This is a genomic window from Marinobacter bryozoorum (assembly GCF_023156245.1).
GTDB classification, from domain to species: domain Bacteria; phylum Pseudomonadota; class Gammaproteobacteria; order Pseudomonadales; family Oleiphilaceae; genus Marinobacter; species Marinobacter bryozoorum.
Map to the genome: position 1 here is coordinate 1 of NZ_JAKZAH010000034.1, position 42,377 is coordinate 42,377.

36 protein-coding genes and 1 tRNA gene are annotated in these 42,377 nt (G+C 60.7%); 26 read left to right on the forward strand and 11 right to left on the reverse strand.

The window, feature by feature from the left end; genetic code table 11:
- Positions 1-103 precede the first annotated feature (103 nt).
- The gene (gene tyrS / locus MLC59_RS15355; protein ID WP_248235948.1) at positions 104-1,309 is read right to left on the reverse strand and encodes a tyrosine--tRNA ligase; all 1,206 of its coding nucleotides are present in this window, start codon (positions 1,307-1,309) and stop codon (positions 104-106) included.
- A gap of 284 nt (positions 1,310-1,593) precedes the next feature.
- Between tyrS and MLC59_RS15360 the strand changes: the two genes are divergently transcribed.
- Both MLC59_RS15360 and MLC59_RS15365 read left to right on the forward strand, forming a co-directional pair.
- The gene (locus tag MLC59_RS15360; protein ID WP_248235950.1) at positions 1,594-3,039 is read left to right on the forward strand and encodes an OapA family protein; all 1,446 of its coding nucleotides are present in this window, start codon (positions 1,594-1,596) and stop codon (positions 3,037-3,039) included.
- Positions 3,040-3,043: 4 nt separating this feature from the next.
- Positions 3,044-4,147 carry an anhydro-N-acetylmuramic acid kinase gene (locus MLC59_RS15365; RefSeq protein WP_248235959.1) on the forward strand — a complete coding sequence of 368 codons (1,104 nt, stop codon included), beginning with the start codon at positions 3,044-3,046 and terminating at the stop codon, positions 4,145-4,147.
- 82 nt (positions 4,148-4,229) lie between these two features.
- On the opposite strand, the gene erpA is transcribed toward MLC59_RS15365, so the two are convergent.
- From erpA to argC, 3 genes are read right to left on the reverse strand one after another with little or no spacing between them, the layout of a single operon-like run.
- Positions 4,230-4,583, reverse strand: a complete 354-nt coding sequence (gene erpA / locus MLC59_RS15370; RefSeq protein WP_248235962.1) for an iron-sulfur cluster insertion protein ErpA — start codon at positions 4,581-4,583, stop codon at positions 4,230-4,232.
- 59 nt (positions 4,584-4,642) lie between these two features.
- Positions 4,643-5,467, reverse strand: a complete 825-nt coding sequence (locus MLC59_RS15375) for a DUF6776 family protein (RefSeq protein WP_248235965.1) — start codon at positions 5,465-5,467, stop codon at positions 4,643-4,645.
- Positions 5,468-5,480: 13 nt separating this feature from the next.
- Positions 5,481-6,518: an N-acetyl-gamma-glutamyl-phosphate reductase gene (gene argC / locus MLC59_RS15380; protein ID WP_248235974.1), complete on the reverse strand. Its 1,038-nt coding sequence runs from the start codon at positions 6,516-6,518 to the stop codon at positions 5,481-5,483.
- A 185-nt stretch (positions 6,519-6,703) separates the two neighbouring features.
- On the opposite strand from argC, the gene MLC59_RS15385 reads away from it, so the two are divergent.
- From MLC59_RS15385 to hemL, 5 genes are all read left to right on the forward strand, one after another.
- Positions 6,704-8,479, forward strand: a complete 1,776-nt coding sequence (locus MLC59_RS15385) for a chloride channel protein (protein WP_248235976.1) — start codon at positions 6,704-6,706, stop codon at positions 8,477-8,479.
- Positions 8,476-8,904 (forward strand): protoporphyrinogen oxidase HemJ, encoded by a 429-nt coding sequence (hemJ, locus tag MLC59_RS15390; RefSeq protein WP_248235985.1) that lies wholly within the window; start codon positions 8,476-8,478, stop codon positions 8,902-8,904. The genes MLC59_RS15385 and hemJ overlap by 4 nt, the downstream gene beginning before the upstream one ends.
- Positions 8,905-8,942: 38 nt before the next feature.
- A complete protein-coding gene (gene thiD, locus MLC59_RS15395; protein WP_248236073.1) occupies positions 8,943-9,710 on the forward strand; it encodes a bifunctional hydroxymethylpyrimidine kinase/phosphomethylpyrimidine kinase in 768 nt (255 codons plus the stop codon).
- On the forward strand, positions 9,692-10,378 hold the full coding sequence (gene thiE / locus MLC59_RS15400) for a thiamine phosphate synthase (RefSeq protein ID WP_248235987.1): 687 nt from the start codon (positions 9,692-9,694) through the stop codon (positions 10,376-10,378). The genes thiD and thiE overlap by 19 nt, the downstream gene beginning before the upstream one ends.
- 84 nt (positions 10,379-10,462) lie before the next feature.
- Complete coding sequence (gene hemL, locus MLC59_RS15405; RefSeq protein WP_248235989.1) at positions 10,463-11,743, forward strand: glutamate-1-semialdehyde 2,1-aminomutase; 1,281 nt, start codon at positions 10,463-10,465, stop codon at positions 11,741-11,743.
- 48 nt (positions 11,744-11,791) lie between these two features.
- Here hemL and MLC59_RS15410 read toward each other — a convergent pair whose 3' ends face one another.
- A complete protein-coding gene (locus tag MLC59_RS15410) occupies positions 11,792-12,352 on the reverse strand; it encodes a tetratricopeptide repeat protein (RefSeq protein ID WP_248235991.1) in 561 nt (186 codons plus the stop codon).
- The gene (gene mrcB / locus MLC59_RS15415) at positions 12,349-14,673 is read right to left on the reverse strand and encodes a penicillin-binding protein 1B (protein ID WP_248235994.1); all 2,325 of its coding nucleotides are present in this window, start codon (positions 14,671-14,673) and stop codon (positions 12,349-12,351) included. The genes MLC59_RS15410 and mrcB overlap by 4 nt, the downstream gene beginning before the upstream one ends.
- 108 nt (positions 14,674-14,781) lie before the next feature.
- Here mrcB and MLC59_RS15420 point away from each other — a divergent pair, with 108 nt between their 5' ends.
- Positions 14,782-16,365 (forward strand): bifunctional aminoglycoside phosphotransferase/ATP-binding protein, encoded by a 1,584-nt coding sequence (locus MLC59_RS15420; protein ID WP_248235998.1) that lies wholly within the window; start codon positions 14,782-14,784, stop codon positions 16,363-16,365.
- Positions 16,366-16,396: 31 nt separating this feature from the next.
- Here the strand turns inward: MLC59_RS15420 and sfsA are convergent, their stop codons facing one another.
- Positions 16,397-17,119: a DNA/RNA nuclease SfsA gene (gene sfsA / locus MLC59_RS15425; RefSeq protein ID WP_248236004.1), complete on the reverse strand. Its 723-nt coding sequence runs from the start codon at positions 17,117-17,119 to the stop codon at positions 16,397-16,399.
- Between the two features lie 180 nt (positions 17,120-17,299).
- On the opposite strand from sfsA, the gene dksA reads away from it, so the two are divergent.
- The 10 genes from dksA (at position 17,300) to pgi (ending at position 29,460) form a co-directional block, all read left to right on the forward strand.
- Positions 17,300-17,740: an RNA polymerase-binding protein DksA gene (gene dksA / locus MLC59_RS15430; RefSeq protein WP_248236008.1), complete on the forward strand. Its 441-nt coding sequence runs from the start codon at positions 17,300-17,302 to the stop codon at positions 17,738-17,740.
- A 47-nt stretch (positions 17,741-17,787) separates the two neighbouring features.
- Complete coding sequence (gene gluQRS / locus MLC59_RS15435; protein ID WP_248236017.1) at positions 17,788-18,678, forward strand: tRNA glutamyl-Q(34) synthetase GluQRS; 891 nt, start codon at positions 17,788-17,790, stop codon at positions 18,676-18,678.
- A 62-nt stretch (positions 18,679-18,740) separates the two neighbouring features.
- Entirely contained in the window at positions 18,741-18,917 is a 177-nt protein-coding gene (locus MLC59_RS15440; RefSeq protein ID WP_177186087.1) for a hypothetical protein, read from the forward strand.
- On the forward strand, positions 18,907-21,873 hold the full coding sequence (locus tag MLC59_RS15445; protein ID WP_282451032.1) for an ATP-binding protein: 2,967 nt from the start codon (positions 18,907-18,909) through the stop codon (positions 21,871-21,873). Before MLC59_RS15440 ends, MLC59_RS15445 begins: the two co-directional genes overlap by 11 nt.
- A gap of 8 nt (positions 21,874-21,881) precedes the next feature.
- Positions 21,882-23,288: a sigma-54-dependent transcriptional regulator gene (locus MLC59_RS15450; RefSeq protein WP_248236094.1), complete on the forward strand. Its 1,407-nt coding sequence runs from the start codon at positions 21,882-21,884 to the stop codon at positions 23,286-23,288.
- A gap of 877 nt (positions 23,289-24,165) precedes the next feature.
- Entirely contained in the window at positions 24,166-25,533 is a 1,368-nt protein-coding gene (gene pcnB / locus MLC59_RS15455; RefSeq protein ID WP_248236019.1) for a polynucleotide adenylyltransferase PcnB, read from the forward strand.
- Positions 25,530-26,060: a 2-amino-4-hydroxy-6-hydroxymethyldihydropteridine diphosphokinase gene (folK, locus tag MLC59_RS15460; protein ID WP_248236022.1), complete on the forward strand. Its 531-nt coding sequence runs from the start codon at positions 25,530-25,532 to the stop codon at positions 26,058-26,060. The genes pcnB and folK (MLC59_RS15460) overlap by 4 nt, the downstream gene beginning before the upstream one ends.
- Positions 26,061-26,149: 89 nt before the next feature.
- A complete protein-coding gene (gene panB, locus MLC59_RS15465) occupies positions 26,150-26,941 on the forward strand; it encodes a 3-methyl-2-oxobutanoate hydroxymethyltransferase (RefSeq protein WP_248236023.1) in 792 nt (263 codons plus the stop codon).
- A complete protein-coding gene (panC, locus tag MLC59_RS15470; protein ID WP_248236026.1) occupies positions 26,941-27,789 on the forward strand; it encodes a pantoate--beta-alanine ligase in 849 nt (282 codons plus the stop codon). Before panB ends, panC begins: the two co-directional genes overlap by 1 nt.
- A gap of 21 nt (positions 27,790-27,810) precedes the next feature.
- On the forward strand, positions 27,811-29,460 hold the full coding sequence (gene pgi, locus MLC59_RS15475; RefSeq protein ID WP_248236029.1) for a glucose-6-phosphate isomerase: 1,650 nt from the start codon (positions 27,811-27,813) through the stop codon (positions 29,458-29,460).
- A gap of 13 nt (positions 29,461-29,473) precedes the next feature.
- Here pgi and folK (MLC59_RS15480) read toward each other — a convergent pair whose 3' ends face one another.
- On the reverse strand, positions 29,474-29,974 hold the full coding sequence (gene folK, locus MLC59_RS15480) for a 2-amino-4-hydroxy-6-hydroxymethyldihydropteridine diphosphokinase (protein WP_248236032.1): 501 nt from the start codon (positions 29,972-29,974) through the stop codon (positions 29,474-29,476).
- Positions 29,974-30,330, reverse strand: a complete 357-nt coding sequence (folB, locus tag MLC59_RS15485) for a dihydroneopterin aldolase (RefSeq protein WP_248236034.1) — start codon at positions 30,328-30,330, stop codon at positions 29,974-29,976. Before folB ends, folK (MLC59_RS15480) begins: the two co-directional genes overlap by 1 nt.
- Positions 30,331-30,433: 103 nt before the next feature.
- Here folB and plsY point away from each other — a divergent pair, with 103 nt between their 5' ends.
- A complete protein-coding gene (gene plsY / locus MLC59_RS15490) occupies positions 30,434-31,027 on the forward strand; it encodes a glycerol-3-phosphate 1-O-acyltransferase PlsY (protein ID WP_248236037.1) in 594 nt (197 codons plus the stop codon).
- Between the two features lie 5 nt (positions 31,028-31,032).
- Here the strand turns inward: plsY and tsaD are convergent, their stop codons facing one another.
- Positions 31,033-32,088: a tRNA (adenosine(37)-N6)-threonylcarbamoyltransferase complex transferase subunit TsaD gene (tsaD, locus tag MLC59_RS15495; protein ID WP_248236039.1), complete on the reverse strand. Its 1,056-nt coding sequence runs from the start codon at positions 32,086-32,088 to the stop codon at positions 31,033-31,035.
- Positions 32,089-32,269: 181 nt separating this feature from the next.
- Between tsaD and rpsU the strand changes: the two genes are divergently transcribed.
- The 7 genes from rpsU (at position 32,270) to MLC59_RS15530 (ending at position 41,320) form a co-directional block, all read left to right on the forward strand.
- Positions 32,270-32,485 (forward strand): 30S ribosomal protein S21, encoded by a 216-nt coding sequence (gene rpsU, locus MLC59_RS15500; RefSeq protein WP_007153483.1) that lies wholly within the window; start codon positions 32,270-32,272, stop codon positions 32,483-32,485.
- A 176-nt stretch (positions 32,486-32,661) separates the two neighbouring features.
- Positions 32,662-34,416 (forward strand): DNA primase, encoded by a 1,755-nt coding sequence (gene dnaG, locus MLC59_RS15505; protein ID WP_248236042.1) that lies wholly within the window; start codon positions 32,662-32,664, stop codon positions 34,414-34,416.
- Positions 34,417-34,606: 190 nt separating this feature from the next.
- Positions 34,607-36,451 carry an RNA polymerase sigma factor RpoD gene (gene rpoD / locus MLC59_RS15510; protein WP_248236045.1) on the forward strand — a complete coding sequence of 615 codons (1,845 nt, stop codon included), beginning with the start codon at positions 34,607-34,609 and terminating at the stop codon, positions 36,449-36,451.
- A 124-nt stretch (positions 36,452-36,575) separates the two neighbouring features.
- A tRNA-Ile gene (locus tag MLC59_RS15515) sits at positions 36,576-36,652 on the forward strand.
- 327 nt (positions 36,653-36,979) lie between these two features.
- A complete protein-coding gene (locus tag MLC59_RS20045; protein WP_248236047.1) occupies positions 36,980-37,963 on the forward strand; it encodes a restriction endonuclease in 984 nt (327 codons plus the stop codon).
- A 25-nt stretch (positions 37,964-37,988) separates the two neighbouring features.
- Positions 37,989-38,348 carry a hypothetical protein gene (locus MLC59_RS15525; RefSeq protein ID WP_248236058.1) on the forward strand — a complete coding sequence of 120 codons (360 nt, stop codon included), beginning with the start codon at positions 37,989-37,991 and terminating at the stop codon, positions 38,346-38,348.
- A 257-nt stretch (positions 38,349-38,605) separates the two neighbouring features.
- A complete protein-coding gene (locus tag MLC59_RS15530) occupies positions 38,606-41,320 on the forward strand; it encodes a cation-transporting P-type ATPase (RefSeq protein WP_248236068.1) in 2,715 nt (904 codons plus the stop codon).
- 118 nt (positions 41,321-41,438) lie between these two features.
- Here MLC59_RS15530 and MLC59_RS15535 read toward each other — a convergent pair whose 3' ends face one another.
- Complete coding sequence (locus MLC59_RS15535) at positions 41,439-42,206, reverse strand: glutamine amidotransferase (protein WP_248236071.1); 768 nt, start codon at positions 42,204-42,206, stop codon at positions 41,439-41,441.
- Positions 42,207-42,377 lie beyond the last annotated feature (171 nt).

Consider the following 42,377-nt stretch of genomic DNA (forward strand, 5'->3'; position numbering starts at 1 on the left):
CCGCCTTCGCCGGCGTTCCCTGTCGAAGTGGGGCGCATTCTACAGCCCCACCGATTTCTGTCAACGACCTTTTTGAAAAAAGTTTGTTTTTCTTCAGGATCGCTCAATCCGTAACCAGAATGCGGGCAATCTTCTTCTTTCCGGCCTGGATAACCACGTTATCACCCTTGCCAAACTGGCGAGCGGCATCCTCCAGCTGCTGGCCATCAATATAGACAGCACCGCGACCGAGCACGTCCCTGGCGGCAGCGCCATTCTTCACCAACCCGGCAAGCCGGAGCACGGCCGAAACCGGCAGGCTCTCCTGACCACCAAGCGAGACCTCAACTTCCGGCACGTTCTCGGGAATCTCACCCAGGGCCACCCGGTTACCCGCAGACTTGTGAGCACTGGCCGCCGCATCCGCGTCATGGAAGCGGGTAATAATCTCTTCGGCAAGGATCTTCTTGAAGTCCTGCGGGTTCGCCCCGCCCTCCACTGCCTTGCGATACTCAGCTACTTCAGCGAGTGGGCGGAAGCTCAGCAACTCAAAGTACCGCCACAGCAACTCATCGGGAATGGACAGGAGCTTGGTGTACATTTCACCCGGGGAGTCACTGACACCTATATAGTTGCCCAGCGACTTGGACATTTTCTGGACACCGTCAAGCCCTTCGAGGATGGGCATGGTCAGAACCGTCTGCGGAGGCTGGCCATAGTGCTTCTGCAAAATGCGCCCCATGAGGAGGTTGAACTTCTGATCCGTACCACCAAGCTCGACATCCGCCTCGAGCGCTACGGAGTCGTAACCCTGGATCAAAGGGTAAAGGAATTCATGGATGGCGATGGACTGCTCAGCGCGGTAACGCTTGTCAAAGTCATCCCGCTCCAGCATGCGGGCGACCGTGTACTGGCCGGCAAGGCGGATCATATCCGCGGCCGTCATCTTGCTCATCCACTCGGAATTGAAGACAACGGTGGTTTTCTCGGGATCCAGGATCCGGAACACCTGCTCTTTATAGGTGATGGCATTTTGCCGCACCTGTTCCTCCGTCAGGGGCGGACGGGTCGCACTCTTGCCCGTCGGGTCGCCAATCATCCCGGTGAAGTCACCAATAAGGAAGATGACCTCGTGCCCAAGGTCCTGGAACTGGCGAAGCTTGTTGATCAACACGGTATGACCCAGGTGGAGGTCGGGAGCCGTAGGATCAAAACCGGCCTTGATGCGCAGGGGCCGACCCTGTCTGAGCTTTTCTACGAGTGATTCTTCGGGAATCAGCTCATCCACCCCACGCTTGATGGCCGCCAGTGCTTCCTCTATCGATGCCATAAACCTCAAACCCCATGGTAAGAAAGGTGCCCCGGTTACAGTCCCCAACAAATGTAAGCTGAGCGTAACGGCAAACCCTGATACATTTAGCGCGTCCCGGATGCCCGGAGACGTAAAAGAAGTCGCGAATTATATCAGCGGAATCTGGAAAATCTGCCGTTACGCTGCTTTTCGCTGTGACGGCGAACGCTTTTTATACGATTCTGCTTGCTCTATACTTGAGCCACCACTTGCATCAGATCATACAAGCTACCGACGTAGCGATAAAAATACAGGTTTTCGACGTGATCAAGACGTTCCCCAAGCTACATCTCATTGCCGCCGCCGGTATCAGTATCGTGGTCGGCGCCACACTGGTTTTCAGTCCCAGCGCTGATGTCGAAGCCAAGCGAATGACCATTAACCTGGACCTGGACAAGCCGGGCCAGCCGGTATCGGCGTTACAGCTGACCGAAAAGCCGCAGAAGGTCACCCCTCCGGACCAGCAAGCACTGCCAGAGCCACAGCCAGCTGAAACCCCAGCGGTGCCAGAGACTGCGGCAACACCCCCTGGCACCGAGCAGTTAATGGCATCGGCTCCTGCAGAGCCAGCAAGGCCTGCACTGACCTGGAACGAACTGAAAGTTGAACGAGGCGACACGCTGTCTTCGTTATTCAACCAGGCTGGCTTCAACGACCGCCTGATGCTTTCCGTCATACACGGTGAGGGCGACGCCGACAAACTGCAGCACCTGTACATAGGTGAAACGCTGGCTTTCGCTACCAACGATGAGGGTGAGCTGGTCAAGGTGCGACTGGATCGTAGCCGGCTGGAATCACTGATGATCACCCGCTCCGATAATGGGTATATCGGCGAGACGATAACGGCCGAACCCGAGCCGAGGCTCGCGTTTGCCTCCGGTGTCATAAAAGGATCCCTCTACCTCGCTGGCAAAGAGGCCGGGCTGGACGACCGTATCACAATGGAACTGGCTGACATCTTCGGCTGGGATATCGACTTCGTCTACGACATCCGCAAGGGTGACCGCTTCGAGGTAATTTACGAAGAACTCTATCTGGACGATGAAAAAATCGATGACGGCAAGATCGTCGCTGCAAGGTTCATCAACCGTGGCCGGGAAGTAGTTGCCCTTCATTACACTGACACAGAAGGCGACAGCGATTACTACACCCCGGACGGTAACAGCATGCGCAAGGCCTTCCTGCGCACGCCCATCAATGCCCGCGTGTCATCGCCGTTCAACCTGCAACGCCGCCACCCGGTTCTTGACGTGGTGCGCCCCCATGAAGGTACAGACTACGCTGCGCCTCCGGGCACCCCGATCAAGGCGGCCGGTCATGGCCGGGTCTCCTTTGCGGGATGGAAAGGCGGCTATGGCCGCACGGTGGTGCTGTCCCACGGAGACAACATCACAACCCTGTACGCCCACATGAGCGGGCTGGGCAAGGGCATTTCCAACGGCACCCGGGTCAAACAAGGGCAGACCGTCGGCTATGTCGGATCGTCCGGCATGGTAACCGGCCCTCACCTCCACTACGAATTCCGCATAAATGGCGTCGCTCGCAACTCCCGTACCATTGACCTGCCGGAGGCCAGCCCGATTCCCGACAGCGAGATGGCACGGTTCAAGTCAGCCACCCAACAGCAGATCGCCCAGCTGAATACCCTGGGAGACGTCTTCCGCCAGATTGCCATGGCCGAGGAAACTGTTTCCAAACAGGAACAGTAAGCCGGTGGCCCTCTATATCGGCCTGATGTCAGGCACCAGCATGGACGGCGTTGATGCCGCGCTGGTTGACCTGACAGAGGCTGGTAAGGCCTCGCTTATTGCCACCCACACGGAAGCCATCCCTGCCCCTCTCCTTGAAGCCGTAACCGCACTCAGCCAGAACCGGGGCACACCAGACGACCTGGGCCATTGTGACCATGCACTCGGCGAGCTCTTCGCCAGAACTGCCAATGCACTGATCCGAAAAAAACCGAAGACGGGCCAGGTCAGGGCGATCGGTAGCCACGGCCAGACTATCCGCCATATGCCTGACGGTACCAACCCGTTCACGCTGCAACTGGCAGACCCCAACATCATCGCCGAGCGAACGGGTATCACAACGGTTGCGGATCTGCGCCGCCGGGATATGGCAGCGGGTGGCCAGGGCGCCCCACTGGTGCCGGCCTTTCACCATGATGTATTCGGTTCGCAGACTGAGGATCGGGTATTGGTGAATATTGGCGGCATCGCCAATATCAGCTGGCTCCCCGCCGGCAGTGAAGCAGCAGGTGGTGGTTTTGATACCGGCCCGGGCAACGGCCTGATGGACAGCTGGACCCTGCGACACCTGGGAGAGCCCTACGACCGGAACGGGGAATGGGCAGCCAGTGGTCAACTGAACCCTCAGCTACTGACTCAGCTCCTGGACGAACCCTACTTTGCCCGACCGGTCCCCAAGAGTACCGGCAAGGAGTTGTTCAACAGCAACTGGCTGGAGGCAAGGCTCGGCCACTTTCCGGGCGTGGCCCCGGCAGACGTACAGCGTACGCTCCTGGAGCTGACTGCGCTCACCATACTCCGGCATTTGCCCGAAAAGCGCCCCCTGGCACTCTATATCTGTGGCGGGGGTGCCAGAAATATTGCACTCATGGACCGCCTGCGGCGTCTATGCGAATCGGAAAACGTTTCAGTCAGCACGACCTCAGAACTGGGAATCGACCCGCAATGGGTTGAGGCGGCAGCCTTCGCCTGGCTGGCGAAGCAAACAATGGAAGGACTGGCAGGCAATGTGCCCACAGTGACAGGTGCCACCGGACCGCGAATTCTCGGGGGGATTTACCCGGCATGAGCCACTGGCAAGGGAGCCACCGGGGAAAGTGGCACACTCCGGGCAAGCGGGGTGCCACTACTATAGGGAAAGCGAAGAGCCGCTATAGGGAAAACGAAGAGCCGCAACCACAGGTGGACGTGGCGTTGGGGTTCTGAACTACAAACTGGGAGCCCTGCAACCCCTCCTGATAGTCAATAGTCGCCCCAACCAGGTACTGATAGCTCATAGGGTCCACCAGCAGCGTCACGCCATCCCGCTCAATGGCGGTATCGTCTTCCTGCTGATTGTCGTCGAAGGAAAACCCGTACTGGAAGCCGGAGCAACCGCCACCTGTGACGAACACCCGCAGCTTGAGGTCCGGATTTTCCTCCTCTTCTACGAGCTCTTTCACCTTGGCGACCGCACTGTCGCTGAAAAACAGGGGGACGGCTATCTGTTCCTGAACTGCGCTCAATTGTGCCTCCTGACATCGTGGGGTGACGCCATTATGGTATTCCCGACCAAATTGATCAACTATTCTACATCATCCGGCGTGGCTGATTCTTGTTCATTCACCGAAATCCCTTCTGACGCCGCTGCTTCGCCCGTCGGCAGGTCTTCTTCTTGTTGCCCGGCAGACCTTTGCCATTGGAAAGTTCGCTCTGACTGGGAAGACTTACCCCCCTCAGCCTTGGCTACCACCTGGACTTCGTAGGGCTCGAAGTCGTCCGGCAGCGTCAGCAAGCCCTCAATATCCTGGAAATAGCGGAAGCGAAAGCGCACACCCAACTCTTCCACCTCGCCGGACAGGTCACGCAAGGGGATAACCTCCTGCTCGCCGTTACGCTCCCCTATGATATTCACGGCCACCACACCCGAAATGTAGCTTTTGTTGTCACCTACCTGGGTCAAGACCAGCTTGAACTGGTACTGCCGTTCACTCCGGGCCGGCCAAAGGCGCAACTGATCGACCTGCAGCCCCGTGCTGACTTCGGAGGGCGCCATGATGTTGCGATAGAACGTCAGGTCTGCCTCCATAGAAGCCAACCGCCCTTCCAGCTCAGCAATCGTATTTCTTGCCGTTTTCAGGGCCTGTTCATCAATCGCACTGCCGCGCTCAAGCTGGACCAGTTTTCTCCGCGCCTGATCATACTCTGCCGTTATTCGATCGAGCTCTTTCGCCAGTAGCGGCGCGGGCTGTACCACATCGACTACGCGCTGACCGTCCCGGGAGGCGCCAGCCCAATAACCAGCCAGCCCGCAAAGAGCACAGAGCACCGCTACGCCGATCACCCGATACGACCGGCGACGCCGGGGACCGGGAGCCCGCTCTTCATCCGGATTTCGTGTTTCGCTCAAGGCGACATGTCCATTACGGCAATAGTGCCGGAGCCCGGAGACCAGAACGCTCGTCGAGGCCGAACATGATATTCATATTCTGAACCGCCTGGCCCGCTGCCCCCTTGACCAGGTTATCAATCACCGACGTGACAATGACCACAGGGCTGTCTTCCTGCCGGTGCAGGGCCATGCGGCAGCTGTTCTCGCCCCGCACACTTCGGGTTTCCGGATGGCTGCCGAACGGCATCACATCAACAAACGGCTCGTTCGCGTAGCGTTCTTCAAACAGCGCCTGAAGACGGTCAAAGTCCGCCGGGTCGTTCAGCTCGGCATAGAGCGTTGCCTCGATTCCCCGGATCATCGGCACCAAGTGCGGCACGAAGCTGATACCCACCTTGCCGCCGGCCATTTGCTCCAGACCCTGACGGATTTCCGGCAGGTGGCGGTGCCCGGATGCGCCATAGGCCTTGAAGCTCTCGCCCACCTCACCATGCAGCATACCAACCTTGCCCTGACGGCCCGCGCCACTGGCGCCGGACTTGGCATCGGCAACCAGGTGGCCAGTACGCACCAGGCCATGTTCCAGCAATGGCAAAAAACCGAGCTGAACGGCAGTGGGGTAGCAACCCGGGTTAGCCACCAGCGCTGCACTGCGAATGGCCTCACGGGCCACCTCCGGCAAGCCGTAGACTGCCTTTCCTGCCCAGTCTGCGGTTTCGTGGGGCATGCCATACCAGCGAGCCCAGACATCCAGGTCCCGGATCCGGAAATCTGCAGACAAGTCCACGATGCGGACACCCCTGGCCAAAAGCTCAGGAGCCATACGCATGGCAACGCCGTGGGGCGTGGCAAAGAAAACCAGGTCGCAGCCAGCCAGCACCTCTACGTCGGGTTCGGTAAACCTGAGGTCGTAGTAGCCGCGAAGATTGGTGTACATATCGGCAATAGCCATGCCTGCCTCTGACCGGGAGGTAATACAAGACACTTCAACCTCCGGATGCGTGGCAAGAATCCTGAGAAGCTCAACCCCGGTATACCCTGTTCCGCCGACAATACCTGCTTTAATCACCAATTTCTCCTGTTCGGCCTGCAAAGAATCAATCGTGTCCCCGCCCCGAAATCCAGCGAGGATCACCTCATCATAAACATCCTAGTCTACCATGATAAACCAGTGTCTTATTGCAGCAGGGGCTGGGCTGGTTACAATGCTTTGTAACTTGCTGAATCAGCGACGTACGGCGACCCAGGGGCGTGATGAAGGAACTGAGACAGAAACTGATCGACAAGCTGATACCCGGCTTCCGCCGGCGCCTGGCCGATGTCGACGCACTGCCCCAACTGGCCCTGCTCGGCCTGCTCTCCGGCGTTTTTACCGGGGGCGTAATCCTGTTATTCCGGTTTGCCATCGAGTTCCCCCTCGGCTGGCTGCTTCCAGGGAACGATGCCGAGAACTACGAGGACCTGGCCATGGTCACCCGGACCCTGCTTCCCCTGGCAGGTGCCGTTCTGCTCGGGCTGCTACTGCACTGGCTGGCGTCCCGCGACCGCAAGGTCGGCGTGGTGCATGTGATGGAACGCCTTAACTACCATCAGGGCTATATTACCTTCCGCAGTGCCCTGGTTCAGTTTGTGGTCGGGGTTGGCACCGTGCTGACCGGTCAGTCAGCCGGCCGCGAAGGGCCCGCCGTGCACCTGGGCGCCGCAGTGTCCAGTCTGATGGGGCAGTGGATGCGGCTGCCCAACAACAGCATTCGCACCCTGGTAGCCTGCGGGTGTGCAGCGGCCATTTCGGCGTCGTTCAATACGCCCATCTCCGGCGTCATCTTCGCCATGGAAGTGGTAATGATGGAGTACACCATCGCCGGCTTTACCCCCATTATCCTGGCAGCGGTGAGCGCTGCCATTGTGACCCAGGCGGCCTACGGCAGCGAGCCGGCTTTCTCGGTGCCAGCCCTGACCATGAACTCACTGCTGGAAATTCCCTGGATTCTGGCGGTAGCCGTGGTGATTGCCATTGCCGCCGCCGCCTTCATCCATATCCTGTCATGGGCCAACCGCTTCAATCATCGCCCGATTCTGCTGCGGGTGGTGATTGCCGGCATCCTGATGATGCCGTTTGCCGCGCTCATACCGGAGGTCATGGGCATTGGCTACGATACGGTTTCCCTCGCCATCCTTGGTGAACTACCATTCTGGATCCTGCTGGGGGCGGGCCTGGCCAAGGTCCTGATCACCGCGCTGACGGTTGGCCTGGGCATGCCCAGCAGCATCATCGGCCCCACCATTTTCATGGGTGCTACCCTGGGCGCGGCCATGGGCATGGTCGGTGCAATGATGGCCCCGGAACTGGCATCCTCGGTAGGTTTCTATGCCATGCTCGGTATGGGTGCCATGATGGGAGCCGTTCTCCAGGCCCCACTGGCAGCACTGATGGCCCTGACCGAACTGACCCGTAACCCCAACATTATCCTGCCGGGGATGCTGGTGATAACCACGGCCACACTGGTGACCAGTGAGGTTTTCGGGAAGCGATCGATCTTCCTGACCATGCTGCAGAACCAGGGCCTGAGTTATCAGAATTCACCCATTATCCAGGCACTCAGGCGAGTTTCGGTGGGCGCCATCATGGACCGGGGCGTAACCCGGACCGATCGGGAAATCAGTTATGACGCCGCAAGGGAGTTACTCAGGAACGAACCAAAATGGCTGGTCGTCGAAGGGAATAACGGCCCCTCTGCCCTGCTGCCCTCGGTAGACCTGGCCCGTTTCATGGAGCATCTGAGACACCGGCAGGCCGAAGAAGACAAGCCCCTGCCGGAGATCATCGACCTTATGGAAATGCCGGCCAATCGCCGTGACATTGCACCCATCCAGTACCAGGCAACCCTGGAAGAGGCACTGGACCAGTTTGAATCGACCCAGGCGGAAGCCCTGTATGTGCAGCGCCATGTCGCACCGATGATTCAGCGTATATACGGTATCGTGCTCAAGTCCGATATCGAGAGCTACTACCAATACCGACGGAGTTGACCATGCTTTGGGTTAAAGCCCTGCACATTATTTCACTGGTTTGCTGGTTCGCCGGCATCTTCTACCTGCCACGCCTGTTCGTCTACCACGCCGCCTGCGAGGACCAGCCCGGGCGTGAGCGGTTCAAGGTGATGGAGCGCAAACTGTACCGGGGCATCACCACTCCATCCATGGTGGCCACGGTGATCTTCGGGGTCTGGCTGCTGAGCTATAATGTGTCCGGCTACTTCAGCCAGGGCTGGCTCCACGCCAAGCTTTTACTGGTCGGGCTGCTGATTGTCTATCACTTCTATTGCGGCCACCTGGTCAAGGTATTCCGGGATGATCGCAACCAGCGCAGCCATGTCTTTTACCGGTGGTTTAACGAACTGCCGGTACTGGTGCTGGTCGTCGTGGTCATCCTGGCCGTGGTCAAACCTTTCTGAGGAGGAACACCATCAAACTTCATCAACGACCCCGGTTGCTGATCGTTTCCGGCCTGGACCCGTCGGGCGGCGCCGGCATACAGGCGGATATCCAGGCTGCAACCGCACTGGGCGTCCACCCGCTGCCGGTACTGAGCTGCCTGACCGTGCAGGACACCCGCAACGTCTACAATGCGGCCCCTGTTGACGCAGACCTGGTGCGCCAGCAACTGGACCGCCTGGCTGCCGACTGCCGCATAGATGCGGTAAAGACCGGTGCCATGGGCAATGCCGCCGTGGTCAAAGTCGTGGCTGACTTCCTGGACCGACACCCGGACCTGCCTTTGATACAGGACCCGGTCATCAAGGCCGCCGGCGGCGGCGACCTGGCTGACGATGAGCTGCTCGATGCCATGCAAGGAAGCCTGTTCCCCCGTGCCGAGGTAATCACCCCTAACGGCATTGAACTGGCGCAGCTGGGAGGCTCAGAGGAAGAGGCCCTGAGCGCCCGACAACTGCTGGACACCGGGTGTCAGGGTGTATTGGCGACCGGCGGCCATGGCACCGGCAAGGTGATCACCAACACACTGTACCGCGCCAGCCAGGCGAGCCGTTCATGGCAGATAGAGCGGGTTGGCGGTGAGTACCATGGTACCGGGTGCACCCTGGCAGCGGCGATTGGCGCCGGCCGCGCAGCCGGGCTCTCCCTCGAGGACGCCATTGAGCAGGCGCAGCGCTTTGTCAGCAACGCCATTAACCACGCCCTCGAGGTCGGAGGCGGGCAGCCCGTTCCTGACCGTGGCGCGCCATGGCCAGTAAACCAGTGAGCGGACCTGCCTTTGCGAAGGGCCTGCGCCCGGGCCTCTACGCGATCACCGACAGCCAGTGGTTGCCGGATGACGAGCAGTTACTGCAAGGCGTCGCCGCCGCCATCCGGGGTGGTGCCGTCCTGGTCCAGTACCGTGAGAAGCGCCTGGATGCAGACAGCAAACATCGGCAAGCGTCGGCTCTGGCCAGGCTCTGCCATCAACAAGGCGTACCATTGATTATCAATGACTACCCTCAGCTGGCTCGCCAGTGCGGTGCCGACGGTGTTCATATCGGACAAACGGATGGTTCCGTCGAAATTGCACGCGGGCTGTTGGGGCGTGATGCCATCATCGGGGTAACTTGCCATGGTGATCTCGAGCTGGCGCAGATGGCGGCCAGCCGGGGCGCCGACTACCTGGCCTTCGGGCGATTCTTCAAGTCAGGCACCAAGCCGGGAGCGCCCCCGGCCCGCCACTCGATACTCGGCGAGGCCGCCACCCTGGGCCTGCCGCGCACCGCCATCGGTGGCATCACCCTTGAGAACGGCGCCCCCCTGATCCGTGCGGGAGCGGACCTGCTGGCAGTGATCGGTGGCCTGTTCGACGGTGGCCCGGAGCATGTCGAAGCCCGCGCCCGGGCCTTTACCCGGCTGTTTGCCGAGCACCACCCCCTTTTCAAACTCTGATAGGATTACGGTCTCTCTTTACCGAGCCCGGCCGACTCCTGGCCGGACTCCCAACCTTTGCGGGCGACCATCAAGGAGCCATACATGAGCCATTCCGAAGACCTGTTCGAACAAGCCCAGAAATACATTCCCGGCGGGGTCAACTCCCCGGTACGTGCCTTCAAGGGCGTGGGCGGATCGCCGATCTTTTTCAAGCATGCCGAGGGAGCCTACCTGTATGACGAGGATGACCGCCGCTACATCGATTACGTAGGCTCCTGGGGTCCGATGATCGTCGGCCACTCCAACGAGCACATCAAAAAAGCGCTGCACACCCAGATCGAGCTTGGGGTCGGCTATGGTGCGCCGACAGCTATCGAAACCGAAATGGCCAGGAAGGTCTGCGAACTGGTGCCATCTATCGAACTGGTGCGCATGGTCAACAGTGGCACCGAAGCCACCATGAGCGCCATCCGCCTGGCCCGTGGCTATACCGGTCGGGACAAGATTGTGAAATTCGAAGGCTGCTACCATGGCCACGTCGATTCACTGCTGGTCAAGGCCGGCTCCGGTGCCCTGACCCTTGGCGTACCCAACTCCCCTGGCATCCCGGCCAGCCTGGCGGAACATACCGTTACCCTCACCTACAACGACATCGATGGCGTTCGTAAAGCGTTTGAGGAGATCGGTGACCAGGTGGCGGCTATTATCGTGGAGCCGGTTGCCGGCAACATGAACTGCATTCCCCCGGTGCCCGGGTTCCTGGAAGCCCTGCGGGAAGTTTGTGACGAGCACGGTACGGTACTGATTTTTGACGAGGTGATGACCGGTTTCCGGGTTTCCCTCGGCGGCGCCCAGGGCCACTATGCCATTACCCCTGACCTCACCGCCCTCGGCAAGGTTATTGGTGGGGGCTTGCCGGTGGGGGCCTTCGGCGGCAAGCGGGAAATCATGGAGCACATCTCACCGTTGGGGCCGGTCTACCAGGCGGGAACCTTATCCGGTAATCCGCTGGCCATGACCGCGGGACTGACGACACTGAACCTGATTTCAGAAAGTGGCTTCCACGACAGGCTGGCCGAGAAAACCCGCACCCTGTGCGAAGGGTTCAGAACAGCCGCTGAAGAGGCAGGCATCCCGCTGACCGTGCAGAGTGTTGGCGCCATGTTCGGACTGTTCTTTACGGACGAGCCCGAGATCACCCGGTTTGACCAGGTCATGAACTGTGACGTCGAGCGCTTCAAGGCCTTTTTCCAGGGCATGCTGAAAGAAGGCGTGTACCTGGCACCGTCAGCATTCGAGGCCGGCTTTACCAGCGCCGCACTGAGTGACGCGGATATCGAGGCCACCATCGAGGCTGCCCGCAAAGTCATGAGATCCCTCTGACCTTTACAGCTTGGCCCCTTCCATCCTGGCTACTTCCCCGGCCCGGGCCTAGAGCGCCCGGGCCCTTTTCTCCGCCTGCTCTGCCCCGGCCACGTTGCCCCGCTCATGGCGGATACTGGCCAGCAGTTCCCAGCCGGCTTTCTGCAAGCGGCTGTTCGAACCGGCCAGGGACAGGCCTTTCATGGTGAACTGCTCGGCAGCCCCCAGGTTGTCTGTGCGTGCATAGGCTTCTGCCAGCTTGAAGTAAACCTGGGCGGAGCGAGGGGAGATTCGCTGCGCACGTTCGAGCTGGCTCAGGGCTGCCTCGGCCTGGCCATCGGCCATCAGGGCATCCGCCCGCTCAATAAGGCTGATGGCGGCGGGCGAAAGGTCATCGCCCTGCTCCTGGTAACCCGGGGTGGGCGCACGCTCCTGCTGCCGCTCATTTCGCGGCTGCTCTGACAGCCTTGGGGAGCCGGGCGCCTCACCTTCTTCGACTCTCGGCGGCTGGGGTGCCGGTTGCGCACCACGGTCTCCACCACCAGGAGGTGCGTAGATATCCGACGCACAGCCAGCAAGGCCCAGCGAAAACACACTCAAAAGCACGAAATGTTTAACTGTCTGACTCATTGGAACAATCCTTCAAACCAGCCTCGCAGGCGTCGTGAGAAATCGCCGTCACAACCCTCAAAGCCTTGCGGCTCGCTGCCGACGATAAACGGTATCAGACGGGCATTCTCGCAGTGTTCGTCAGTGAGTACACCCTTTTCACTGTTCACCCAGTGATACTGCACGCCATCAGGCACGACCGGCGAAAAGCTGTGCTGGGGTATCGTCGCCATGAACCGGGTCCAGATAGGCAATGCACCCGTAGCTCCTGTCAGGGAGGTTGGACCGTTGTCGTCACGGCCCACCCAGGTTACCGCCAGCAGATCGCCACTGAACCCGGCAAACCAGCTGTCGCGGCCATCATCGGTAGTCCCGGTCTTTCCCGCCAGCCCGAGGTTTTCCGAAATGGTCCGGTATGCCGAGCGCCCGGTACCTTCCCGCATGACTTCCTGCATGGCGTACTGCACCAGGTGGACCGCTGCCGGGTCTGCGACCTGGTTGACCTCGAGTTTATAGCGGCTGAGCGCCTCGCCATTAGCGTCGGTGACGTCCCGGATCGTTCTCAGCGGCGTATTGAACCCGGAGGTTGCCAGGCCCTGGTAGGCCTGGGCAACGGCCACCGGCTCCATGGTTACCGAGCCCAGTAACATGGACGGGTAGGGGTTGATATCCGAGGTCACGCCAAAGTCCTGCAGAGTTGCGATAACCGCCGGCACACCCACGTCCAGGCCGACCCGGACGGTAGGCAGGTTCCAGGAACGGGACAGAGCCTGGTGCAGCGGCACCTCGCCCCGCTGCTTATGATCAAAGTTGCCAGGTTCCCAACGCTGGCCGTTCTCGAACTCCAGCGCCAGCCCGACATCCTTCACCGGTGTAATCAGCGTGTAGCGGTCAGGCCGGGACAGCGCTGTGAGGTAGACAAAGGGCTTGACCAGGGAGCCTATGGGGCGCCTGGCGTCCAGGGCCCGGTTGAAGCCGGCAAATCCGGCATCTCGGCCTCCCACAAGGGCAAGCACCTCGCCGCTGTCACGGGAGGTCACAACCATTGCGGCTTCCAGCCGGGTATTTGACGAGCCCTGGTCAAACTGGTCGAGGGTCTGTGAAGTGACCTTTTCCGCCTGCTCCTGAATGGCAGGGTGCAGGGTGGTAAAGATTCGCAGGCCATTGCTCTGCAGGTCTTCCTGGCGGTAGTCCCGGGCCAGGTGGCGACGCACCAGGTCGATAAAGGCCGGGTAGCGATTCTCTGACCATGAAGGGCGGGCCGCCACGTCCAACGGGGCAGACCGGGCCTTGTCTGCCACGGCAGGCTCAACGACGCCATCTTCTTCAAGCAGGTCAATGACCAGGTTCCGACGGGCCAGCGCCCGCTCCGGGTTACGCCGTGGGTCGTAATAGCTCGGCCCCTTCACCATACCCACCAGCAAGGCAGACTCGTGGAGCTCCAGGTTCTGGAATCGCTTACGGAAATAGAACTGGGAGGCCAGCCCGAAACCATTGATGCTGCGACTGCCTGTCTGGCCGAGATATACCTCGTTCAGGTAGGTTTCCAGGATATCCCGTTTGTCGTAGTGCCATTCCAGCAACAGTGCCATGAGGGCCTCATTGCCCTTGCGGATCAAAGTCTGGTCACGGGACAGATAGAGGTTCTTGGCCAACTGCTGGGTCAGGGTACTGCCCCCCTGAACCACCCTTCCGGCCTTGATGTTGGCCATCATGGCACGGCCGATAGACAGGGGCGCGATGCCAAAATGGTCGTAGTAGCTTCGGTCTTCCGTTGTTAGCAAGGCTTCCTCGAACAACGGCGGGGCGTCCTCCAGGCTTATCAGTACCCGGTCTTCCCCGTGCGCCGGGTAGATGCCCCCGATTTCAGCCGGCTCCAGGCGAATAATCGGCGAGTTGTCGCCCTCCAGAACCCTGTACCCCGTAACACGGCCACCGGAGACGGTAAGCGACAGACGCCGGCGCGGCTCATCACCGTCCGCAAACCCGAACCCCCGGGTACTGATCAGGAAGCGGCTGCCATTCTGCTGCCAGGTGCCTGGTCGACTACCATCGCCGCTGCGGTAGCCAGCCAGCTCCAGGTCCTGCCTGAGCGCTGATGCGCTGATTGCCGCACCGTCATAGAGTTCCAGCGGCCTGGCGTAGACCCGCGAAGGCACCTCGAAGCGCCTTCCTTCGAAGCGGGAGGTCACGACAGCGTCCAGGTAAACGGTCCAACCGGCCAGCAGCACCAGCATAATGAGCCCCAATCGCCAGCCCAGCGACCACAGTCGCTGCCTGAGCGTAGGGCGTGTCTTGCGGGGTTGGTTCTTCTTTCGTTTGGCGGCTGATTTCTTTGGCATCCGCGGATTATAACCAAACCGCACCCGCCGGCGTCATGGGACCCATGTGTTATTTGTGTAATGTGCCCGTTATCATATTGAAGCCCCCAAACGACCAAGGAGCACACCGTGAGCGACGCCCCGGCGACCAACCTGATCGAGAGACTTCAGGACCCGGCCATCTACGACCATCCGGCCGAAACCTTCCAGATACTGGAGACCCATATCTCGCAGGTCATCCTCACTGGTGACTACGCCTACAAGATCAAGAAGCCCATGGACTTCGGGTTCCTGGATTTCTCCACCCTGGAAAAGCGGCGGCACTTCTGCGAAGAAGAAGTTCGCCTCAACCAGCGGCTGGCACCCTCACTCTACCTCGATGTCATCCCGCTGACCGGCAGCCCCGAACAGCCGGTACTGAACGGAACCGGGGAGCCGTTCGAATACGCGGTCCGCATGCGCCAGTTTCGTCAGGACCAGCTGTTTGACGGCATGCAGGAACGGGGAGAGCTGACTCCGGGCCTGCTCAGCGAACTGGCCGAGCAGGTCGCGCGCTTCCACGACTCCCTCACCCCCGTGCCCGGGGAAAAGCCCCTTGGCACACCGGAAGCCGTTTTCGCCGCGATGCAGGAAAACTTCGACCAGATTCGCCCGCTCCTGAACGGTGACAAGGCACTGGAGGATCAGCTGACTGCCCTGGAGGAGTGGACCCGCAGCACCTTCGAGCGCCAGCGCGAGCTCATCGCCCAGCGCAGGGCCGATGGCTTTGTGAGGGAATGCCACGGCGACCTGCACCTGGCCAACATCACCGTTTACGAAGGCCAGGTTACTGTCTTCGACTGCATCGAGTTCAGTGAGCCTTTCCGCTGGATCGATGTCATCAACGACCTGGCTTTCCTGCTGATGGACCTGGAGTCCCGCCGGGAATTCGCCCTCGCCAGCCACACCCTGAACGCCTACCTGGAGTGGCGCGGTGACTTTGATGGCCTTGAGCTGCTCCCGCTGTACAAGGCATACCGAGCCATGGTTCGCGCCAAGATCGCCCTGTTCACCCGGGGTAACCCCGGGCTTTCAGAACCAGTGAAGGAAGGCCTGCTACAGAAATACCGTGACTACGCCAACCTGGCCGAGCACTACACAGCGATCCCCAACCCTTACCTGCTCGCCACCACTGGACTCTCCGCCAGCGGCAAATCCACCGTCAGCCATGCCCTGGCCAGTGAGCTCGGACTGATTCGCCTGCGCTCTGACGTAGAGCGCAAGCGAATGGCAGGCCTTGGCCCGCTGGACAGCTCAGGATCCGGTGTTGGCGAAGACCTCTACACAGAAGAGGCCAACCGCAAGACCTACCACCACCTGGCCGACCTGTCCCGCCAGCTGCTCCGGGCCGGTTTTGGCGTAATTGTCGATGCGGCCTGCCTGCGGGAGAACGAGCGTGAGCTGCTCGATTCGGTCGCGGAGAACCTGGCGCTTCCCTTCGGCCTTATTCACTGCGAAGCGCCGGAAGCGGTCCGGCGGCAGTGGATACGGGCCCGCAAGGGTGACGCCTCGGAAGCCGATGAGGCCCTGCTGGAACAGCAGAAGCAGTGGGAAGAGCCGCTTTCGGAAGTGGAGAAAAGCCACACTATCCATATCCGCACCGATGAAGCACTTGCCGCGGGTGAACTTGCCCACCGTATCCGGGGCCACTTCGGTATGGACTCAGAGGGCTGACCTCCGCCGGAGACGGCTTCGGCAACCCGGCCTACAGAACGACCGGCAGCTCCCGCACCAGGGCAAGGCTGCCGGATGCATCACCATCCCTTGCCAGGTCCGCCTGCCAGGCAATCACCTCCACGCCCGCTTCGACGGCCGCGCGCAAGAGATCACCATAAGCCGGGTCGATATGATCCGCAGGTCGCACCTCCCTCGCCCCGGTGTGGTTGACGCAAAACAGCAACACAGCCCGGTCGCCGGCCTTTACCATCTCGGTCAGTTCCCGCAGGTGCTTCTGGCCCCGGAGGGTGACTGCATCCGGAAAACAGGCGATACCACCATCACACAGGGTCACATTCTTGACCTCCACCCAGGCATCCGGCAAACGGGCATGCCCCGACAGATGGAGGTCAATCCGGCTATTCTCGGCACCGTAGCGAACTTCCGGCTTTACCAGCCCATAATCCGCCAGGGCAGCAATCCGACCCGCTTCAATAGCCTCCCGGGCCTGGGCGTTGGGACGCCCGGTATTGACACAGGCCAGTACCCCCGGCTCAGTCTCGACCAGCTCCCAGGTGTAACGAAGCTTGCGCTTCGGATTGGTGGCCGGGCTCAACCACACCCGGGCGTCGTCCGGCTGGCACCCGAGCATGGAGCCGGTATTCGGGCAATGGGCCGTCACAATTTCGCCATCAGCCAGTCGCACATCGGCAAGGAAGCGCTTGTAACGTTTGACCAGGCGGCCTTCGATAAGGTTTTCCGGAAATTCCATGACGTCTCCAGGGGCAATTGATAGGCTGAACGGGGATCACACAACAAGGCTGGCGCCCCTGCAACAGATCTGCTATTTTCCGCAGATTCCTGGGGAGCCGCAAAGCTCCTGATGCAGGCGGGCGCAGGACAGCACGGAAAAGCTGCGCCTTTTTGGAGTATCAATAAGAGGCCAGGTTACATGGCAAATACCGCAGAGAAAGAGCGCGAGCGCTTTACCAACTTCACCCCCTACGAAGCCAAAAAGGGTGAAGAATACATGAGCCCGGAGATGCTGCAACACTTCCGCGAGCTGCTGATGCAGTGGCGCCAGGAACTCATGGAGGAAGTGGACCGCACCATGCATCATATGCAAGAAGATGCAGCAAACTACGCTGACCCGAGTGACCGGGCATCCCAGGAGGAAGAGTTTTCCCTGGAACTGCGTACCCGTGACCGGGAGCGCAAGCTGATCAAGAAGATCGACAAGACCATCGACCGAATCGACAAGGACGACTACGGCTTCTGCGATCAGTGTGGCGTGGAAATCGGTATCCGTCGCCTGGAAGCACGGCCCACCGCAACGCTGTGTATTGACTGCAAGACTCTGGCGGAAATCCGCGAGCGCCAGACCGGCATCTGACCGGTCGATTGATCCGGGCGCGGGAGTTCCCGCGCCACAGGGACTCCATGACCTCCCCGATCTATCGCGGGCGATTCGCCCCCTCTCCGACAGGCCCCCTGCATTTTGGTTCGCTGGTGACAGCCCTGGCCAGCTATCTCGAGGCCCACAGCCGGCAGGGGCACTGGCTTGTCCGTATCGAAGACCTCGACCCTCTGCGGGAAAGCCCGGAAGCCACTGACCGGATCCTGAACAGCCTGCAAGGCCACCAGCTGCACCCAGATGGCACGGTGCGCTACCAGTCAGAGCGGCTTGAGGTTTATCGCCACCATGCCGAGCGGCTAGTCGAACAGGGGCGAGCGTATTACTGCGCCTGCTCCCGCAAGGAGTTGGCCGCCAACAATGGCCGCCACCCCTGGCACTGCCGGGATGGTGACAAACCACCTACCGGTCGGCCTGTGGCCATCCGGTTCGCCCTGCACGCCGAGGAGGCCCGCTGGCAGGACCGGATCCTGGGCGAACAGCACCAGCAGGTGCGGGCTGAGCTGGATGACCCGGTCATCATCCGCAAGGAGGGGTTTGTCGCCTACCAGCTTGCCGTCGTGGTGGATGATATCGACCAGGGTATCACCGAGATTGTGCGCGGCTCGGACCTGCTCGAGACCACCGCCCAACAGCGGCAGATCTGCCTTGCCCTTGGTGGCACGCCACCCCAGTGGGCCCATATCCCCGTCGTGCTCAACGAGCAGGGCCAGAAGCTGAGCAAACAGAACCACGCACCAGCCCTGGACGATGAGCAACCCGGTCGCAACCTCTGGCGCGCCCTGGGCGCCCTCGGCCAGCAGCCAGAGGAGGACCTTGCCGCGGCCCCGCCACAACGGGTACTTGAGTGGGCACTGGAACACTGGTCCATGGCAGGGATTCCGCACCAGAGCACCATGGACAGCGCGACGCACTGACCTGACAGCCACACCCCCACCATGGTATAAACCCCGGTGTCGACGGCACGGATAAACACCTGATGTATATCTACCGCCTGGTATTCCTCCTGGTTCTGGCTGTTTACATCTTTTCACCCAATATTCTGGACTGGTGGGTATCGCCGGGTAACGCCTGGTACTCCCCGTACCTGCTCTGGAGCAGCCTGATCGCCGTCGGCGTGTGGCTGGAATGGCGACGGGATCCCAATGAGTTTTAGCCTGCCGGTTTTACTGGTAATCAGCCTGGGTTACCTGCTGATACTTTTCGGCATTGCCCACGCCACCGAGAAGGGCCGGCTACCCGGCCGCTGGATTCGTCACCCGCTGGTTTACACCCTGAGCCTCGGCGTCTACGCCGGCACCTGGGCGGTTTATGGCGCGGTTGGCGTCGCGGCGGAATATGGTTACGGCTTCCTTGCCTATTACCTGGGTATCAGTGGCGCCTTCCTGCTGGCGCCCGTACTGCTGAACCCGATCATGCGCATAGGGCGTGCGTACCAGCTTACCTCCCTGGCGGACCTGTTTGCCTTCCGCTATCGCAGCCAGTGGGCCGGCACCCTGGTCACCCTGACAACCGGCATAGCCCTGATGGCGCTGTTGAGCATGCAGATCAAGGCAGTGGCGGACAGCGCCAGCCTGCTGGCACCGAACGCCTCCCCCCATGCCATCAGTACGCTGTTCAGCCTGATCGTTGTGCTGTTTGCCATGCTGTTCGGCGCCCGCCGGGACCAGACCTCCGGCAGCCACCAGGGGCTGGTGGTGGCCATCGCATTCGACTCCCTGGTCAAGCTCATCGCCCTGCTGCTACTGGGCGGAACCATACTGTTTACCGTTTTCGATGGCTTTGCAGGGTTGGAGGACTGGCTGGCCACGCCCAGCTCGGGGGTCAGTGCCCTGTCACTAAGTATCGACGATGGCAGCTGGCGCGCCCTGATGCTGATGTCATTTTCGGGGGCACTGGTCCTGCCCCACATGTATCACATGATCTTCAGCGAAAACCCGAGCCCACGGGCACTGTCCCGTGCCAGCTGGGGGCTGCCCCTGTACCTGCTGTTGCTGGGCCTGCCGGTGCCTCTTATCCTGTGGGGCGGCATGGCCATGCCGTTGGTAGAGAATCCCGCCTTCTATGCGGTTACCATTCCCCAGACCCTGGGTAACCCCTGGCTGACAGTCTTGATGTACGTGGCTGGCCTGTCGGCGGCGAGCGGGCTCATGATCGTCAGTACCCTCGCCCTGGCCGGCATGGTACTTAACCACATGGTCCTGCCCCTGCGCACCCCGCGGGACCAGTCTGACATCTATCGCTGGCTGCGCTGGACCAAGCGTATCCTCATCGCCGTTATCATCCTCACCGCCCTGGTCTTCAACGAAGCCCTGGGCCGCACCCTCGATTTGTCTACCCTGGGCATCCTGGCGTTGTCCGGTATGCTCCAGCTGCTGCCCGGCGCCCTGGGCGTCATCTACTGGCCTGAAGGTAATCGTAAAGGCCTGATCAGCGGTTTGCTGGCCGGGCTGGCACTGTGGGCGCTGACACTGGTGTTGCCGCTTTCCCACATGGCCGACCCACTGACCTGGCTGCCGGCACTGCCCCTGTCACTGGAATACGACAACTGGCACATCTTTACCTTTATCAGCCTGGGCGTGAACATTGCTATTTTCACCCTGGTATCCATCCTCAGCCGTACCAGCCCCGAAGAGACCAGCGCCGCCCAGGCCTGCTCCCTCGGTGCGCTTTCCCGCCCACAACGACGGGAACTGAACGCCACCTCCTCCTCGGACTTTGTGCGCCAGCTGGCGGAGCCACTGGGGTACAACGTGGCCAAGCGCGAAGTGGTGCGTGCCCTGGAGCAGCTCGACCTGCCCCCGGTGGAGTACCGCCCCTATCAGCTGCGGCGTCTCCGGGACCAGATCGAAATCAACCTGTCGGGCCTGATGGGACCCTCGGTAGCGCAGGACCTGGTGCAGCGCCACCTCAGCTTCAAGCCCATGGCCAGCAGCCGCACCGCCCAGGATATCCAGTACGTAGAACGTGCCCTGGGCGAGTATGAAAACCGCCTCACCGGCCTCGCCGGGGAGCTGGACAACCTGCGCCGGCATTACCGCCAGACCCTTCAGAACCTGCCCATCCCGGCCTGCTCGGTAGGCGACGACGGCGAAATCCTGATGTGGAACCAGGCCATGGTGGAGCTGACGGGCATCTCCGCAGACGAAGTGGTGGGCGCCCGCTTGCTCGCACTACCGACCCATTGGCGTGACCTGTTCGACGAGTTTGTCCACGGGCCAGACCTGCGCCGCTACAAACACCGCCTGGACCTGAAGGGGCGACCCCACTGGCTGAACCTGCATAAGGCTGCGCTGGCCGGCCCCGATCATCCCGAAGGCGGCAGCATCATCCTGGTGGAAGACCAGACCGAGATCCGGCTGCTGGAAGACGAACTGATGCACAGTGAACGGCTGGCCTCGGTGGGCCGCTTGGCCGCAGGGGTGGCCCATGAAGTGGGTAACCCGGTAACCGGTATTTCCTCCCTGGCCCAGAACCTGAAACTGGAAACCGACAACCCGGACATCCTGGAAACCGCGGACCAGATCCAGCAGCAGACCCGGCGCATTTCCAACATCCTGCAATCATTGATGAACTTTGCCCGCACCGGCAACCACGCCCAGGCCAACCGCTATGAACCCGTACGGATACGTCGGTGCGTGGATGAATCCATTAACCTGCTCTCGCTCAGTGACCGTGGCCGTGGCCTGGACTACCTGAACGAGTGCCCCGATGACCTGATGGTGCTGGGCGACGAACAACGGCTGGTGCAGGTATTCGTCAACTTGCTGGCCAACGCCAGGGACGCCTCGCCGGAGGGAGGTAAAATCCGGGTTGGTGGATTCCGTGAGGAGTACTCCGCTATCATCGAAGTCGCCGATGAGGGTACAGGCATACCCCCTGAACAGCTTGATCACATCTTCGAGCCCTTCTACACCACCAAGGGCGCCAGCCAGGGCACCGGCCTGGGGCTGTCTCTGGTGTACAGCATCGTCGAGGAACACTACGGCACCATCAATGTGGCAAGCCCCGCGGACAAATCCCGTGGGCGTGGTACGCTGGTGCGCCTGAAACTTCCGGCCTATGAGGCCGACAGCGACGAGGGCTCGATAGTGGAAAACCAAGGGTCATGACAGAAACCATGCATCGCATATTGATTGTAGAAGACGAAGAGATCATCCGTGCCGCCCTGCGCAAACTGCTGCAGCACAATGGCTACGAGGTTGCCGTGGCTGAATCGGTGGAAGCAGCCACTGGTGACTTTGACCTGTCATCCTTTGACCTGATCATCTCAGACCTGCGCCTGCCAGGTGACGCGGGCACCAGCCTCATCGGACATGCTCCCGGTGTACCGGTGCTGATCATGACCAGCTATGCCTCACTGCGGTCCGCCGTCGATTCCATGAAAAAAGGGGCGGTGGAATACATCGCCAAGCCCTTTGACCACGACGAAATGCTCGCCGCGGTAGAAGAGATCCTCGCCCGACGCCCGGAAAGCCCCGAGAGCCCGGTTGGTGAAGACAGTGCTGCCAGCGATAACGCCAGCGAAGGTGACCCGGCCCAGATTATGTTCGGCCAGTCTGACCCCATGCAGCAGGTCTTTACACTGATTCGCAAGGTCGCGCCCACGGAGACCACTGTACTTATCCAGGGTGAGTCCGGCACCGGTAAGGAGCTTGCCGCCCGCGCCCTGCACCTGCTGTCACCCAGGGCCAGCAAGCCCCTGATTTCCGTTAACTGTGCCGCCATCCCGGAAAGCCTGATCGAATCGGAACTGTTCGGCCATGAGAAGGGTGCCTTTACCGGTGCCGTGTCCGGCCGCACAGGGCTTATCGAGGCCGCAGATGGCGGCAGCCTTTTCCTCGACGAGATTGGCGAACTGCCTCCCGAGGCCCAGGCACGACTGCTGCGGGTACTGCAGGAAGGTGAGATACGCAAGGTAGGCTCCACCCAGAGTCGCAAGGTGAATGTCCGCATGATTGCGGCCACCCATCGAAACCTGAAAGCAATGACCCGTACCGGGGAGTTCCGGGAAGACCTCTACTATCGCCTTAACGTCATGCAGGTGCGAATTCCGCCGCTGCGTGAACGGCGGGGTGACATACTGGGGCTGGCCAGCCGATTCCTGGCCCGGCAGGCAGAACGCATGGGCAAACCTGCCCTAAGCCTCAGCCCGGAAGCGATGAAGGCCCTGGAGCGTCACCGCTGGCCAGGTAACGTAAGGGAGCTGGAAAATGCGATCGAGCGCGCATCGATTCTCGCCGATGGCGACCTGATCACTCCGGCACAACTGGACCTGGAGATGGACACCGGCGATGACTACACCATTCCCAGCAGCCTGGTGGCAGGCGATCATGAGCAGACCCCGACGCCATCCAGGGAAGCCGACGCCGGCAGCGACCTGTCACTGGAAGACTACTTCCAGCATTTCGTGCTGGAGAACCAGGACCGCATGAGCGAGACCGAACTCGCCCAGAAACTCGGCATCAGCCGCAAATCCCTCTGGGAACGCAGGCAGCGTCTCGGCATCCCCCGCAAGAAAAGCTGATCGCATCCTTGCCCTCCTGCTCCACCTTCCTCTTTACCCAGCCGTGGTCCGCCACGGGCGCACTGGGGGCTGGCCTGTTACCGGTGTTACCGCTGGGGTAACCGTTTCGGTAACACGGTCGGTGTTACCCGGTGTTACCGCACGAAACACGGCATAACGGAAAACCGAGACACGAGTAACACTAACCGCAGATTTTTTATTCCCAAAATCCATTAAAAAATTTCAACCACTTGTTAATAAAGGATTTTTAAAAAGTGGCACAGTGGCTGCAATACCTTAAGCGCACAACAACAAAAACAATGTGACAGAGCAGCGCCACAACAAGAACAAAAAGCTGCAGGAAAAGCGCCCGGTAACAAAAACAAGAACAGGGCGTGAGCGAACTGAGTGTTTTGGGTGCTGAGCTTTTTTAGTGGTGCCTTGGCTTGCGAGAGCCGCAGTTGTAGATAAGAAGCGTCTTCCAGACGTCCGCTGCCACTGCTACCGGCCATCGTGTAGTCACTACCGCTCTCTGTATTCAAAGCGTTCCGTTTGCAGGATTGACTGCCTCGTATGAGGCATAAGCAGGCAACTGGCCTGCCAACAATAAAAATTGCAAAAACAACAACAATGCAGATCGTCTACTCTTCCCGGGCGGGTTCGCAACAGCGTTCCCGCCTTTTGATTTTCTGGCCCCGGCTTTTCGCCCCCCCTCAGGTCAGTATCCGGCGTGACAGCAATCACGTACAGACTCTCACCATGGGCAAATCCTGCACAAACCGTTAAACTCTCCCACCTGCCCGTTCCGTGCGTCACCCTGTGAGACGCCATCGCTGGCAACGTCAAATCACGGTCGGCCCCGGATCCGGGCCGCGGCCAAAGCAGTCCATGGATTTCAATGCTGAAAAACATACAGAAAAGAGTACGCGCCCTGTTTCCGTCCAGGCCATCCCCGGAGCCAGTCTACCAGCGCCGGGAAATCCCCCGGGACCAGCACAATGTGTCCCGCTCAATGATCAGTGAGCCGGCCAAGAAGGTGCTCAACCGGCTCAACAACGCCGGCTTTGAGGCCTACCTTGTGGGTGGCGGCGTACGGGATATCCTGCTGGGCGAGCGCCCCAAGGACTTCGACATCGCTACCGACGCGACGCCGGAAGAAGTGCACGACCTGTTTCGTAACTCCCGCCTGATCGGGCGTCGCTTCCGCATTGTGCATGTACTGTTCGGCCGGGAGGTGATTGAGGTCACCACCTTCCGCGGCAATGCCGGCAACAGCGACGACAACGACGAGCAGGACGACGACCGCAAGACCAGCGAGCACGGCCTGCTGCTACGGGACAATGTCTACGGCAACCAGGAAGAAGACGCCCTGCGCCGGGACTTCACCGTCAACGCACTTTACTACTGCATTCGCGACTTCACGGTCATTGACTACGCCGGCGGCGTCGAAGACCTGCAGAATCGACAGCTACGACTGATCGGTGACCCGGAAACCCGCTACCGGGAGGACCCGGTTCGCATGTTGAGGGCGGTTCGCTTCGCCGCCAAGCTGGGCTTCACCATTGAACCGGTCACCGAGGCGCCCATACACGAACTGGCGCCACTATTGACCCATATTCCCCCGGCGCGCCTGTTCGAAGAGGTGCTCAAGTTGTTCTCCGCCGGCTACGGCGAGGCCACCTGGTACCTACTGAAACAATACGGGCTGCTGGACCCGCTGTTCCCCGAAACCATGAAAGCCATCGCCGACGGGCAGCCGGATGAGCTGATTGTGAGGGCGTTGCAGAATACGGACGCCCGCATCCACCAGGGCAAGTCCGTCACGCCCTACTTCATGTACGCGGCCCTGCTCTGGCCGGCACTGCAAGCCGAATGGCAACGGCGCCAGGACAACGGCGAACCGGTTCAGCAGGCACTGCATTTGTCCATTGGCAAGGTCATTGGTCGACAAGTGCAGGCCACATCCATTCCCAAGCGTTTCTCAGGCCCCATGAAGGAGATCTGGGAGCTGCAAATGCGGCTACCCCGGCGTCAGGGCAAACGGGCCTATGGCATTATGGAGCACCCGCGCTTCCGTGCCGCCTACGATTTCCTGCTGGTACGCGAGGCGGCTGGCGAGATCGAACCGGGCCTGGGCCAGTGGTGGACCGAATTCCAGGCAGCGGATGACCGAGGCCGTGAGCAAATGCTCAGCCAGCTTGGCCAGCAGGGACCCCGCAAGCGCAAGCGCCGGCGCAAACCGGCCGCCAGGAGCAACAACCCGTGAGCGACCGGGTGCAGGCCTGGATCGGCCTGGGCAGCAACCTGGAGAACCCGCTCGAGCAGCTGGCCCGGGCGGTAAGCGGCCTGGCCACGCTGCCAGATACCACCTTGCTGGGCCAGTCAGCCTTCTATCGCAGCCAACCCATGGGCCCCCAGGACCAGCCGGACTTCGTAAACGGCGTGGTACTGCTGGAGACCAGCCTGCCCGCTGAGACCCTGCTGGATCACCTGCAAGCGCTGGAGCAGGCCCACGGCCGGGTGCGGCTCCGTCACTGGGGCCCCCGCACCCTGGACCTGGACCTCCTGCTTTATGGTAACCAGACTGTCGCCACCACACGACTGACCGTGCCCCATCCAGGCGTTACCGAGCGCGACTTTGTGCTGCGCCCCATGCTGGATATCGACCCCCAGCTAACCCTGCCGGATGGCCGCAGCTGCCAGGGCCTGCTCACCCAATGCACCGATAACGGCCTGAAACGTCTGCAGCCTTCGGTAACTGACGGCCTTGCCACGCCACCTCACCCGCATTAACCTTGACAGCAAACCTGCATGTCCCGGGCGGCTTAACGCAATACAGCTGACAATCCCGGTCCACCCATCACAGCAAAGGCATCACTGTTATGGCGGTAACCATCAATACCCTTCGTGACTATAAGGAAAAAGGTGAGGCCTTCGCCGTCCTCACATCCTACGACGCCGCGTTCGCCCAGGTAGTCAGCGAAGCCGGCGTGGATGCCATCCTGATTGGCGACTCCCTTGGCATGGTTCTGCAGGGCAACGACAGCACCCTTCCGGTCACCCTGGAAGAAATCTGTTATCACACCCGCTGCGTGGCTGCCGGCAACCGCGGCGCCCTGATCATGGCTGACATGCCGTTCATGACCTACGGCACCATCCCGGACGCCCTTGATAACGCAGCAGAACTGATGCGCGCCGGCGCCCACATGGTCAAACTGGAAGGCACTGACTGGATGAAGGACACCATCTCTGCCCTCAGTGAACGGGGTGTCCCGGTTTGCGCCCACCTGGGTCTGACGCCCCAGTTCGTCAACAAGTTTGGCGGCTACAAGGTTCAGGGCCGTGACGACAAGCAGGCGGAACTGATGATCGAACACGCCAGCGACCTGGTGGCCGCTGGCGCCGATGTCATTCTGCTGGAATGCGTACCCGCGCCGCTGGCAGCCCGTATTACCCAGGCCGTACAGGCACCGGTAATCGGCATCGGCGCCGGCAAGGACACCGATGGCCAGGTACTGGTGCTCCACGATATGCTCGGCATTCCGGAAGGCCGCAAGGCAAAGTTCGTGAAGAACTTCCTCGAAGAGGGCGGCAGCATTCCCGGCGCCATCAAGGCCTATGTCCAGGCAGTCCGTGACCGCACTTTCCCCGGCGAGGAGCATACGTTCAAGTAATGCGCACCGTACATACCATCAAGGAACTGCGGGCGATCATCCGTAGTTACAGAACCCAGGGCAAACGGGTGGGCCTGGTGCCCACCATGGGCAACCTCCACGAAGGCCACCTCGCACTGGTACGCCGTGCCCATGAGGCGGCAGACGTCGTGGTTACCAGTATCTTCGTCAACCCCATGCAGTTTGGTGCCGGCGAAGACCTGGACGCCTACCCCCGCACCCTGGCCGACGACCAGCGCAAACTGGAAGCCCAGGGCAATACCCTGCTGTTTGCACCACCGGTGAGTGAAATCTACCCGGACGGCCTGGCACTCCAGACCCGGGTGGTGGTCCCGGAAGTGAGCGAAGGGCATTGCGGTGCCAGCAGGCCCGGTCATTTCGAAGGGGTCGCTACGGTAGTATCCATGCTCTTCAACATGGTCCAGCCCGACGTGGCGGTGTTTGGCGAGAAGGATTACCAGCAGCTGGCGGTGATCCGCAAGATGGTCAGCGACCTGTTCATCCCGGTCGATGTTATCGGCTTGCCTACGATTCGTGAGGATGACGGACTGGCCATGAGCTCCCGTAATGGCTATCTCTCGGAGGCGGAGCGGCAGAAGGCGCCGACCCTGCACCGGGTATTGTCTGAAACCGGCGCTGCCCTTGAGTCCGGCAGTGATGACTTCGGAGGACTGGAGACTTCCGCCCGGGAAGTCCTCACCGCAGCAGGCTTTCGTCCGGACTACTTCAACATCGTCAACAGCCTTACCCTGAAACCGGCGTCACCCGGAGACCGACAAATCACCCTGCTGGCGGCTGCCTTCCTGGGAACAACCCGATTGATTGATAACCTGTCAATCGAACGCTGACACCTGACGAAAGGATGCAGGATGGTACAGGTACGCCCCCCCCTGACCCGGACCCCGGAATGGCAGGCACTGCGTGACCACCAGGCCCGGCTGGCCAATGTGCATATGCGGACACTGTTCCGGGAAGACCGGGAGCGATTCCATCGCTTTTCCCTGACCGCTGCCGGACTGCAGCTGGACTATTCCAAGAACCGTATCGATCGCACGACGCCGGAGCTGCTGGCAGCGCTTGCGACCGCCTGCCGGCTGCCAGAGGCCAGGGAAGCCATGTTTACCGGTGAAGCGATCAATAACACCGAACACAGGCCGGCGCTGCATACCGCCCTGCGAGCGGCGCCGGATCAGGACATCCGGGTGGACGGCACCAATATCGTGCCGGAGATCCAGGCCACCCTGGACCGGATGGAGAGCTTTGTAGGGCAGGTTCACAGGGGCGAACGCACCGGCTATCGGGGCGACCGCATGACCGACGTGGTTTCGATCGGTATTGGCGGCTCCTACCTTGGCCCCCGGATGATGACCGAGGCGCTGACGCCCTATACCCGCGACGGTATCCGTTGCCACTACGTTGCCAATATCGACGGCACAGATATCAGTGAAGTCCTGGCAAGCGTGCGACCCGAGAGCACCCTGTTCCTGGTTCAGTCAAAGTCGTTCGGCACCCAGGAGACCCTGGAGAACAGCCAGCTCGCGCGACAGTGGCTGCTGGACGCTGGCGCCACCGAGGCGGACCTGGCCCGGCACTTCGTGGCGGTGACCGCCAATGCCGATGCCGCCCACCGCTTCGGGATCGCGGAAGAGGCCGTTTTCCCCATGTGGGACTGGGTGGGCGGTCGCTACTCCCTGTGGTCCGCCATCGGCCTGCCCATTGCCCTGACCCTGGGCATGGACAACTTCCGCCGCATACTCACCGGCGCCCGGGCCATGGACGAACACTTCCGCGAAGCCCCGCTACCGGAAAACATGCCAGTGGTCATGGCCATGCTGGGCATCTGGTATGTCAACTTCTGGCATGCCGATACCCACGCGGTCCTGACCTACGACGAGTACCTGAAGGAGCTTCCCGCCCACCTCCAGCAGCTGGACATGGAGAGTAACGGCAAGCGGGTGGACCGTGAAGGCCACGCAGTGGACTACGCTACCGGCCCGGTGATCTGGGGCGGCGTCGGCGCCAACGGTCAGCATGCCTACCATCAGCTGCTACACCAGGGCACCGTGCTGTCACCGGCAGACTTTATCATCCCGCTGAAAAGCCATAACCCGGTCGCCAGCCACCACGCCACCCTGTTCGCCAACTGCCTGTCCCAGAGCCAGGCCTTGATGCAGGGCAAGACCGAGGCAGAGGCCCGCAAAGAGCTGGAAGCCCAGGGCCTGACGGCTGAAGAAGTGGACAAGCTCGCGCCCCACAAGGTGATTCCCGGCAACAAGCCGTCCAACACCCTGGTGTTCGACAAAGCCACGCCGGAAGTCATGGGCGCGCTGGTCGCCCTCTACGAGCACCGGACCTTTGTCCAGGGAGTTATCTGGAACCTGAACTCCTTCGACCAGTGGGGCGTTGAGCTGGGCAAGCAGCTGGGCAAGCCCATTCTGCAGCAACTGGGCGACGGTATTAGTGACGAAGCGCTGGACAGCTCTACGGTGGGCCTGATGCGGTTGTTCCGGGGCGAGTAGCCTGGGCCCCAGGTTACCCTGGCCAGTGGAAGTCCGCTGGCCAGAGCTTCTGGTCACGGTCATAGGCCTGCCAAAGCTCATCGTAGGTACGACCGTCCACCGGGTGACGCTGATCACCAGCCAGTTCGGCCAGCGGGCGCAATACAAAGGCGTTGTAGAGAATTTCTGGCCGTGGCAGCTCCACTCCGTCAGTATCCTGGCCCAGGTTACCGTAGGTGAGTATGTCCAGGTCCAGCGTACGCGGACTGAACCGGCGTGCTTCCGGCTTGCGACCGTTGGCCAGCTCGATGGCCTTGAGACAACGGCTCAGGTCCGCCACGGATTTATCCGTGTGAACCCCCACCACCAGGTTGAAAAACGGCGATCCGTCAAAGCCTACCGCTTCGCTCTCATAGACCGGTGACACGTCGAGTGTTCCAAACACCTCTGCCAGTGCCTCGAGACCGGCCCGGATATGGCGGTGCCGGTCAACGTTACTGCCGACACCAATAAACACCCGCACCCCAGCCGGCATCACCAGCTGCCCCGCTGGATCTTCACCCCAACCTGCCTGGCCGCTGGCACCGCACCGGGCTTCCACAGGGTAAGCCTCACCCCGGGCACGGAAAACGCCGACATGATGGAGGCAGCCAGTTTTTCCGCTGCAGTTTCCAGCAGGGCCGGCTGGCAGCGGGTAAAGAAATCCTGAACATGCTCGCTCACGGCGGCATAGTCCAGCGCCTGGGCAACATTATCGGAGGCAGCCGCTGGTCGGTTGTTCCACGCCATTTCCAGGTCAATACGCAGCTCCTGGAGGATCTCACGCTCCCATTCGTAGACGCCGATTACCGTTTCCACGGTCAGGCCCTCGATCAATACGCTGTCATTCACGGCGCCACTCCACCATCGCCAATTTGCTGATTGAACCACCGACAACAACGGGCTAAGGTCGGGGACTCCGACTCCAACACCGCCTACAGGACCTGCTCCGACCATGGATGCCATCAGCCAGCCCCTTCTGCTTATCGCCCTGTGCGGGCTCGCCTATGCGGTTGGTTCGATCCTGTTTGCCATTCCTGTGTGTCGCTTCTCCGGCCTGACCGATCCCCGGGGGCTCGGCTCCCGCAACCCCGGTGCCACCAACGTTTATCGCAGTGGCGGCCCCATCCCGGCAGGGCTGACCCTGCTGCTTGATGCCCTGAAAGGCGCCATTCCGGTCTGGCTGGCCGGTTACTTCGGTTTCTCGGTATTCGCCCAGGCCATGGTTGCGCTCTGCGCCGTCACCGGCCACATGGTTCCGGTGTGGTACCGGTTCCAGGGCGGCAAAGGGGTTGCTACAGCCCTCGGCAGTGGCCTGGTGCTGGCCCCGCTGACCACCACCCTGCTGGCAATGATCTGGCTGGTGATTATATGGCGCTGGCGTATCTCTGCCCTTGCCTCGGTTATCGCCATCGGCTCGGGGCCGGTGATCAGCGCCCTGTTCGAGCCGGAAACCCTGCCCCTGTTCGGCCTGCTGGCCATAGTGATCGTCATTCGCCACCGCAATAACCTGATCCGGCTGACCCAGGGGCGGGAAAGCCGGTTCTAGAAGGCCTATTGGGTCAGCCCGTCCAGACACTTTTCGGCAAGCCCGGGCAGGGTGTCCATGGGCCAGCGTGGCTTTGCCACGATCCGGTCGCCATCCCGCTGCCCTGCCAGCAAACGCTGGCAGCCTGCATAGGCAATCATGGCCCCGTTATCGGTACAGAACTCCGGCCGGGCATAGAACACCGAGGCGCCCTGCTTGTGAGCCATGGTTTCCAGTGCTGCCCGCAGCCGCCGGTTGGCGCTGACGCCACCGGCCATCACAAGCCGGTCACAATCCGCCGCTTGCAGCGCTCGCCGACACTTGATCACCAGGGTATCCACCACGGCAGTCTCAAACGCAAGGGCGATATCGGCACGGGTCTGATCCGTCAGGTTGCCAGCCTGCTGCTCGGCCGTCACGGTATTGAGGGTATAGGTCTTCAGGCCGCTGAAGCTGAACTCAAGCCCTGGCCGGTCCGTCATGGGCCTCGGCAAACGGTAGGCGCCTTCACGCCCCTGCTCGGCCAGTGCAGCCACCCTCGGCCCACCCGGGTAATCCAGTCCCAGCATCTTGGCAGCCTTGTCGAAGGCCTCTCCAGCGGCATCGTCCACTGACTCGCCAAGCAACTCATACTCACCAATGCCGGATACCTTTACCAACTGGGTATGGCCACCAGACACCAGCAGCGCCACGAACGGAAACGCGGGCGGATTCTCCTCCAGCATCGGTGCCAGCAGGTGCCCTTCCATGTGATGGACGCCCAGCACCGGTATATCCAGTGCCAGCCCGAGGGCATGGGCCACGGAACCACCCACCATCAGGGCACCAACCAGCCCGGGCCCCGCCGTGTAGGCAATTCCCGTGATATCACTGCGGGCGCAACCGGCCCGGGCAAGCACCTCGTCACACAGCGGCAGCAGTTTGCGGACATGGTCGCGGGAAGCCAGCTCCGGCACCACGCCACCGTAGTCCGCGTGCATGTCGGTCTGGCTGAACAACGCATCTGCCAGCAGGCCCTTCTCGCTGTCGTAGAGGGCTACGCCGGTCTCGTCGCAGGAGGTTTCAATACCCAGGATCAGCATGGGGCGGGTACCTCGGATCAGGTGTCTATGAAAATTGGCGGCATTCTACCAGAAACCCTGTCGATAGTTTCACCAGACAATTGACGATCGAGGGCTACTGGCGCTATCATTGCCGCCCTTAAATAGGACTGGCCGAAATTTGTCCAATATTTCAAACCGAATTCAAGGTAGGTGATTCTTAATGCCAGCTGTTAAAGTGAAAGAGAATGAACCGTTTGATGTAGCGCTGCGTCGTTTCAAGCGCTCCTGCGAGAAAGCAGGCGTACTGTCTGAAGTACGTCGTCGTGAGCACTATGAGAAGCCCACGGCTGTTCGCAAGCGTAAGGCTGCCGCTGCTGTCAAGCGTCATCTCAAGAAGCTTCAGCGGGAACAGCGCAAGTTCGAGCGCCTTTACTGAGAACAGCGCAAAAGCCCTGCCCTGCAGGGTTTTGAACCTGTTCCTGGCGCGAGAAGCCTGCCGGATTCATACTGGCAGGCCAGCGTAATACCAATGCCGTCGGGGCATAGCTCCGACGGCATTTTTCGCTGTAGCTGCAGGCAACCCTGCCGGCCACAGCAATTCAGGGAGTAGGCATGAGCGGACTGATCCCCCAGCGATTTATCGAAGACCTGCTGGACAGGACCGACCTTGCCGAACTCATCGGCTCCCGCATCACCCTCAAGAAAGCCGGCGCCAACTACAAGGCCCGCTGCCCCTTCCATGACGAGAAGACCCCTTCGTTCAATGTCCGGCCGGACAAAGGGTTCTATCACTGTTTCGGTTGCGGGGCCCACGGTGATGCCATCAGCTTTGTGCGGGAGTTCGAAGGGCTGGACTTCACCGCGGCGGTTGAGGAGCTCGCCCGTCGGGCCGGCCTCGAGGTGCCCTACGACAAGGCCGCCAGCCAGCAGATCCGGCAAAGCCGCACCCTCACAGACGCCCTGGACTATGCACGGGAGTTCTACCGCAACAGGCTGGCCAGCAGCGAAGGTCAGATGGCGCGGGAATACCTGGCCGCAAGGGGCCTGGACGAGGCGGTCATTGAACTTTACCAGGTCGGCTTTGCGCCGGGTGCGGGTACCGCGTTATACAACGCGGCCAGCGAGGAACTGCGTGGACCACTGATCGAAACAGGCACCGTTTCTGACCGGTATGGCCGTCCCAGGGACCTGTTCCGCAACCGGGTGATGTTTCCCATCCGCAATACCCGGGGCCGCACCGTGGCGTTTGGTGGCCGGACGTTGGGAGACGACAAGGCCAAGTATATCAACTCGCCGGAGTCCGATGCCTTCCACAAGAGCCGGGAAATTTACGGCCTGTTCGAAGCGCGGCAGGCGTTACGCCGCGTCGACAAGCTGCTGGTGGTCGAAGGCTATATGGATGTCATCGCCCTGGCCCAGTACGGCATTCACTATGCCGTCGCCGCCATGGGCACCGCCACCAACCAGGACAGCCTTGCCGCGCTGCTGAAGCAGACCCGGCACCTGGTCTTCTGCTTTGACGGTGATACCGCTGGCCACCGGGCCGCAGACCGGGCGATGGAGAATGCCCTGGAATTACTGGAAGACGGCATACACCTCCAGTTCCTGATGCTGCCCGAGGGTGAGGACCCGGACACACTGGTTCGCAAGGAAGGCGCCGAGGCGTTCGAAAAGCGCATACAGGAGGCCCGCCCCCTGTCCCGCTACCTGTTCGACCGCATGCAGGAAGGACTGGATCTCAGCCTGGCGGAAAACCAGGGGGAGCTGCGTTCCCGGGTCGAACCGCTGCTGAGCCGCATGCCCCGGGGCAGCCTGCGGGATGCCATGTGGCATGAAATGCTGCGCCTGTGCCGACCGCCGCGGACATGGCAACCCGGCGGCCCCGGCCGAAATGGCAGCAACCGGAACGCCGGCACTGCCCCGTCGACGCCGCAGGAGCGGGTACCGGTTCGACTCAGCAAGAACCACATGGTCTGCCTGGCCATGCTTGAGGCGCCGGAAATGGCCGGTGAACTGAAAGACCTGTGCCGGCAGGACAGACAACTGGACAAGGCGGCTGGCTTCGCCGAGTGGCTGCACCTGAACGGCCTCCGGACGCGCCGGCAGGTTTACCAGACCCTGGCACGCTCGCCGGCAGAGCAGGCAAAGTTTCGCTGGCTGTTCGACGGCATCGAGCACCTGCCCGGGCGGGAGGAAGCCCTCGACAGCGCCCGGGCGCTGCTGAGCCCCAACGACGAAGCAAGGCAGAAACAACGATTGAAAGCCCTGGCCGAGAAGGCCCGGGAACTCAACTTTGCCGACCTCAGCCCGGAGGAGCGACAACAGCTCAAGGCGTCGTTAGCATCCCATCAGGGAAAACACGGATGAAGCAAACAGGAAGCGTCGAAGTTTCAGGAGGTTTGGTGAGAAAAGATTGCAAGCAAAGGATTTTTTCAGTGCCTACTTGAAACCAGGGGCACTGATCACCATCTAACCATTCGGTGGCAGTCATCTGGCGTGACCGCTATAATGGCTGTTTAACTTTTTTCCTTTTTACCATCAAGTTCACAGGGTGTCTATGTCAGGCAATTCTCAGAAATCCCGTTTGAAAGACCTCATTGCCCGAGGAAAAGAGCAAGGTTACCTGACTTACGCCGAGGTCAACGACCACTTGCCTGAGGATATCGCGGATCCCGATCAGGTAGAAGACATTATCCGCATGATTAACGACATGGGCATTCAGGTCAGCGAGGAAACACCCGACGCTGATACGTTGATCATGACCGAAGGCGACTCCACCGCCGACGAGGCGGCCGCTGCTGAAGCTGCCGCTGCGCTCGCTGCCGTGGAATCCGACGCTGGCCGCACCACTGACCCGGTACGCATGTACATGCGTGAAATGGGCACCGTTGAGCTGCTGACCCGTGAAGGGGAAATCGTTATTGCCAAGCGCATCGAGGAAGGTATCCGCGATGTAATGGCCGCTATCGCCCACTTCCCCGGAACAGCCGGCACAGTTATCCAGGCTTACGACCGCATCGTTGAGAACGAAGGCCGTATCAGCGATATCGTCTCCGGCTTCCTGGACCCCGACGGCGCCGAACCCTTTATGGGCGAAGACACTGCCGACACCTCCTCCGGTGATGACAGCTCCTCCGACGATGACGATGACGAGGATTCCGAAGAAGAAAAGGAAAGCGGCCCGGACCCCGAAGAGACCCGGCTGCGCTTCGAGCTTCTCCGGGAAAAGCTGGCCCTTGCCGAAGAGAGCCTCGAGAAACACGGCCGCGCCCACAAGAAAACCCAGGAAGCCCTCAATGAGCTCGGGGCAGTCTTCGCCCCGTTCAAACTGGCCAACAAGGCCTTCGATGAGCTGGTTAACGTTGTGCGCTCCACCAATGAAGTGGTCCGTGAGAACGAGCGCGCCGTGATGCGAATCTGCGTGCGGGAATGCCGCATGGACCGGAAGGAGTTCATCAAGTCCTTCCCCGGCAACGAAACCAACCTGGACTGGGCGCCCAAGATCGCCCGTTCCAAGAAAGCCTATGCGTCAGCGATCAACGAACGCCTGGACGAAATCGTACGCCTGCAGAAGCGCATCGCCAACGTGCAGAGTGAAGTGGACCTGGCCATCCCCGACATCAAGGAAATCAACCGCCGGGTTTCTATCGGTGAAGCCAAGGCCCGCCGCGCCAAGAAGGAAATGGTCGAGGCCAACCTGCGACTGGTTATCTCCATCGCCAAGAAATACACCAACCGCGGCCTGCAGTTCCTGGACCTGATCCAGGAAGGCAACATTGGCCTGATGAAGGCGGTGGACAAGTTCGAGTACCGTCGCGGCTACAAATTCTCCACCTACGCCACCTGGTGGATCCGGCAGGCCATTACCCGCTCTATCGCGGACCAGGCACGCACCATCCGGATTCCGGTGCATATGATAGAGACGATCAACAAGCTCAACCGCATCTCCCGCCAGATGCTGCAGGAGATGGGCCGTGAGCCGACCCCGGAAGAGCTGGGCGAGCGCATGGAAATGCCTGAGGACAAGATCCGCAAGGTACTGAAGATTGCCAAGGAGCCGATCTCCATGGAGACGCCCATCGGCGATGATGAAGACAGCCACCTGGGTGATTTCATCGAGGACATCCAGGCCCTGTCGCCAGTGGATTCCGCCACCGCTGAAGGCCTGCGGGAAGCCACCCGCTCTGTCCTCGCCGGCCTCACGGCAAGGGAGTCCAAGGTGCTGCGCATGCGTTTCGGTATCGAGATGAACACCGACCATACCCTGGAAGAAGTCGGCAAGCAGTTCGACGTCACCCGGGAGCGGATCCGTCAGATCGAAGCCAAGGCCCTGCGCAAACTGCGTCACCCGTCACGGTCTGACCACCTGCGCGGCTTTATCGACGACCAGGGCAACGGATAAACCCAACCCCACAGTAGCGGGCGCCATTACTCAACGGTATAATGGCGCCCGCTTTGTTTCAGGCGGCTGAATTTATCAGAAAGAGCTTTCTGCTCAGTTGGTTAATCCGCCTCACATCACGTTTGGGCCTATAGCTCAGTTGGTTAGAGCAGGGGACTCATAATCCCTTGGTCGCTGGTTCGAGTCCAGCTGGGCCCACCATTATTTTCAACGACTTAGCCCACTTTCGCGTGGGCTTTTTTCGTGTCTGGACCCTCCCATGGGGGACTGATGGGGCAGGAACATCCCACAACAGATACCCAGCGCTTCCAAGAAACGACAAAATCTGTCGCCCCAGTGTGGTTATATAACGCCAGGCCCCACGAATCTTCTGCAACCTAACGATGAGGGCTAACCTAAAGCCACAAAACCAGCCAAAACCAGATGGTTGCAATCAAAAGAGCGCACGGATAAAAAACTCACAGAGCAGGCCACCTGCACCAATCACATCAATCCTGCCACCTTTTCACTCACTGAAGGACGCCATACGTGGACAACTCGAAGATATATCTCGTCCGCAGCCCCAGCAAACTCATTACTGATAACTTGGCGGGTTACGGATGGCCACAGGTTAACTTTTCACAGGCACAAGATGCTGTCGGCCTTATGGCACTATTCGCCGACAAGGGCATAAACCCGGGTCGCCAGCGCAACCAGATAAAGCGCTTCTTCTCGATTCAGGAAGGCGACCTTGTAGTTGTCCCCCTCCATCGCGCAGCGGCATTCGGTATCGCCACTGGCAAGCGGTCTTACGCAACAGGCGTGGGTTACGGAGAAAACCGAATAGGCGTGGAATACTTCCGCCACGAAGACGGCTCCGTCGTTCGAGTCCCACGCTCGGAACTGCCTGAGGCGTTGTCCACCCGGCTCAAGATTCGCATGTCGGTGGTCTCTCTGGATGAGTTCAAAGACGACATCACCCGCATAATTAACCAGATTCAGGACAAAGGTGCCGCAAGCTTCGATTCACACATTCAGCAGTTGGAAGCAGACGCACTGACCACCCTTCGGGAACAGCTTCTCAATAACCTCCGCTCAGGGAAAACGACCCTTGAGAGCGGCGGCATCGGGCTTGAAAAACTCGTAGCCGAACTTCTGCGCACTGAAGGCTATGCCGCCAAGATTCTTGCTAAAACAGCATTCGAGGGGAACGCTGATGCTGATATCGAAGCGTTCCGTGAAGACCGCTTTACTTCCAACAAGCTGTTGATTCAGGTGAAACACCACACAGGCAACACCGGCCACCATGCTCTACGACAGCTCCAGCTGCTCGACAAAGAAGACGATGTTCAGAGATGGCTGATCACGACCGGTGATGTCCAACAGGAAATGGTCGAAGAGGCTGAAGGCCAGGGCATCGGGGTTATGGATGGAGACCGTTTTGTCGAATGGGTGGTGGAGCGTGCGGACCAGCTATCGCAGCGAACACTCAATCGACTTGGCCTATCAACAACGCCTTCACTACTGGTTTAGGCAATAAATTTTCAGGGAGACTGCAATGAGCTTCGACGCATCTTTTGACCAGGCCCGGCTCGACCAGCTGGCCCAGCAACACCTCGGCAATGCCAGTATCACTGGGCGGATACTTTTCTTCGGCGATCCTGAAGAAAATCGACTGGACCTGGCAACCTGGCAGTTAGATACCGACCAAGATTACGAAACGCTCAAAGGCTCAGACTTCAAGCTGCAGATGATGGAGCTGCTGGATACCCTGCTAATCTACCGTGCCCAGCATAACCAGCCCAACTCCGGCCAGGGCGTGGTTTATGCGAACAACGAAGGGCTGACCATCAAATGGCTGCCGAAAGAGCAAGTGGAAGCCATGCGGAACAGTGAAAGCGAGCTGCAAAGCAGATAAACAGCAGACGAAAAGCCCCTCCCCCAGTTCAGAGCCAGAAGGGACACGCTGGCCATGAGACTGGTCTTTCCTTGTGCAACGCCCTATAACTGGTGTTCAGGTTATTGCTGATGCCATGCAACGGTGTCACACCCCGATCTGGATAATGCCCTTATAAAAGAGGTTGCGCATGTGTTGAGGGAGCGATCTGCACTGAAGCAAACACCGCCGGGGCGTGTGCGGTTTATCTATTACGGGGATCGACCGGGGCCTTCCCCATGAAGGCCGCTGAGCAGCCCACCTGGCATAGCGAGGAGACCGACGCGATCCTTGCCAAGCTTGAGGTCACGGACCAGGGCCTGACCAGCGAGCAGGCACTGGGGCGGCTCGAACGCCATGGCTACAACCTTCTGCCCGCGCCTGCGCGCAGCGGTCCCTTCAGACGCTTTGTGCTGCAGTTCCACAATGTGCTCATCTATGTACTGTTGGCGGCCGCGCTGAGCACGGGCCTGCTGCGACACTGGGTCGACACCTTCGTGATCCTGGGGGTTGTGCTGATCAATGCCGTCGTCGGCTTCATCCAGGAAGGCAAGGCGGAGCAGGCCCTGAAGGCGCTCCGCGATATGCTTTCCCCCAAAGCCCTGGTTCTGCGCGACGGGCAGCGGCGCACGGTTCCCGCCGAGGAACTGGTCCCCGGCGACCTGGTCTTTCTCCAGGCCGGCGACCGGGTGCCCGCTGATCTGCGCCTGCTACGCAGCCACAACATGCGCATTGACGAGGCCATGCTTACCGGCGAATCGGTCGCCGTGGACAAGCGAACCACGGCGGTCGAGCGGAACGCTGACCTTGGCGACCGCAAGTGCATGGCCTTCTCCGGTACCCTGGTGGCCTTCGGCCAGGGACAAGGTGTGGTGGTGGGCACCGGCGCAAATACCCAGATCGGGCACATCTCCACTCTGCTGGGCGAAGTAGAGACCCTGACCACACCGCTGCTCCGTGACATCGCCACCTTCGGACGCTGGTTGACCGTAGCCATCGTGGTGCTCGCTGCCGTCACCTTTGCCTTTGGTTACTGGGTGCACCACTACGACCTCCTGGAGACTTTCCTGGCAGCGGTCAGCCTGGCCGTGGCGGCCATCCCCGAGGGCCTGCCGGCGATCATGACCATCACCCTGGCCATTGGGGTGCAACGCATGGCGGCACGTAACGCCATTATCCGCCGGCTCCCGGCCGTTGAAACCCTGGGTTCGGTTACCATTATCTGCTCCGATAAAACAGGCACTCTGACCCGTAACGAGATGACCGTGAAAACCCTGCTGACCGCCGAGGAGAGCTACGAGGTCAGCGGAGTGGGCTACGAGCCCCACGGGGGCTTCAGTTGTGCCGGTGAGGACGTCGAACCTGGCGACCACCCGGTTCTGGCCGAAGCATTGCGGGGCGTCATACTGTGCAACGATGCCCAGATCCAGCAGCGGGACGGGCGCTGGCACCTGGAGGGTGACCCCACAGAAGGCGCGCTGGTGGTTGCCGGTCTCAAGGCGGGCCTGGACTCCTCGGAGGTCGCCCGGCACTACCCACGCGACGACGTGATTCCGTTTGAGTCACAATACAAGTTCATGGCTACCCTCCATCACCATCACGAGGGCCACCAGCGCCTGCTTTTTCTTAAGGGGGCCCCTGAGCGCGTTCTTGCCCTGTGTGATCGCGAACGTACCCCGGAAGGCGACCGCCCCCTGAGCCCGCAGAGCTGGGAGCGTCGCATGGATGAAATTGCCGCCCGGGGGCAGCGCCTGCTGGCGGTGGCGGTCAAGACCATAGAGACAGAGACGTCCACACTCTCGTTCCCCGATGTCGAGGGCGGCGGCCTCACCCTGGTGGCGGTGTGTGGCCTTATCGACCCACCACGTGACGAGGCAATCGCGGCGGTGAAGGAATGCCAGCAGGCCGGCATCGTGGTGAAGATGATCACTGGCGACCATGCGGTGACTGCACAGGCCATTGCCGACGAGCTGGGTATCCGCACGGCAGGCGGCGTCGTGCCGGGACACGAACTGGAGGAGGTTACTGATGCGGAGCTGAAGCGGCTGGTACATGAGGTGGATGTGTTCGCACGCACCACACCGGAACACAAGTTACGCCTGGTGCGGGCCCTGCAGGCGAGCGGACAGGTGGTGGCCATGACCGGCGACGGCGTCAATGACGCCCCGGCCCTCAAACGCGCCGACGTCGGGGTCGCTATGGGTATCAAGGGGTCCGAGGCCGCCCGGGAGGCGGCAGCCATGGTGCTGGCCGACGACAACTTCGCGTCCATCGCCCATGCTGTGGAAGAAGGCCGCACCGTTTACGACAACCTGCGCAAAGCCATTCTCTATATTCTGCCCACCAGCGGTGGCGAGGCATTGACCATCATGGCTGCCGTGCTCATGGGGATGACCCTGCCATTGCTGCCGGCCCAGGTTCTGTGGGTAAACATGGTTACGGCCGTAACCCTGAGCCTCGCCCTGGCCTTCGAGCCCGCCGAGCCCGGTGTCATGCGCCGTCGCCCGCGCCCTCCCGGCACGCCGGTGTTATCCGGCTTCCTAATCTGGCGTGTGACTTTCGTTTCACTGCTCCTGCTGGCAGGCACCTTCGGCCACTTTCTGTGGATGGACCTGCAGGGAGCGCCTATCGAACTCGCCCGAACCGTTGCCATCAATGCCCTGGTTATGGGGGAGATCGCCTACCTCTTTAACAGCCGCTACATCCTCGCACCCACCTGCAACCGCGCCGGTCTGCTGGGCAGCCGTGCAGTGCTGCTGGCGGTAGGTGCGCTGCTCATCCTGCAAGGGCTCTTTACCTATGCGCCACCACTGCAGTTACTCTTCGGCACGGCGCCCCTTGCTGCCAGTGAGTGGGTAAGCATCCTTGCCTTCGGCGTGACGCTCTTCGCCGTCGTGGAGCTGGAGAAGGCCATCGTTCACAGATGGTCTGGCACCGCCGGGGCATCCCCGTAACGAACAGACAAAAAAAAAGCCGGCAAACGCCGGCTATGAAAAGAGTGTCCAACAACACAACAATGCAGATCGTCGCAATGTCTGTTGGAAGTAATATACGTAGCTAATCAACAGTGGATCAATAAGTACCTTGCGCAATGCCTGATTCATTTTCTCCCGTGCCCGGGGCCCTGCCCCGTGCGCAGGCGAACGCCTCAAACCGGGCAATCAGGCTGGTCGCTTCCGGGGTTGGTCGCACTGTTTCAAGCAGGCGCTGAGGGTCCTGCCCGTCCTTTGCCAGGCTGTCTGCCTGGGTATTCAGATACGCCGTCATTACCGCTTCGGTAAATTCGGGGTGAAACTGAACACCCCAGGCGTGGGAGCCAACCCGAAAGGCCTGGTGGGGTTCGCCGTCGGATTTCGCCAGCAGTACAGCCCCGGGCGGAAGCGCCAGAACCGACTGGGCATGGGTCAGGTGCGCGGGAAAGGACGGCGGTAACGAGCCAAGCAAGGGATCCTGCCCCCCTTCAGGGGTGCGGGAAACATCAAAGGTGCCGGACTCGCGCCCCTGCGGCCGAAAACCCACCCTTCCCCCAAGGGCGTGGGCCAGTAGCTGGTGTCCGTAGCAGACCCCAAGCACCGGCACCTGCTGACGGGCGGCCTCACGAAGCCAGGCGGCGGCATTTTCACTCCAGGGTTCCTGATCAGTCACCATGGCGGGCGAACCGGTCACTATGATGCCCAGCCAGTCTGACGGCTCGCCGGGACGTGGCTCACAGGTCACATCCACCACGACCGGCGGATCACTTCGCTCCAGCCTTGCACGGAACCAGCGGTCAAAGTCGCCAAACCCCTGTTGAATATCCGCGTAGGTAGATCCGGTTTTCAGAATCAAGATACCTGCCATGGGACCACTGCCCTCCCCTAACGTTATTGTCCAGACGTGATGGCCCGGCAATGTAGCATGAACAAAGCATGCCGCGGAGTTTGGAATCTCAACCCTAGTGTGCCTTAACAAAAGTTCATCGACCTAATTAAAATTCAAGAGTAGAATAATTGCAAAAGGCATCGATGGAGC

Bases quoted from the DNA above. Each gene is read 5' to 3' on its own strand.
- tyrS (WP_248235948.1), bottom strand. From the start codon at position 1,309: ATGGCATCGATAGAGGAAGCACTGGCGGCCATCAAGCGTGGGGTGGAT.
- MLC59_RS15385 (WP_248235976.1), top strand. From the start codon at position 6,704: ATGAAGGAACTGAGACAGAAACTGATCGACAAGCTGATACCCGGCTTC.
- thiE (WP_248235987.1), top strand. From the start codon at position 9,692: ATGGCCAGTAAACCAGTGAGCGGACCTGCCTTTGCGAAGGGCCTGCGC.
- hemL (WP_248235989.1), top strand. From the start codon at position 10,463: ATGAGCCATTCCGAAGACCTGTTCGAACAAGCCCAGAAATACATTCCC.
- MLC59_RS15410 (WP_248235991.1), bottom strand. From the start codon at position 12,352: ATGAGTCAGACAGTTAAACATTTCGTGCTTTTGAGTGTGTTTTCGCTG.
- mrcB (WP_248235994.1), bottom strand. From the start codon at position 14,673: ATGCCAAAGAAATCAGCCGCCAAACGAAAGAAGAACCAACCCCGCAAG.
- sfsA (WP_248236004.1), bottom strand. From the start codon at position 17,119: ATGGAATTTCCGGAAAACCTTATCGAAGGCCGCCTGGTCAAACGTTAC.
- dksA (WP_248236008.1), top strand. From the start codon at position 17,300: ATGGCAAATACCGCAGAGAAAGAGCGCGAGCGCTTTACCAACTTCACC.
- gluQRS (WP_248236017.1), top strand. From the start codon at position 17,788: ATGACCTCCCCGATCTATCGCGGGCGATTCGCCCCCTCTCCGACAGGC.
- MLC59_RS15440 (WP_177186087.1), top strand. From the start codon at position 18,741: ATGTATATCTACCGCCTGGTATTCCTCCTGGTTCTGGCTGTTTACATC.
- MLC59_RS15445 (WP_282451032.1), top strand. From the start codon at position 18,907: ATGAGTTTTAGCCTGCCGGTTTTACTGGTAATCAGCCTGGGTTACCTG.
- MLC59_RS15450 (WP_248236094.1), top strand. From the start codon at position 21,882: ATGCATCGCATATTGATTGTAGAAGACGAAGAGATCATCCGTGCCGCC.
- pcnB (WP_248236019.1), top strand. From the start codon at position 24,166: ATGCTGAAAAACATACAGAAAAGAGTACGCGCCCTGTTTCCGTCCAGG.
- panB (WP_248236023.1), top strand. From the start codon at position 26,150: ATGGCGGTAACCATCAATACCCTTCGTGACTATAAGGAAAAAGGTGAG.
- panC (WP_248236026.1), top strand. From the start codon at position 26,941: ATGCGCACCGTACATACCATCAAGGAACTGCGGGCGATCATCCGTAGT.
- pgi (WP_248236029.1), top strand. From the start codon at position 27,811: ATGGTACAGGTACGCCCCCCCCTGACCCGGACCCCGGAATGGCAGGCA.
- folK (WP_248236032.1), bottom strand. From the start codon at position 29,974: ATGCCGGCTGGGGTGCGGGTGTTTATTGGTGTCGGCAGTAACGTTGAC.
- plsY (WP_248236037.1), top strand. From the start codon at position 30,434: ATGGATGCCATCAGCCAGCCCCTTCTGCTTATCGCCCTGTGCGGGCTC.
- tsaD (WP_248236039.1), bottom strand. From the start codon at position 32,088: ATGCTGATCCTGGGTATTGAAACCTCCTGCGACGAGACCGGCGTAGCC.
- rpsU (WP_007153483.1), top strand. From the start codon at position 32,270: ATGCCAGCTGTTAAAGTGAAAGAGAATGAACCGTTTGATGTAGCGCTG.
- dnaG (WP_248236042.1), top strand. From the start codon at position 32,662: ATGAGCGGACTGATCCCCCAGCGATTTATCGAAGACCTGCTGGACAGG.
- rpoD (WP_248236045.1), top strand. From the start codon at position 34,607: ATGTCAGGCAATTCTCAGAAATCCCGTTTGAAAGACCTCATTGCCCGA.
- MLC59_RS15525 (WP_248236058.1), top strand. From the start codon at position 37,989: ATGAGCTTCGACGCATCTTTTGACCAGGCCCGGCTCGACCAGCTGGCC.
- MLC59_RS15530 (WP_248236068.1), top strand. From the start codon at position 38,606: ATGAAGGCCGCTGAGCAGCCCACCTGGCATAGCGAGGAGACCGACGCG.
- MLC59_RS15535 (WP_248236071.1), bottom strand. From the start codon at position 42,206: ATGGCAGGTATCTTGATTCTGAAAACCGGATCTACCTACGCGGATATT.